The sequence below is a fragment of the Leifsonia sp. PARNA 1/14 genome (assembly GCF_055720965.1).
Window position 1 is genome coordinate 13471 of the sequence record NZ_JBVQSP010000002.1, and the last position, 55203, is coordinate 68673.

Here is a 55203-nt window from a genome sequence, read left to right on the forward strand (position 1 = left end):
TTGTCACCGGCGAGACCAACGGCGTCGTGCCCGCCGCCTACCTGTTCGCGCTCGTCGCGATGGTGTTCACGGCGGTCAGCTACGGGCGGATGACCCGGGTGTTCCCGTCGGCGGGCTCGGCGTACACCTACGCATCGGAGACCATCCACCCGAACGTCGGGTTCCTCGTCGGCTGGTCGTCGCTGCTCGACTACCTGCTGCTGCCGCTGGTGAACGCGCTCATCGTGCGCCTCTACATGGAATCGTTCTTCCCCCAGGTGCCCGGCTGGATCTGGGTGGTCGGCTACGTCGCGCTGATCACGGCGATGAACCTGTTCAGCATGTCGTCGACCTCCCGGGTGAACGGCATCCTCGTGGTGTTCCAGATCGTTCTCATCGCGGTGTTCGTGGCGCTGACCTGGACGGCGCTCAACGCCGGCGCGGGCAACGGCACGGCGTTCAGCCTGGCGCCGCTCTTCCACTCGGGCGTTCACGTGCTCGCGGTGATCGGAGGCGCGACGGTCGTCTGCTTCTCGTTCATCGGGTTCGACGCGATCACGATGTACACCGAGGAGGCGAAGGACACCAAGACGGTGCCCAAGGCCATCGTGCTCGCGCTCATGATCGGCGGCGCGATCTTCTTCGTCGCGGCCTGGTTCGCGCAGTCGCGGTTCCCGACGCTCGCGGGCTTCAGCTTCACCGACGACACCCTGCCCGAGATCGCACTCAAGACCGGCGGGCTGCTCTTCCAGATCCTGTTCATCTCGGCGGCCGTCGCGGCTGCGGTGGCCTCCAGCCTCGCCTCGCACGCGAGCGTCTCGCGCATGATCTACGTGATGGCCAGGAACGGCAACGGCCGGATCTCGCGCAGCCTCTCGTACATCCACCCGAAGTTCCGCACCCCCGCGACGGCGGTGCTGCTCGTCGGCGCGGTCTCGCTGCTCGCGGCGGCGTTCACGCTCGAGTTCGTATCGTCGATGATCAACTTCGGCGCCCTCATCGCATTCACCGTGGTCAACGCGACGGTGATCATCCACTTCGCGATCCGCCGCAAGCAGTACCGCGGTGTCAAGCAGGTCGTGCGCAACATCGTCCTGCCGGCGATCGGGATGGTGCTGACCGGTGTGCTGTGGGCCAACCTCCACTTCGACGCGCTGACCTACGGGCTCATCTGGCTGACGATCGGCATCATCACGCTGGTCGTGCTGACGCGCGCCTTCCGCCGCCGGCTCGGGGTCAAGCTCGACGACGACGGCGAGGGCGACCCCGCCGTCATCACGCGCGAGGGCGCACCGGTCGACTCGGCACGCTAGGCGCACCCTCGAGGGGTTCCGCGGAGGGTCAGAAGCCCCAGGCGGAGGCGGGGGCCTGGACGATCTGCACCGGCGCGGTACTCCAGTGGGCGCCGTTGGCGTAGTGGCTGGTCGCCCACGGGGACGCCCAGATCGCCTCGGCCGTCGCATCCGCGGAGGTACCGGAGGTCAGGCCGGCGACGATGCCCGGATACCCCCGCTGCAGGTTCTCGGCGCAGTACTTGGCTGCGGTGACGAGATCGGGGTAGCTGCCGAGACCGGCGCCTCCACCCGAGCCGTAGCCGTTGTTGAGAGGATTGTTGCGGTTCCACCAATCCGGCGGCCCGTTCTCCTGCCGCATCCACCGCAGCATCACGTTCACATTGGCGTCGGTCGTCTGCCAGCCGCCGAACATGAGCACGAGCTTGGCCCACGACTCGTTGGTGCCGATGCGCGCGAGCCCTTGGATGCTGTCCGTCGCTCCCAGGGTGTCCCGGTCGACCACAGGTGCGCCGATCGTCGCGTCCACGAGGATGCGCTGGCCGGGTGGCGCCCCGGGCGCGAGCTCGGCCTCCGGAAGGCTGAACACCGTGGCCGCGAGCGCGGCGTCCGTCGGCACGATCGAGAAGCCGCACACGAGCGCGATCACCGCGAGGGAGACGCCCATCCGGTGATGCAGCGGCAGCCGCAGCACCGGCTTCGGCCGCGACGGCACGGCGACGCGGCGGCCCGCCGAGCGGCGGCCGCGAGTGCGAGAGGGGACGGATGCGGACGGCATACCCGACCGAGAGTACCAGCGCCCCGCCCGAAGGGAACCGCGAGAAACCCGCACGAGAGGCAGCACACACAGGGCGCCCCGCCCGAAGGGAACCGGGAGAAACCCGTGCGAGGCACTCCGCGACACACCCTCGAAGGGCACGTTGTTGTCGCTTTTCGGGTGCAGAAGTGACAACGACGTGCCCTTCGGCAACCGTGCGGGCCGCGTGCTACGCCGCCGGCGACGCTTCGGGGGCGGAGGCCGCAGCGGGGTCTGCGGGGCGACGGGTCGTCATCACGATGACGCAGACGACGATCGCCGCGAACAGCACCAGGCTGACCGGGCCGGCGCCGAGATCCAGCCCGCCGCGCGCGTGCGAGACCGCCAGCCAGTCCGAGAGAGAGGCTCCGAACGGGCGGGTCAGAACATATGAGGTCCAGAAGGCGGCCGTCGCGCCCATGCCCCACCACCGGTACGCGACGCCGGGGATCGCGAACAGCACGCCGAACAGGATGCCGGAGGCCAGGTAGCCCAGCCCGAACGTCGTGGCCGTGAGGTCGCCGACCGCGGTGCCGAGCGCGAAGGTGGCGAGCACCGCGCACCAGTAGAACAACTCGCGGCCGCGGGTGTCGATGTGGTGCACCGACAGCGTGCGCTGCGAGCGGTACCAGACCACGAACACCGCGGCGAGGACGAGAGCGAAGAACACCGTCGAGACGAGGTACGGCACACCGAGCACGATGTGCAGGACGTCCGCGACCATCGTGCCGAACACCGCGACCATCAGCACTGTCAGCCAGTAGACCCACGGGATGTATCTGCGCACGGCGAACTGCAGGGCGAGGGCGCCGGCGAACACGACGAACGCCGCGATGACGGCGATCACCGGGTCATAGTTCTTGACCAGGTAATCGGACGTCGTCTCACCCATGGCCGTGGTGAGGAGTTTCGTGACCCAGAACAGCGCGGTGACCGCCGGAACCTTGTTGCGGAGCATCCCGCCAGCATCGCGCGGCGCCTCTCAGAATCTTCTGAGAGGTCGCGGGCGCACATCCTTAGCGGCATCTGGGGAACCGCGGCGCAGTGTGGGAGGTCGAGGAGAGGACAGCCATGACCGCCACCCTGAACCGCCGGTCCGCCGCGCACCGCCCGCCGGACGCCCCGGGCGCGACCGTGCGCGCGATCGTCCTCCCGCTGTGCGTCATCCTCCTGCTCGTGCTGGCCGGGCTGGCGATCACGGCTTCGCCGGCCGTCACCGCCGGCGACCTCGCCGTCATCCGGGCGATCGAAGCGGCCCGCACCCCGTTCGTCGATGCGATCGCGCTCGCCGACTCCGTCGTCTTCTCACCCGTCGCGGCCCTCGTGACCGTCGCGCTCGTCTCGGCTGTCGCCTGGTTCGGCTCGAGGAGGCCGGGTGCGGCCGTCGCGTTCGCCGCTCTCGTGCTGATCCCGTGGTTCGGCAGCACGCTCGTCAAGGACATCGTCCGGCGTCCACGACCGCTGTCGGCCGGCCTCCCGCATCATGTGCTCGCCGACACCGGCTACAGCTTCCCGAGCGGGCACACCAGCCTCGCCGTCGCGCTCGGGCTCGCGCTGCTGATCGTGTTCGGCCGGCGACGGCTGCGGCAGCCGCTGCTGGCGTTCGCGATCGTCGCGCCGCTGCTGACCGCGTTCTCGCGGGTGTACCTCGGCGTGCACAATCCGAGCGACGTCCTCGCCTCCCTCGTCTACGCCACAGCGGCCGTGCTGCTGGTGCTCGCGCTGCTGCGGAGGTTCGCCCCCGCGCCGATCGCCTCCGCGGTGGCTGTTCGGGCGTCGCGAACGGGCGGGAGCTAGGGTGAGCGATATGGAGGCCACCCGACTGCGCGTGCTACTGGTCGAGGACGACCCGCGCCTCGGCCCGCTCGTCGAGCAGGTGCTCTCGGAGACGTACGACGTGACACTCGTGGCCGACGGCGAGGCCGGACTCCGGGAGGGTCTCGACGGCCGTTACGACGCGCTGGTCGTCGACCGCCGCCTCCCCGGCATCGACGGCGCCACCCTCGTCGGCAAGCTGCGCGACGGCCGGGTCGTCGCGCCCATCATCATGCTGACGGCGCTCGGCGCCCTGCGCGACCGCGTGGAGGGACTCGACGCCGGGGCCGACGACTACCTCGTCAAGCCGTTCGAATTCGACGAACTGCTGGCGCGACTGCGGGCACTGACCCGCACCTTTACCGGGGAGGGCAGGGAACTGCCGGTCGGCGAGTGGCGGTTCTACCCCGAGAGCCGCAGCATCTACTCGCCCTACGAGGGCCGCATCCAGCTGACGGCGCGCGAATCCGACCTGCTGCGGCTGCTCGCCGAGAGCCCGCTGCGCACGTTCTCGCGCGCGCACATCCTGGAGGCCGTATTCGAGGCGGACGAACAGCCGGGCACCGTCGACACCTACGTGCACTACCTGCGCCGCAAGACCGACCCCGACCTCATCGCGACGGTCCGCGGCGAAGGCTACCGGCTGGGGCGGCTGTGAGCAGGGAGCACGACGTCGACTCCCGGGAGGTGCGCCGCGCCTCCCGCACCGTCGGCCTCCAACTGACGATCGCCTCCGGAGCCCTCGTCGTGGCGGCGATCGGCGTGGCCTTCTTCTTCGTGCTGGACCAGCTGCAGCCCTCCGAGCTGGCGGAAGCCCCCCGGCCCGGCGAGCACAAGATCTACATCGACACGGTGGACGCGATGCTGGCGTTCATCATCGTCGGAGTGCTGGCCGTCGTCGTCGCCGGCGCGCTGTCCATGATCGCGACGCGCCGTGCCGTGCGGCCGCTCGGCGAGGCGCTGCGACGCCAGCGGGACTTCGTCGCCGACGCCAGCCACGAGCTCCGCACCCCGCTCGCCGTGCTCGACGCCCGGCTCCAGGTGCTGCAGCGCGGCCTCCCGCCCGGCGACCCCTCCGCCGGCGCCGTCGCCGAGCTGCGGCAGGACACCCGCACGCTCATCGACGTCGTGAACGACCTGCTGCTCGCCGCCGATCCTGAGCGCGAACGTGCGGCGGCCTCCGAGGGACCCGTCGCCCTGTCCGGGCCTGTGCGGCGCGCAGTCGAGTCGCTGCAGGTGCTGGCGCAGGAGGCCGGAGTGGAGGTGCGGCTCGTGGAGCGCGACGACGTCGCGAGCGACGTGCCGGCGATGACGCTGCAGCGGTGCGCGACGGCGCTGCTCGACAACGCGGTGGCGCACTCACCCTCGGGCGGGATCGTGACCGCGGCGATCCGGCGCGACGGCCGCACGGCCTCCCTGACCGTCGCCGATCAGGGGCCCGGCATCCAGGGCATCGATCCCGCGCGGATCTTCGACCGTTTCGCCCGCGCGGAGCCCGCCACCGCCGGTCGCTCGCGCTCGGGCTTCGGCATCGGCCTGGCGCTCGTGCGCGAGGTCGCCGTGCGCCACGGCGGCGAGGTCACCGTCGCCTCCACCGGCCCGACCGGAACCGCCCTCGAGTTGCGCCTCCCGGCCCGCTGACCCGACCCCGCACGCACGCACGAACCGCCGAGGCGGCAGACTATCTGCCGTCTCGGCGGTGCGAGGGCGGTTGTGCGCCGTCTCGTGGGCTCAGCGGACGGCGGTGGTCTCGTTGAGGCGGGCCAGGAGGTCGGCGAGGCGGCCGACGTCGTCGGCGCCCCACTGCCGGAGGCTGCGGTAGAGCTGTGCCTGGTCGGCAGCCCTCGCCTCGTTCACGCGCTCGATCGCGGCCGGCGTCGCGACCAGGAAGCTCGCGCGGCGGTCGGCCGGGTCGGTGCGGCGCTCGACGAATCCCAGCTCTTCGAGGATGCGCACCTGCCGGCTGACGACGCTCTTGTCCGTCGCCAGCTCGCCGGCGAGGGCGCCGGCGTGCACCGGGCCGGTGCGCACCAGCGTGTTGAGCAGCTTGAATCCGACCGGCTGGAGGTCGGGATGCACGCGCGCAGACCGCTCGCGCATCCCGGCGCTCACCCGGTTGAAGAGGATCGTGAACTGCTCCTCCACGGCGGCGATGGCCAGGTCGGTCCGGTCGAGCTCGGTCCGGTCGAGGTCCGCCCGGTCCGTGTTGTCCATGGCCGCGATCATAACGTGTCCCCTCAGCGCCGATCCTGAGTGTCGACCGGTCGCGCGGACTGCGCCGCGATCGACCCGGTCGGCGCGCCGATCAGCGCTTCCGCGACCTCCACGACGGTCTCCTCGGCCTGCTCGGCCGGAGTCTCGGTCGCGGTCGCGCCGGAGGCGTTCTCCTCGAGCTGCTGGATCGCCGTCTTCGTGCCGAGCTTCTTGTTCGGCAGGAAGAGGATCGCGATGATCGTCACGATCGCCAGCGGCACGGCCACGAGGAAGATGTCGGCGACCGCCTGGCCGTAGACCGCCTCGATGATGGTCCGGATGCCGACCGGGAGCTTGCCGACCTCGGGCAGGGTGCCGCTCTGCAGCGACTGGGCGACCTCCATGCCCTTCTGACCGAGCTTGGCGATGGCGACCTGGAGGTCGTGCTGGCGGTCGCCCATCAGGTCGGTGACCTTCGAGCCGAGGATGCTGCCCATCACCGAGACGCCGATGGTGCCGCCGAGGCTCCGGAAGAACGCGACGTTGGAGCTGGCCGCGCCGAGCTGCTCGGGGCGGACCGTGTTCTGCACGATCAGCACCAGGTTCTGCATGACCATGCCGACACCGGCGCCGAGAACCAGCATGTAGAGCGACACGAGCACGTAGTTGGTGTCGTACTCGATGGTGCTCATCAGGTAGAGGCCGACCGTCAGGAGGATCGCGCCGGTGACCATGAAGGCCTTCCACTTGCCCGTGCGACTGATGAGGTTTCCGACGATCATCGACGAGAGCAACAGACCCAGGATCATCGGCAGGGTGAGCAGACCCGACTCGGTCGGCGTGGCGCCGCGGGCGAGCTGCATGTACTGGCCGAGGAACACGGAGGTGCCGAACATCGCGACGCCCACCGAGATGGAGGCGACGACTGCGAGGGTGAACGTGCGGTTCTTGAACAGCGCGAGCGGGATGATCGGCTCCTTCACCACGAGTTCGGTGATGACCGTGGCGACGAGCAGGGCGGCCGCGCCGCCCACCATCCAGAAGCTCTCGGCGCTGGCCCAGTCGAAGTTCTTCCCGGCCAGCGAGACCCAGATGAGCAGCAGCGATACGCCGCCGGCGAGGAAGATCGCGCCGAGGTAGTCGATGCGGACCTTGCGGGCCGGGCGCTTCGGGAGCTTGAGCGTGAACTGCAGCAGGATGATCGCGAGGATGGCGACGGGCACGCCGACGAAGAAGTTCCAGCGCCAGCCGACCGAGTCGGTGAGGAGGCCTCCGATCAGCGGGCCGCCGACGGTGCCGACCGCCATGATGCCTCCGAAGAGGCCCATGTAGCGGCCGCGGTCGCGGGGGCTGATGATGTCGGCCATGATGATCTGGCTCAGCGCCGTCAGACCGCCGGCGCCGAGGCCCTGCACGACGCGGAAGCCGATGAGCATGTTGGTGTCCTGCGAGAACCCGGCGAGCGCCGACCCGAGAACGAACAGCACGAGCGCGAGCTGGATGAGGATCTTACGGTTGAGGAGGTCCGCCAGCTTGCCCCAGATCGGGGTGGAGACGGTGGTCGCGAGCAGGGTGCTCGTCACGACCCAGGTGAACGCCGTCTGATCGCCGCCGAGGTCGTGGATGATGCGCGGCAACGAGGTCGAGACGACGGTGCCGGCGAGGATCGAGACGAACATTCCGAGCAGGAGCCCGGACAGGGACTCGAGCACCTGCCGGTGGGACATCGCCGGCGCGGGAGCCGCCTCCCCCGTGGTGACTGTAGACATGTGATTCCTTCGCACTTGGTTGACAATGAGCAACCATATATAATTAGGTGACCAAAATCAACTAACAAAGTGCATTCACGCAAAATTTCCGACTATGCATAATTTTCCGATCCTCCCGGCTGCGGCGGTCGCCGAGCCCGGTCTGCGCGCCCGCAAGAAGGCCCAGACGCGCGCCGACCTCGAGCGCGCGGCCGTCGAGCTCGTGCTCGACCGCGACCTGGACGACGTCACCATCGACGACATCTGCGCGCGCGTGCCCGTCTCGCACCGCACCTTCTTCAACTACTTCGACAGCAAGGAGGATGCCCTCTTCGGGGTCCGCCGCGCCTGGGGAGACAGCGAGCTCGTCGCCGCCCGGCTACGGGAGGTCTACGACGACAGCGTCGTCGCCGCCATCATCGACACGCTCTTCCGGGCCCTGCCCGCCGAGACGGCCGACCCCTCCCTCCAGGAGGCGCGGATGCTGATCGCGGCGCGCAACCCCGGACTCATCCGCCGCCGCATGCGCCGGCTGGACGACCTGCGCGTGGGGCTGGTGGCGGCGGTGGCGGAGTTGATCGCGCTGGCGCTCCGGATGGACGAGACGTCACCGCCCGAGGCGGACGTCTCCCTGGAGGCGCAGGCCGAACTGCTGGTGACCGCCTGTATCGGCTCGGTGCGCATCGCCGTGCGCGAGTGGGCCGACGATGGTGCCGTCGGCAGCCCCGACGATGTGTCGGCGCGCGCTGTGGCGATCGTCCGCACGCTCGCACCGCTCGCGGTGCGCTGACCGCGCGCCCTCGGGGCGCGGCCGCAACGGAGGAGATTCGACGTCGTGGGAGGCCGGAAAGCAGGCAACGGAGGAGATACAGGTCGTGTGGAGGTGGATGTCCTCCGTTGGCTGTGGCGGCGGGCGGCGGCTGTGGCGGCGGGCGGGGAGCTAGCGGGTGGAGGCGCGGCGCAGTTCGGCGAGGAGGATGCGGTCGTCGCCGTGGGTCCACCAGGCGTGGCGGGCGACCTCCAGGCCGGCCGGGGCCACGGCGTCGGCGAGCAGCTCGGGAGTGCGGAAGAGTTCGTGGTGCGTGGGATAGGGCGAACCGCCGGCGCCGTGGTGGCCGGTCGGCGCCACGGCCGCGCCCGGACGGCCTCCGTGCTGGGAGAGGTCGATGTCGCCGAACGTCGCGGTGGCCGCCCGGCCTCCCTGGCGCAGCACGCGCGCCCACTCCGCGATCGCTGCGCGCGCGTCCGGGAACAGGTGGAGGCTCGTCGCGCAGGTGACCAAGTCGAACGTCGCGTCACCGAAGGGCAGGACGGTCGCGTCACCCTCCACTAACACGGCCTCGGACAGCGCTTCGCGCGCGACGCCCAGCATCCCGGCCGACAGGTCGATGCCCGTCAGCCGCAGCGCCGGGTCGGTGTCGTGCAGCGCCCGGAGGACGAGTCCGGTTCCCGTTCCGACGTCGAGCACATCGGTGACGCCCTCCGTGCCGTCGAGCGCGAACGCGGCGACCGCCGCGGCCAGCCCGCGATGCATGGCACTGTCGTCGTACTCGCCCGCGCGGCCGTCGAAGCGGGCGCGGACGGCGGCCAGGAGGTCGTCGGTCATGGCGGGAGTGTACGCCGAATAGAATCCCTCCATGACCGCGCCCGCTCTCCTCGCCTTCGCGGGACTGTGCGTGCTCCTGGCGGTGACGCCCGGGCCCGACACCTTCCTCGTGCTGCGCTACAGTCTGTCCCGACAGGGCGCCGGGCTCACGGCCTCCGTCGGCTCCGCCGTCGGGTCGATCCTGTGGGCGGTCGCCGTCGCATTCGGCCTCGCGGCCCTGCTGGAGCAGTCCGCGGAGATCTACCGCGTCGTCAAGATCGCCGGCGGCCTCTACCTGATCTATCTCGGGATCACCGCGTTCATCGCAAGCCGTCGCGCGGCCGCGCACGGCCCCGAGCTGCAGGTGCGCACGACCTCCCTGCGCTCTGGCTTCATCGCCGGGATGCTGTCCACCGTGATGAACCCCAAGGTCGGCCTGTTCTTCCTCGCGATCGCACCCCAGTTCGTGCCGCGCGACGGCAACGCGATCGGCAACACGCTGATCCTCGGCGCGATCGACGCGGTCGTCGCCGCCGGCTATCTCGCCGTCGTGGCGATACTCGCGTCGCGCGCGGTCGCCTGGCTCAAGAGGCCCGCTGTGACGAAGGTGCTGGAGCGGGTGTCGGCGGCGATCCTGGCCGTGCTGGGCATCGGGACCATCGCGCTGAGCGTCGAGGAATAGCGTCTGGAGCAGCCCGACCGGACATATTCCACCTGGTGTACGGTTGTGCTGACATTCACACCAAGCTGGGAGGACGCGGATGGAAGCCGAGTACCCGCTTCCCGTGGACCTGTTCGACGACCTGGACAAGTCGAGCCCCGTCCCGCTCTATTACCAGCTCGCGACAGCGCTGGAGCAGGCGATCCGCGACGACCGCGTGCCTCCCGGATCTCGGCTCGAGAACGAGATCTCACTCGGCAACCGGCTCGGACTCTCGCGCCCGACCGTCCGGCGCGCACTGCAGGAGCTCGTCGACAAGGGCCTCCTGGTGCGCCGGCGCGGCATCGGCACCCAGGTCGTCCACGGCCGGGTGACCCGCAACGTGGAGCTGACCAGCCTGTACGAAGACCTCGGCCAGTCCGGCCAGACGCCCTCCACCCGGGTGATCGCGTACGAAGTCGGCACCGCCGACGAGACGGCCGCCGGCGAACTCGGCGTGGAGGTGGGCGCTCCGGTGCTGCACCTGACGCGCCTGCGGTCGGCCGACGGCGTCCCCCTCGCGGTGCTCGAGAACACCCTCCCCGAGGACTTCACCGACATCACGCGCGAGGAGCTCGAGGTGCGCGGCCTCTACCAGCTGATGAAGGCGCGCGGCGTCTCGATAAGGGTCGCCAACCAGCGCATCGGCGCCCGGGCCGCGAGTGCCGCCGAAGGCCTGCTGCTCGAGATCCGCAAGGGCAGCCCGCTGCTCACGATGTCGCGCACGGCGTTCGACAACTCCGGGCGTGCGGTGGAGTACGGGCAGCACGTCTACCGCCCCGACCTCTACTCGTTCGAGCTCACACTCGTCGACCGCTGAATCCGGTCGCCGACCGCTGAATCCGGTCGCCGAAGGGCACGTTGTTGTCGCTTTCGAGCGTCGAAAGCGACAACTACGTGCCCTTCGGCGGAGGGCGGCCTCCTCAGGCGTAGAAGTCGGGGCGCACGGCCGACTGGACCGGGACGGGGCCGGCCGTCTCGAGCGCCCGCACTCCGGCCTCGCAGGCGAGGGCGACCACGTAGCCGTCCCAGGCGCTCGGCCCGGCGACGAGCGAGCCGTCGCGCACCGCGTCCACCCACGCCTGCACCTGCGCGTCGTAGGCGCGGGCGAACCGGGTCGTGAACGTCGTGTGCTCGGCGATCGAGAAGGCGGCGCCCGACCAGCGCTGCATCCCGGACGGCTGGCCGATGCGGGCGACGCCGGACTGGAGGACGGCCTCGGTGCCGACCTGGTAGCCGAACTGCGCGTTGACGTTCATCTCGACGTCGACGAGCACGCCGTTCTCGAGCTCGATGAGCACCAGGATGGGCTCGCGGAGGCGCTCCGGCGCCCTGTCGTTGCGACGCGGGTACTTGACCTCGACGCTGCGGACGGGCGAGCCGGCGAGCCAGGGCATGACGTCGAACTCGTGCACCACCGAGTCGGTGATGAGCATCGACTGGGTGTAGCTGTCGGGCACCGACGGGTTGCGGTGCACGCCGCGCAGCATCAGCAGCTCACCGGCGTCGCCGCCCGCGATCAGCTCGCGCAGCGCGCGGTACTCGTCGTCGAAACGACGCATGAACCCGAGCTGGATGTGCGGGCGGTCGAGCTTCTGCTCGAGCTCGACGATGCGCAACGACGACGCGCTGTCAGGTGTCAACGGCTTCTCGCACAGGATCGGCAGGCCGGCCTCCAGGGCGGGCACCAGGACCGGCTCGTGGAACTGCCCGGGCGTCGCGATGATGACCGCCTCGAGCGCGTCGGCGGAGAGGGCGTCCTCGACGCTCACGAAGGCCCGGGCTCCGGGGGCCGCTGCCGCGGCGGCGTCCGCGCGGCCGGCGTCCGGCTCGACGATGGCGGAGACGACCGCCCCGCTGATCGTCCGCGCGATGCGCCGGATGTGGTCGGCGCCCATCTGACCGGCGCCGACGACGCCGACCCGGAGGTCGTTGGCGGGGGCGCTTCTCATGGGGTGCTGCGTGCTGCTCATGCGGTGTGGCTCGTTTCTGTACGGAGGGGCGAGTCGGTGTCGGTCGGTCAGCGCGACCGGGTCAGCGGAGTGCAGCCGAAGATGTGCCGGCGGGTGCGGGTGGCGATGCCGAGCGGCACGTCGATGTCGATGCCGGGCATGTCCTGCTCGACGATCGCGAAGATCTGGGGGTCGATCGCGGCGACGGCCTCGATGATCGGGGCGAAGTCGGGGATGCCGGCCGGCGGCTCGACCATCACGTCGATGGCGGCGTCGGCGAACGCGATGTCGTTCTTGAGCACCTCGAAACGGAACTCGGGGTCGATCTGCTTGAGGTGCAGGTAGCCGATCCGCTCCGGGTGGTCGTGGATGAGCGTGACGCTGTCGCCGCCGTAGTAGGCGAGGTGGCCGGTGTCGAGGCACAGATTCACGAAGCTCGGGTCGGTCTCGGCGAGCAGGCGCTCGACCTCCCGCTGGGTGCCGACGTGAGAGTCGGCGTGCGAGTGGAACTGCTGACGCAGCCCATATTCCTCGAGCAGCATACGACCGAGGCGGTCATGACCGGCGGCCAGTGACGCCCATTGGTCGTCGGTCAGCGTGCGGGGCTCGAGCGTCTCGCCGGTCGCGTCCGACCGCCAGAGATCCGGGATGACGACGATGTGCTCGCCGCCGACCGCACGGGTCAGCGCCGCGACCTTCTCGACCTGCTCGACCGCGCGATCCCACTGCTCCGCTCCCTTGTGGAAGCCCGTGAACACCGTCCCGCCGCTGATCTGCAGGTCGCGCGCGGCCAGCTCGTCGAGCAGCTGCGCCGGATCCGTCGGCAGGTAGCCGTAGGGGCCGAGCTCGATCCAGTGGTAGCCGGCGGCCTGCACCTCGTCGAGGAAGCGACTCCACGGCGTCTGCCGCGGGTCGTCGGGGAACCAGACTCCCCAGGAGTCGGGGGCCGTGCCGATGCGGAGGCCGACGGTGTGCGCGGCGCGGTCGACGTCGGTGGAGGGTGCGGTGTCGGTCATCGTCGTCCTTTGCGGTGGTTCGGCTTCGGTCAATCGGCTTCGGTCAATCGGCTTCGGTGGTTCGGTGCGGCTCGGCGGCCGCGCTCAGCCCAGGAGCGGCCGCTGCTTCTTCTGCTGCTCGACGTACTCGACGCGGGCGGTCTGCGTGCTCTCCAACTCGGAGACCTGAGCGACCGGCACATCCCACCAGCCTTCGCCGTCCGGCGCGTAGACGAACGGGTCGGAGTCGATGTGGATGAGCGTGGAGGCACTGCCCGCCTTGGCTGCTTTCACGGCCTCCTCGAGCCGCGAGGCCGCATCCGCACCCGGCGCCAGCTCGATCACGTCGATGCCGAAGCTGCGGGCGTTCGCGGCCAGGTCGACCGGGAGGAAGTCGCCGCGCTCGAAGCCCCGCTCGGCGTCGTCGCGGTAGCGGTAGCGGGTGCCGTAGCGCTGCGAACCGACTGTCTCGGAGAGGTGCCCGATGGAGGCGAACCCGTGGTTCTGGATGAGCACGACGACGATCTTGATGCCCTCCGCGACCGCGGTGGCGAGCTCGGTGTGCAGCATCAGGTAGGAGCCGTCGCCGACCAGGACGATCACGTCGCGGTCGTCGCCGAGCGCCTCCAGCCCGCGCTTGACGCCCAGGCCTCCGGCGATCTCGTAGCCCATCGTCGAGAAGGCGTACTCGACGTGGTAGCCGAGCGGGTCGCGCACGCGCCAGAGCTTGTGGAGGTCGCCCGGGAGGGAACCGGCGGCCTGCACGACGACGTCGCGCGGGTCGGACGCGCGCTGGACGGCGCCGATCAGCGCCGGCTGGCCGATGAGCGCCGGCTCGCCGGGCCGCTCGAGGACGGTCGGCGCGAGCGCTTCGTCGGCCACCGCGTCCCAACTCGCCTTCTCGTCGGCGATGCGCGTCGCGTACGCCGGATCGACCCGGTGTCCGGCGAGGGCGGCGGCCAGCGCCGTGAGGGTCTCGCGCGCGTCTGCGATCACCGCAAGCTGCGAGCCGTGCTTGTAGGCGTCGAACGATGCCACGTTCATGTTCAGGAACCGGACCTCCGGGTTCTGGAACACCGTGCGGCTGGCGGTCGTGAAGTCGCTGTAGCGGGTGCCGACGCCGATCACGAGGTCGGCCTCGCCGGTGATGCGGTTGGCGGCGGTGGTGCCGGTCGCTCCGACGCCGCCGAGGTACTGCGGCTGGTCCCAGTTCAGGGAACCGCCGCCGGCCTGCGTGGTGCCGGCGGGGATGCCGGTGGCCTCCACGAACGCCCGGAGCACGTCCTCCGCTCCCGAGTAGAGCACGCCGCCGCCGGCGACGATCACCGGACGCTCCGCCGCGCGGATCGCATCGACGGCCGCGGCGAGCGCCCAGCTCTCGGGCGCAGGCCGCCGGAGGCGCCACTCGCGCGGCGCGAGGAACTCCTGCGGGACGTCGAGCGCTTCGGCCTGCACGTCCTCCGGGAGCGCGATGGTCACGGCGCCGGTCTCGGCCGGGTCGGTGAGCACGCGCATCGCCGCGAGCGCGATCGAGAACAGCTGCTCGGGTCGCTGTACGCGGTCGAAGAACCGCGAGACCGGGCGGAAGGCGTCGGTGACCTGGATGCCGAGGTCGTGCGGGTGCTCCAGCTGCTGCAGCACCGGGTCGGCGACGCGAGTCGCGAACGTGTCCGAGGGCAGCAGCAGGGCCGGGAGGCGGTTGGCCGTGGCCAGCGCGGCTCCCGTGATCAGGTTGGCCGCGCCCGGGCCGACGGAGGCGGTGGATGCGAAGGTGGCCCGGCGGCGGTGGATGCGCGCGAAGCCGACCGCCTGGTGCACCATGGCCTGCTCGTTGCGGGCCTGGTAGTACGGCATCAGAGCGGGGTCCTGCACGTTGGCCTGCTTGAGCGCCTGGCCGAGACCGGCCACGTTGCCGTGACCGAAGATGCCGAACATGCCCGGGACGGTGCGCTCGCGCACGTCGCCGTCGACCGTCCACTGGTTGGCGAGGAACTCGACGAGCGCCTGGGCCACCGTCATCCTGCGGGTCGTCGCCGTGTTGGTGGTCATCGCGCGGCTCCTTGCGTGGTCGAAGCAGTGGTGGACGGGACGTAGGGAAGGCGGGGGTCGGTCTCCTGGGCGGCCCAGGTGTCGCGGAGCCAGGCCTGACGCGGGTCGTCGCTGATCAGCCAGGCGCGCTCCTCCCCCGGCCCGGCCATGACGTTGAGGTAATAGAGGTCGTACTCGGGGGCCGCGACCGCAGGCCCGTGGTAGCCGAACGGCACCAGGGCGATGTCGCCGGTGCGCACCATCGCGTTGGTCTCGATGTCGCCGGCCGCCGAGCGGTAGGTGGCGAAGCTCCCGAAGGCGTCGGCCGTCTGCGGGGCGTCCACGCCGCGAGCGGGAGCCGACTCGAAGTAGTAGATCTCCTCCAGCTGCGACTCGTGACCCGGTACGTCTTCGTCGTGCTTGTGCGCGGGGTGCGACGACCAGTTGCCCGCGGGTGTGATGACCTCGCAGACGATCAGGCGGGCTGACTCCAAAGCCCCAGGCGTGCCGAAGTTGTGGACTTGCCGGCTGTCACGCCCTGCACCGCGCAGCTCGACCGGCACCTGATCTCGTGGGATGTACACCGACGGCTTGCGGACGCGTGTCGGCGCCTCCGCCACGGCGACCCGGCCGGACCCGCTGATCGTCAGCGCGTTGCCGGCGCCGACGTAGACGACGTCGGTCGGCCCGTCGAAGACGCTGGCCCGGCCGGCCAGGTGGGTCGTGGCCCCTTCGTGCTCTACCGCGAACGACCCCGCCAGCGGCACGACGATCCGCTCGACGTCACCGGCGGGCAGCTCTACCGTGTTGCCGGCGAGCTCCGCCACCCGCAATCCGGTGTGCTGCCAGCCGTCGATCCCATGATCGACGACCGACTCCCACCCGCGGTCGGTGAGTGCGCCGCGCGGGAAGAACCATTCGTTGTGCTCTGCCATGTGCGGTCCTCAGGTGTTCTGGGGGAAGCCGAGGTTGATGCCGCTGTTGTCGGAATGATGCCGTGTCGCCGGGTCGAGCCAGCGGCTGGTGATCGCCTTCTCGCGCGTGAAGAAGTCGAAGCCGTGCACACCGTAGGCCTTGGCGTCGCCGAACAGGGAGGCCTTCCAGCCGCCGAAGGAGTGATAAGCCACCGGCACCGGGATGGGGACGTTGATACCGATCATCCCGACCTGCACCTCGCTCTGGAACCGTCGCGCCGCCCCGCCGTCGTTGGTGAAGATCGCCGTGCCGTTGCCGAACCGACCGGAATTGATCAGGTCGAGCCCCTCCTGGAAGGTGTCCACGCGGACGACCTCCAGAACCGGGCCGAAGATCTCCTCGGTATAGGCGCGGGAGGTCGTGGGGACCTTGTCGATCAGCGTCGGGCCGAAGAAGAACCCGTCTTCATGGCCCTCGACTGTGAAGCCGCGACCGTCGACGACGATGTCGGCGCCGTCGGCCTCCGCGATGTCGACGTAGCCGGAGACCTTGTCGCGGTGCGCGCCCGTGATCAGCGGACCCATGTCGGGCTCGCCCTGACCGTCGCCGGCGCCGTTGCCGATCCGGAGCGTGCCGATGCGTTCCTTCACCTTGGCGATCAGCTCATCGGCGACGGGCTCGACGGCGAGCACGACCGAGACGGCCATGCACCGCTCGCCCGCGGCGCCGTACCCGGCGTTGACCGCCTGGTCGGCGACCAGGTCGAGGTCGGCGTCGGGCAGCACCAGCATGTGGTTCTTCGCGCCGCCGAGCGCCTGCACGCGCTTGCCGGTCTTCGACGCCGTCTCGTAGATGTATTGCGCGATCGGGGTCGAGCCCACGAACGAGATCGACTGCACGACGGGGCTGTGCAGCAGCCCGTCCACGGCGAGCTTGTCACCCTGCAGCACGGTGAAGACACCGTCCGGGAGGCCGGCCTCCTTCCACAGCCGCGCCAACCACAGCGACGCCGACGGGTCCTTCTCGCTGGGCTTGAGCACCACGGCGTTGCCCGCGGCGATCGCGACAGGGAAGAACCACATCGGCACCATCGCCGGGAAGTTGAACGGCGAGATGATGCCCACCACGCCGAGCGGCTGCTTGAGCGAGTAGACGTCGACACCGGTCGACGCGTTCTCCGAATACGCGCCCGTGATGAGGTGCGGGAACCCGGTCGCCAGCTCCACGACCTCCTGGCCGCGCAGGATCTCGCCCATCGCATCGGAGAGCACCTTTCCGTGCTCGGCCGTGATGATCGCGGCGAGCTCGCCTTTGCGGGCGTTCAGCAGCTCGCGGAAGGCGAACAACACCGACTGCCGCTTCGCGATCGAGTACTGGCTCCACACGTCGTAGCCGCGCTGCGCCGACGCGATCGCCTCGTCGACCTCGGCCTGGTCGGCCAGTGCGACGTTCGATGTCGCGACGCCGAGTGCCGGGTTGTAGACCGGTGCGGTGCGACCACTGGTCGATGGACGCTCGGCGCCGTCGATCCAGTGCGGGATGGTGGGGAGGTCACGCGCTTCGGCCCCGGCGGAGGCGGTGGTGGTCTCGGTGCTGGTCATGATGTTCCTTCGCGATGCGGGGCCGGATCAGCGGCCGTGGACGAGAGCGGCGGCGATGTCGACGGCCCGGCCGACATCGCCGTCCTGCGGATAGAGGAGGGTGCGGCCGACGACGAGACCGTGGACACCGGGCAGCGCGAGGGCGGACTCCCACGATGCGAACGTCTCCTCGGGCGCGGCCTCCGAGTCGCCCCCGAGCAGCAGCGTGGGCAGGGTGGTCGCCGCCATCACGCGCTCCATCTCGGGGACGACCGGCAGCTTGAGCCAGGTGTAGGCCGACGACGCTCCCAGCCCGGAAGCGATCGCGACCGACCGGATGACGGCGTCGGGCGTCAGATCGTTGACGATCCGTTCGTCCTTCCACCGGCTGAGGAAGGGCTCCAGCAGGATCGGGAGGCGCGCCTGCGCGGCGGCCGTGACGGCGTTGGCCGTCGCCTCCAGCGTGCGGGCGGTTCCGGCGTCTTCATAGTTGATCCGCACCAGGAGTTTGGCGGCGTCGAGGCTGCCGCGCACCATGGCGTCGACGTCGTAGCCGGTGTAGCGGTCGTCCATCTCGAAGACGGCGCCGCGGAGGCCTCCGCGGTTCATCGAGCCGACGGCGATCTTGTCGTCGAGCACGCCTAGCAGGGCCAGATCGTCGATGATGTCGGGCGTGCCCAGCACGCCGTCCACGCCGGGTCGCGAGAGTGCGAGCGCGAGGCGCCGCAGCAGCTCGTAGCGGTCGGCCATGGCGATCGGGTCGCCGCCGACACCGAGCGCGCCGCGAGCCGGATGATCGGCGGCCACGATGAACAGCCGGCCGTCGTCGCGCACGAGCGGACGGCGGACGCGCGAGGCCAGCGCCGTCTCGACGTCGCCCGGGCTCGAATGCCGACGGGCGCGGAGGCGCGCGAAGGCGTCCGCGTCGATGAGCGGTGCCGAGCCCGCGATGAGGTCAGCTGCGGACATTCTGGAGCTCCTTCAGCACGGATTCGACCTCGTCGGTGGTCGGCATGGCGGTGGAGCATTCGCGGCGCGTGGCCACGATCGCCCCAGCGATGTTGGCGAAGCGGATGACCCGCTCCAGCGACCAGCCCTGCAGCAGGCCGTAGCAGAGCGCGCCGCCGAAACCGTCGCCGGCGCCGAGGCCGTTGACGACCTCCACGAAGTACGGCGGCACCTCCACGGTCTCGTCGCGGGTCTTCGCGAGCACGCCGCGCGGCCCCTGTTTGACGATCGCGAGCTCGACCCCGCGCTCGAGCAGGGCGTCGGCCGCGCGCAGCGGCTCGGTCTCGCCGACTGCGATCTCGCACTCCTCGCGGTTGCCGACCGCCACGCTGACCCGACCGAGCGCCTTCTCGACCTCGGCGGCGGCGGCGGCGCCGCTCGACCAGAACATCGCCCGGTAGTCGAGGTCGAGAACGGTCAGAGGCTGACGGCCCCTGGCCTCCCACGCCACGTGGTGAGCCGTTCTACTCGGGTCGCGGGAGAGCCCCGTGACCGTCGACCAGTAGATGCGTGCGCGGCTGATCGCGTCGAGGTCGAGGTCATCGGACGTGATCGCGAGATCGGGCGCGAGCGGGTCGCGGTAGAAGTACAGCGGGAAGTCGTCCGGCGGGAAGATCTCGCAGAACGTCACCGGCGTCTTGAGCGTGCCGACGGTGCCGACGAAACGGTCGTCGACGCCGAGCCGGCGCAGCTCGCGCCGCGCGTAGCGGCCGAAGGGGTCGTCTCCGGTCGCCGTGACCACCGCCGAACGGAGGCCGTGCCGGGCGGCAGCGATCGACACGTTCGTCGCGCTGCCGCCGAGGAACTTGCCGAACGTCTCGACGTCCTCCAGGCCCACACCGTCTTGCAACGGATAGAGGTCGACCCCGATGCGCCCGATGGTGATCAGGTCGAACGGCGACCCGTGCTCGGATGCCGGAGCCGCGGTCTCGCTGGTCATGGCGTCGAGCTCCTTCGTCGCGGTCGTCGTCGTGCTGGTCAAGCCTACACCGTATGTTCTATCAAACTGACAACTTGATTCACGCGACCGCGGCGATCACGCCCGATTCGGAGTCTCGGGGTCAGCGTCGGGCGACCAGCCACTCGGCGAAGCTGAGCACCCGCGGATCGAGCGCCCGGGTCGCCGCGAAGTCGGCCTGATAGGCGGGCAGGGTGGAGAACCAGCGGAACATCGACCCGCGGTCGTCGTCCATCCCGTCGAGCGGCAGCTGCTCGAATCGGGTGGGCACGCCGGTCGCGGCACTGATCTGGGCCGCGATCTGCTCCAGTGTCAGCTCGTCGCCCGCGATCTCGACGGAGGTGCCGGCCGAGCCGTGCGGGTCGGTTGCGAGCGCGGCGACGACGCGGCCGACGTCGGTGACGGCGATCATCTGCAGGGGCACGTCACCCGGCATCGGCATGCGCACGACCGCGTCCGCCAGGTCGGCTTCGGCCACGGGAAGCTGGTACGCGAGGTTCTCCATGAAGAAGACCGGCCGCACGAACGCGTGCGACACGCCGCTCGCCTCCAGAGCCTCCTCGACCCGGCGCTTGCTCTCGAAGTGCGGGATGCCGGTCTCGCGCTCCGCTCCTCCCACCGACGACTGCACGACGAACGGGACACCGGCGTCGCGGGCAGCCTCCACGAGGGTGACACCGCGGCGGGTCTCGCCGCGCGGGCCGTCCTCACCCGAGAAGGTGGTCATGAGCGACAGCGCCGAGACGCCGTCGAGAACCGCGCGGACGGCGGCGGGATCCTCGGCGTCGGCGACCACGACCTCCACCCCGCGAGCGGCGAGCGCGCGAGCCCGGTCCGAGCCCGCGTCCCGTGTGAGCGCGCGCACGGACGCACCTCGCTCGAGCAGCGCGTCGACGACCGCGCCGCCCTGTTTGCCGGTCGCGCCCACCACGGCGATCAGGTCTGACATCGTGGAGGACTCTGGAAATCGAACCAGACAGGTCGCCCCGATAGGCGAGTCCCCCTCGGACGCCCTCAGCATACGCCGGCCTTCGTCGCGAGGCGGCGGCCACGGCCCTCCTGTCAAGCCCTCCCGCGGCCGCGTGCCGGGTGGTTCGATCGTTGGTGGATGCGTGCGAAGAGGCACGACGAGTACGAGGAGGCACCATGCTCAGAGTCGACGAGGCGGGACCGTTCGACACGGACCTCGCGCTGGAAGTCGTTCCACTCTGCGCCGGGTCGTGGCGCATCACCGACACGCGCGTCCCGCTCAGCTCAGCGGAGTGCCTGCTCGCGTACGTCGAACAGGAGGGCTCCGGGTACACGGTGATGTTGTTGCGACCGGGCCGGCCGCGGACGATCGCCGTCGAGAGCCTGGAGGCCGCGGTCGCGCTCGTCGAGGCATCCCGAACCGCCGTTCCTGCCGAGCTGCCCGCGGTCGCGTAGCCTCCGAGCGTGTTCGAGGGGTTCATCGACGAGGAGGTCGGCGTCGGGGAGGTGCGCCTCCGCGTGCGCCACGGAGGCAGCGGCCCAGCGGTCGTGCTGCTGCACGGCCACCCGCGCACCGGGTCGACGTGGCACCGCGTCGCGCCGCTGCTGGTCGAGCGCGGCTATCGCGTGATCGTGCCCGATCTGCGGGGATACGGCAGGTCGACGGCTCCCGCGCCCCGGGCCGACCATACCCAGGCGTCGAAGCGGGCGATGGCCGCCGACATCCGTGAGCTCGCCCGGCGGCTGGGCCACGACCGGTTCCTCCTGGTCGGTCACGACCGCGGCAGCTATGTCGCGTTCCGGCTCGCGATGGACCACCCCGAGGCGGTGGCGGCGGTCGCGCTGATCGACAGCATCCCGATCGTCGAGCACCTCGACCGGATCACACCCGAGTTCGCGACGGCGTGGTACCACTGGTTCTTCTTCGCGCAGCCGGACGTCCCGGAGCGTGTCATCGGCGCCGACCCGGAGGCCTGGTACGGCGGCGACCCGGAGGCGATGGGCGCCGAGAACTTCGCAGAGCGGCAGACCGCGATCCACGATGCGGACGTGGTGCGGGCGATGCTGGAGGACTACCGTGCGGGACTCAGTGTGGACCGGGCCGACGAAGAGCGCGACCGTGCGCAGGGTCGACGGCTGCGCGCGCCGCTGCTCGCGCTCTGGTCGGCCCGCGACGACCTCGAGAGTCTGTTCGGCGACCCGCTGACCATCTGGAGGGGCTGGGCGGACGACGTCCGCGGCGGGCCGATCGATTCGGGGCATCACGTCGCGGAGGAGCGTCCGGCCGAATTGGCCGCCGCGCTGGACGCGTTCTTCGCCGGGCGCGTCAGCTCCACATCCCGTCCGGGAGATCGAACGAACGGTTGAGCTCGTCGATCCGTCCGTGCAGATATTCGAGGGCGAGGGCGTTGTCGGGTTCCGTCGCACGTGTGGAGGCCGTCTCCACCATCAGGAGGGTCGAGGCGTTGAGCAGGAAGCTCGCGTCCACCTCGTTGCCGTCAGAGCCGATGGCGCGGAGCGTCACGACATCGGCGCCGGCGCGACGGCAGAGCAGGGCGGCGTACTGGATCAGGAGGTCGGCGGCGAGGTCGCCCACGAGGAGCGACTTCTCCGAGTACGTCACGTGTCTCATATCGCGGAAGATAGGCCTCCCCCGGTATTGCGCACCCCATTGACTTCGGGGCCGGGGGTGCATGTGGACGCCCTCCGCCTTCGGCGGCGTCAGCGGCCGTCTCTGCGGATCCAGCGGAAGGTGAGGCGACACGCGACAAGGCCCACGACGAGCCAGATCAGCAGCACGACGGCGATCCAGCCGAGCTGCCAGCTGCCGCTCGGCTCGGCCGATTCGAAGCTCGCCGGAAGGAACACGCTGCGCATGCCCTGCGCGATCCACTTGAGCGGGAACAGGCTCGCGATGTTCTGCAGCCAGGTTGGCAGCAGATTGAACGCCAGGTAGACGCCCGAGATGAACTGCAGCACGAGCACGATCGGGATGATGACCGCCGTGGCGCTCTTGCCCGTGCGTGGAACCGCCGAGAGCGCGATGCCGAGCACGGCCGAGGTGACGATCCCGAGCGCGTAGATCCAGGCGAACCGCATCCACAGTGAGGGGTCGGTCGGCAGCGCGACCCCGAATGCGACGCGGGCCACGAGCAGCAGCAGCCCGATCTGGAGGATGCTCGTCGCGATGACCTGGCCCATCTTGCCGAAGAAGTACGACACGACCGGCAGCGGCGTCCCGCCGAGCCGCTTGAGCGTCCCGTCGCTCTTCTCCACAGCGATGTCGACGGCGAGGTTCTGCACACCGCTGAGGAGGATGCCGGCGGCGATCATGCCCGGGAGGTAGTACGCGGCCTGGGTGATCCCGCCGCTGCCGTCGGGCGCAGCGCCCACCTTGCCGAGCCCCTGGAAAGCGACGGAGAAGATGCCGAGCATGACGACCGGGAAGAGGAAAGTGAAGAAGATCGTGTCCGACTGCCGGAAGTAGACGAGCACTTCGTAGCGGATGCGGGACCAGCCCAGCGCCACGACGGTCATGCCGCGACCTCCTCGGCGCCGGTGCCCGCACCTGCTGCGGCGGCGGACTGCGCGCGCTCGTCAGCCTCCCGCACCAGCCCGAGGTAGATGTCCTCCAGACTCGGCCGGATCACTTCCAGGTCGCGCGGCTCTCCGCCGAACTCGGTCGTCAGCCGGGCGACCAGCGCGCCCGGCGCTTCGGTGCGCTCCTCGTGCGGTGCGCCCGTCGCGTCGCGCCAGCGGACGATCGGGACGCGGGCCGCCGATCCACCGATCTCGTCGACGGCGCCGATGTCGAGCAGCGCGCCATGGGCGATGACGGCGGCGCGGTCGCTCAGCTGCGCCGCCTCGTCGAGGTAGTGCGTGGTGAGCAGGATGGTCGTCCCCTCCCGCTTGAGCGAGCGCACCAGCTCCCAGAACTGGCGGCGCGCCTCGGGGTCGAAGCCCGTGGTCGGTTCGTCGAGGAACAGCAGCTCGGGATGCCCGATCACGCCGAGCGCGACATCCAGCCGGCGGCGCTGGCCGCCGGACAGGTTGCGGATGCGCGTCTTCGCCTTCTCCTCCAGCCCGACCGAGTGGATGACCTCCTCGACGTCGCGGCTCTTCGGGTAGTAGCGGGCGAATTGGGTGAGCTGTTCGCGTACCGTCACGTTCGCGGCCTCCGAGCCGGACTGCAGCACGATCCCGAGCCGGGCCTTCCACGCGGTGCCCGCCTTGCCGGGATCCTCGCCGAGCACGGTCACGTGGCCGCCGTCGCGATCGCGGTACCCCTCGAGGATCTCGATGGTCGTGCTCTTCCCGGCGCCGTTCGGCCCGAGCAGTGCGAACGTCTCACCATCGGCGATCTCGAAGTCGACACCGCGCACGGCCTCGAACGAGCCGTACGACTTGCGGAGCCCGCGGACGACCACGGCGGGAGGGCGAACAGTCATGCGCTCATCATGCTGCGCGCGACCGCCGCGCGCAGCAACTCGCAGAACGGGACGGGCGGGGTCAGCGATCGAGGGGCACGTAAGCGCCCCTAAACGGGCCGGGAAAGGGCGTTTGCGTGCCCTTCGGCGCCCAGGAGGAACGCGTGGGTGGAGGCGCCGGGCGCGAGCGGGACGCGCCGGCCCGCGACGGCGAGCTCGGCGGTGATGCCGTGCGGCACCTCGACGTCGACCTCCACGGCGTCGTCGGTGCGCGTCCAGTGCACGCCGAGGCGACCGTACGGCGTGGTGACATGCGCTGACACCTCGACGACGCCGGCCTCGATGTCCGGCTCGATCAGCGCGCTGCGATAGCCCGGCGCGGTGGCGCACAGGCCGGCGACGCACCGGTACAGCCAGTCGTCGACGCAGCCGAACGCGTAGTGGTTGAGGGAGGTCGGGCGCGTCGTGCCGTCCGGCGCGACCGCGTCCCAGTTCTCCCAGATCGTGGTCGCGCCGTGGTCGACCTCGTACAGCCAGGAGGGCTGCTCACGCTGCCACAGCACGCGGCGGGCGAGCTCGGGGTAGCCGTGGTCCCACAGCACGTCGAGCAGGTACGGCACCGACAGGAACCCCGTGTCGAGGCGGTCGCCGCGGTCCTCCACCAGGCGTGCGAGGTGCGCCGCGGCAGCCGGCCTCCTGTCCGGCGGCACCATCCCGAACGCGAGTGCGAGCGTGTACACGCCCTGCAGCTCGACGGGGAGGCTGCCGTCCGCAGCGATATGCGCCGTTGCGAATGCGGCCCGCACGGAGGCGGCGCGCGACGCGAGGTCAGCGGCCTCCCGGAGCCGTCCGAGCACCTCGGCGATGCCGGCCGCGATGGTCAGGGTCTGCGCCTGGAACATCGGCGCGATCAGGCCGCTGGTGAGCGCGGGCGCGATCCCGATGGCCTCGTGGAACGGCTTGCCCTCCAGAGTGCTCGGCGCGAGCCAGTCGCCGAAGTGGTCGCCTTCGGCATAGGCGGAGGTCTCCTGATAGTCGATCCAGCGCAGGATCGCCGGGTAGGCCTCCTCGAGAACGCGCACGTCCCCGTAGCGCTGATGGAGCGCCCACGGCACGAAGGCGATCGCGTCGCCCCAGCCGGCCGCGGCCACGATCGCGTCGATGCCCTGTGCTGCGGCCGCCGCCTCGTCGTCGAACGGCGAGCGCGGCGACACGATCGGTACCCGGCCATCGTGCAGCTGGTCGGCGCGCAGGTTCTGCAGCCAACGGCTGAGGAATGGCGCGACCATCGCGTTGTTCGTCGCCGCCGGCGCGAACACCTGGATGTCGCCCGTCCAGCCGGCGCGCTCCCGCTGCGGACAATCCGTCGGAATGGAGACGAAATTGCCGCGCTGGCTCCACACCACGTTCTGGTGCAGCCGGTTCAGGCGCGCGTCGGAGGTCGTGAACGAGCCGGTCTGCTCGAGGTCGCTGGCGAGTACGACAGCGGTCAGATCGTCGAGGGTCGGGGCTTCGCGGAGGCCGCGCAGGCGCGCGTACCGGAAGCCGTGGAACGTGAATGACGGCTCCCAGGTGTCTTCCTCCGGCCCGGCCGCGATGTAGACATCGGTCTGCTCGGTGTTGATGCCGAGGATGTTGACGAACCAGGAGCCGTCGGCGGCGAGCGCCTCGGTGTGCTCGATCATGACCTCGTCACCGGCCTCCAGCCCGCGTATGGCGAGCCGCACGCGGCCGGCGATCACCTGGCCGAAGTCGACGATCCAGCCGTCGCCGCCGCGATCCGTCACGACGGAGGTCGCCGCCAGCTCGGCGACGCGACGCACGGGCTCGCCCGCGAACGGCACCAGCAACGCCGGATCCGCGGGAGCGGCTTTGACCGGCCGCCAGTCGCCGTCCTCGAAGTCGATCCCCGTCCAGCCGTACCTGAGCAGCCGACGGTCGTAGCGCTCCCCGACGAACAGGTCGGCGTACACCCACGGCCCGGTCGCGCTCACGACGCCGGCGTCGGAGGCGACGACCGTGCGGCTGCCGTCCGCGTGGTCGAGGTGCAGCTGCCAGAGTGCGGAGGTCGTGTCGCCGTACTGGGCGCTCGAGCCGGTGATCCCGATCCGGCCCGCCCACCAGCCGTCGGCGAGGGCGACAGCGAGCACGTTCTCGCCGGCCCGCACGAAGTCGGTCACGGCGTAGGTCTGCACCGAGATGCGGTGCCGATAAGAGTCGGAACCGGGCGCGAGCACCTCGTCACCGACGACCGAGCCGTTGAGGTGCGGCAGATAGATCCCGCGAGCGGTGGCGTGGAGGCGCGCCCGCACGACCCCATCCGGGGCGGTGAACCGCTGACGCAGCAGCTGCACGGGCCGCAGCCGTTCGGCCGGCCCTCCCTCGGGCTGCGCGCCGCGGATCCAGTCGAGGAGGGTCCATCGCTCGATCGCGGTCGGCTGCTGCTCCGGCGTGACCCAGGAGGCCTCCCAGGTGGAGGCGTCGAGCAGGGCGGTCTCGAAGCGCGATCCGGCGGTGAGCGGGTCTTCGTCGGCGCCCCAGCTCCGCACCGTCCAGCGGTAGACAGCATCGGAGGCGAGAGGCTCGCCGGCGTACTCGACCAGAGTCGTCTGCGAGTCGTCGATGCGGCCGGTGTCCCACACGACGTGGCCGTCGCTTGTCGCGACCTCGAGTCGGTAGCCGGTCTGGGAGTGCTCGGCGATCCAGGAGAACCGGGGGCGCGGCGTGGCGACTCCGGTGGGTTCGTGGAGGTACTCCACCCGGAGGTCTCGGCATCGTCGCTCGTCCACAACGGCTCCTTCGCAGATCTGCGCCCCGCCGGATGCCGGGGCTCTGCGAGTCTAGGTTCTGAAAACCTTATTCACAAGGTTTTCAGATTCGACCGTCGTCGGCTACCGTGAACGCATGGCGACCGAAGCACCCGCGACGCCCACGACCCACGACGAAGGGGCACCGTCGAAGGCGACCCGACGCGGCAGCTACGCCGTCGGCCGCGCCCGGCGCGAGCAGATCCTCGACATCGCCACCGAACGCTTCGCGCAGTCGGGCTACTCGGCGACCTCTCTGGCGGTCATCGCCCAGGACGTCGGCCTCACGACGCCCGGCCTGATGCACCACTTCCCGTCGAAGCAGCACCTCCTGCTCGCGGTCGCGGAGCGCCGGTTCGACCTGGCCGCCCAGCTCGCGGAGACGGCACCGGCCGACACCGACGGCCTCGGCCCGTTGCGGCTGATGCTGCGCATGTCGGCGATGTTCGCCTCCCAGCCGGGCCTGATGGAGCTGTTCGTGCTGGTGTCGTCGGAGGCCGCCGATCCGACGAGCCCGGCCCACGACCTCTACGCAGCCCGCTACGAACGCGTCATCGGCGAGCTCGAGACGCTCTTCCACGCGTCGGTGGAGGCGGGCCACCTGCGAGCCGACGTGGACTACCGCGCGGTCGCCCGCGAGTGCATCGCCCTCGCCGACGGACTCCAGCTGCAGTGGGTGCTGTCGCGCGGCGGCATCGACCTGGTCGCGCTCACCCGGAGCAGCCTCGAACGCCTCGCCCCGACCATCCTGGTCTCCGGCGAGCGCGTCGCCCTGTCGGCGCCGCCGACCCCGCGGGCAGCCGAATAGTCCGAACTAGAGCAGAAGCGCAGAAGTGTCCGATAGCGGGCAACGGGCGATCAACGCCGCCACCCGGCTGTGCTCAGTCAGCCATCCCCGTAGACCTGTGTCGACGAACCCGCCGAGTTCGAGAAGAGTCTCGTGCGCGCCCGTGACCGAGATTCGAAGGACACCGCCGTCCTGACGGCGTCCACCCGCGAGCGGGACTCCCCAGATGATGTGCTCGTGGTGAGCGATCCGGTTGCGAAGGGCTTGAACGCGTCGCGCCGCGGCCTCGACGCGCGCACGCTCGAGGTCCTGCACGTTCGGAAAGGCCGCGCGAAGAGCCGGCTTCCACAGCACGGTGTCATAGATCCGCCGCTCCCGCGCCGGCTCGAGCCCTTGGTACCCTCCGCGCCCGAGGATCTTGACCCAGAATCCGAACATCAGCGTGGCGACGAGCTTGCCGTGAACGACGTCCGGTTTCGCCGCGAGTTCACGAAGTCGGCCGATCCGCCACGCATCGTCGATCAGCCGAAGCGCATCATCATCCAGAAGGTCTGTACGGCGGAACCACTGCAGGCCGTGCGCAGCCGAGAGCTCGCGCGCCATGGCGGACCGCATTGCCACTTCGACGACCGCGAGATCGTCGAAGACGGCCAACGCGATCGCGCTGGCCCAGCGATAGAGGGTGATTCCGTCCACATCCGTGCCGGCGCATGCGATGTCGTATCGCTCGATCCGCGCCGAGGGAATCGTCGCTCGAAGCCTGTCCATGACGCCCTTCTTGCGTCGCGGAATCGCTTTCCCTAGGCTTGAGGCCATAGCCCCCGACGCAGCGCACGAGAGTGTGACGGTCGGGGTTCCTTTTTGTTCGCAGGCCCGTTCTCGTTCGCCGTGGTTCGACGCATGTCGATAACAAATATTTCACGACTGATGCGTTCTCACCGGTTCACAGAGATGCGTGTTGCAGAGGAACCAGACGATTCAGTGCCGCCCCTGCGTGCGCGCCACCTCCCCGAGCCAGTGGGCACTCTGCTTCGGGGTGCGCTCCTGGGTGGTGCGGTCGACGGCGATCAGGCCGAACTTCGGCCGGTAGCCGAAGATCCACTCGAAGTTGTCGAAGGCCGTCCACGCGATGAAGCCGCGCACGTCGATGCCGTCGGCGAGACAGGCCTGCACGCCCGCGAGCGCCACGCGGAAGTACTCGACGCGCTGGGTGTCGTCCTCCGTGGCGAGACCGTTCTCGGTGACGATCACGGGCACGCCGGCGATCGCCGCCGCCTCCCGGATGGTGGCCTCCAGCGCCTGCGGGTAGATCTCCTCGCCCATCTGGTTCGTGGCGACGCCCTCGGGCGCAGGGGCCAGGCCGTCGGCGTCGTAGACCGTCCGTCCGTAGGTCTGGATGCCGACGAAGTCGTCGTCCCGGGAGGCCTCCAGGAACCGCTCGTTGACCTCCCGACGCACGCGGTCCGCGCGCTCCTCTCCGCCGGGAGCAGCCTGGATGTCGGAGTTGGCGAGCGTCCAGCCCACCGGGATGCCGGGCTTGGCCGCCCGGATGACGTCGCGGGCGGCACGGTGGGCGGCGAGCTTCACGTCGAACCCGGCCTCGGAGACCGTGAACTGGAAGGGCGCCACCCGTGCCGCGTCGATGCCGAGGCGTTCGGCGGCCGCCGCCCAGAGCGGCACGGCCGCGCGGTGCTCAGGAGGCTCCCCTCCGATGCCGAACGACCGCAGCAGCCAGGCCAGGTTCGGCTCGTTGAGCGTGCACGCGACGTCGATGAGATCTCCGAGGTGATCCATGACGCGCTCGCAGTAGCGGGCGAAGAGGGCGGCCGTCCGCTCGTCCTCCCAGCCGCCGGCGGCGAGCAGCCAGCGCGGGCTGACGAAGTGGTGGAACGTCACGACCGTGGTGAGACCGTGGTCGCGGCAGGCCTCCAGCATGCGGCGGTAGTGGTCGAGCTCCGCGTTGGAGAACTCCCCCTCCTCCGGCTCGATACGCGCCCACTCCAGCGAGAACCGGTAGCTGCCGAACCCGAGCTCCGCGATCAGCCGGATGTCGTCGCGGTAGCGGTGGTAGTGATCGATCGCGTCGCCCGACGGCTCGGCGAAGATCGTGCCGGGCAGGTGCTCGAGGAACCAGACGTCGCTGTTGACGTTGTTCCCCTCCACCTGGTGGCCGGCGGTGGCGACTCCCCACAGGAAGCCGTCGGGGAATGCGCTCTCGGTCATGCGTCGCTCCGTTTCGTGAATCGTGTCGTGATGGCGCCGATGCCCTCGATCGCGCTGATGAGGGTCTCTCCCGGCTGCAGGAAGCGCTTCGGGGTCCGGGCGTTGCCGATTCCCGACGGAGTGCCCGTGAAGACCAGGTCGCCCGGCAGCAGTGTCACGACCTCCGACAGCCGGGCGATCAGCTCCGGGATGTCGTAGATCATGCGCGAGGTGCGCGACTGCTGCATCGGCTCGCCGTCGAGTTCGCACGAGATCGCGAGGTCGGCGGGCTCGGAGAGCTCATCGGGCGTGACCAGCCACGGCCCCGTCGGCGAGAAGCCCGGATGCGACTTCGCGAGCCCGAACTGGGGGCGCACGCCCTCCAGCTGGGCCACCCGCTCCGAGAGGTCCTGGCCCACGGTCAGGCCGGCGACGTGCGACCACGCGTCGTCGCGGGCGATGCGGTGGCCGCCGACGCCGATCGCCACGACCAGCTCGACCTCCCAGTCCACATTCCCGTCCGGAAGCTCCACGGTCGCGTCGGCGCCGGTGAGGCTCGACGGGAACTTCGTGAACGTCACCGGGAGGCTGTCCGGCGGGTAGCCGGCCTCGTCGGCATGCTCGCGGTAGTTGACGCCGATCGCGAAGACCTGGGGAGGTCGCGGCACGGGCGGCCCGAGCAGGGCCCTGTCGACGACCGCGGTGCCGGCGGCGTCGAGCGTCGACGCCCACGACCGGAAGGCCTCCCAGTCCGCGAACGCCGTCATCGGGTCCGGCCCGAACCGCCCCTGCGACGCGGTCGCGACATCCGTCGCCCTCCCGTCGGGGTGGACGACCGATGCCCGTCCGTCGAGGTTGGCCAGCCTCACCAGTCGACCTTGGCCGGCGCCGGGACGCCGTGGGCGTCCTGCCAGCTGACCACCGGGTTGCGCAGCGTGCCGACGCCCTCGATCTCGGCCTCCACGACATCGCCGGGCCGCAGGTAGAAGTCGAACGGGTTCTCCTGGATGGCCGCGACACCCGAGATGGTGCCGGTGGTGATGATGTCGCCCGCGCTGTAGATCTGCGGCGAGTGGTACGCGACCAGGTGAGGCAGCGTGACCAGCATGTTGTCGGTGTTGCCGCGCTGGCGGACCTCTCCGTTGACGCGCAGCTCCATGGCGAGCTTCTGCGGGTCGTCGATCTCGTCTTTGGTGACGATCCAGGGGCCGATCGGGCAGAACGTGTCGATGCCCTTGCTGAACGAGAAGACGCCCGACTTCATCTCACGGCGCTGGATGTCGCGCGCCGTGATGTCGTTGAACACGGTGAACCCGGCGATGTGGTCCCAGGCCTCGTCTGGGCTGAAGAACTTGCCCGGCTTGCCGAGGATGACCGCGAGCTCCAGCTCGTAGTCGAGCTCCGAGGTGAGGTGCTCCGGATAGACGATCGGGTCGTCCGGGCCGATGATCGCGTCGACGTTCTGGAAGAAGACGATGCCCTTGTGCACCGGGTGCGACCAGTTGACCTTCTGCAGCTCCTCGTGGTGAGCGGCGAAGTTGCCCGCGGTGTGGAAGAACTTCTTCGGGACGATCGGCGCGCGCAGCCGCACGTCGGCGAACGGCACGACCTCCCCGGTCTCGCCGACCCGTCCCTCCGCCTCGAAGAACGCCTTGGTGGAGGGGATGTCGAGCTCGACGACGTCGTCGCCGTCGATGCGGCCGACCCGGCCCTCGTCGAAAGTGATGAGCTTCATGTGTCGTGTTCCTTATCTCTGGAGGAGGGCCGGCGGATCAGGCGCCGACCATGTTGAAGCCGCCGTCGGCGAGCATGTAGGCGCCGGTGATGTGGGAGGCGTCATCGCTGGCGAGGAAGAGCGCGGTGCCGGCCACGACCTCGGGGGCCGGGATCGTGCCGAGCGGCGTCTGCGAGATGAGCTTCTCGCGGCGGCCGCCCTGCCAGTCGGGGCGCGCGAGGGTCGCCTCGGTCTCCATGAACCCGGGCGCGAAGATGTTCACCCGCACGGCCGGCGCGAGCGCGGCCGCGTACGACTTGGTGATACCGAGGAGGGCGTACTTGCCCGCGGCGTAGACGGGGGCTCGGGCGCTGCCGCGAACGATCACGGTCGAGCCGATATTGACGATCGCGCCGTGGCCCTGCTCGACCATCCGGCCGCCGAACTCGTGCACCATCGTCAGCGTGCCCTTGACGTCGACGTCGACCACCCGGTCGAGCGTCTCGGGGGTGAGGTCGCGCCACGACATCAGGTCGGTGGCCACGTCGCCGACGTTGTTGACGAGCACGTCGAGAGTGCCGACCGTCTCGAACACCTCGTCGCGCAGCCGCTTGACCTCCTCCCAGTCGGAGATGTCGGCCTGCACGACGAACGCTTCGCCGCCGAGCGCCTCGATGCGCTCGGCCGTGCGGCGGGCCCCGGCCTCCGACCGGTTGTAGTGCACGCCGACGCGCGCGCCCTCCTGGGCGGCGCGCACGGCGATCTCGGCGCCGAAGCCGGTGCCGGCCCCGGTGACGAGCACGGTCTGCCCGGCGAAGCGGGGGAAGATCTGTGCGTTCATTCGATGTCCTTTCCGTGGGCTACCGCTCAGACGAGCGTGCGGCCGCCGTCGATGTAGAGCACGTGGCCGGTGATGAAGCCGGCCTGTCGGGAGGCGAGGAAGAGCACGGGGCCGGCGATCTCGTCGGGCGTGCCGAGGCGTCCGGCCGGCACCTGGCGCTCGAGCTTCTCGCGGTTGCCGTGCTCGGAGAGGTGACCGCTGGTCAGCGGCGTCTCGACGTATCCCGGTGCCACGGCGTTGACGGTCACGCCGTCCTTCGCCCACTCGCGCGCCATCACGCGGATGAGTTGGTTGATGCCTCCCTTGGAGGCGGCGTACGGCCCGTGGTTCTCGTGCGCGAGCAGGCCGGAGACGCTCGACAGCGCGACGATGCGCCCGTGGCCCTGCTCCGTCATCCGGCGGCCTGCGGCCTGGCCGAGCGCGAAGAGGGTGGTCAGGTTGACGTCGATGATGCGTTGCCACTCGTCCGCGCTGAACTCGAGCAGCGGGCGGCGGTCGTTGATGCCGACGCTGTGGAGGACGACGTCGAGACCGCCGAGGGTCTCGATCGCGTGCTCGACGACCGCCGCCGCAGCGCCGTGCGCGGTGAGGTCGGTGGCGAGCGTGCGTCCGCCCCGGCCTCCGAAGGCCGGGTCGGAGTCGAGCTCGCGGAGGCGGCGCTCGTCACGGTCGACGATGAGCACGTTCGCGCCGGCGTCGAGGAACCGCACCGCGCAGGTGGTGCCGATGCCGCCGGCGCCGGCGATGACGACGCGCGCGCCGTCGAGGCCGAGCCAATCGGCGCGCGCCGGGATCTCGCCCGTGATGGTCTGGATCGTCATCGCGACCTCCTCACTTCTTCGTGTGTCTCGTAGCGCACTTCATTTGATGAAAGTGGCTTTCGTGAGATGAATTTACGCCGGTCGATCGGCGCTGTCAAACACGGCGCGCCTCACCCGAGCTGTCGGAGCATCGCGGCCAGAGCGGCGACGGCAGCCGGGTGGCCCGGCTCGTTGAGGAAGCCGTGCAGCGCGCCAGGCGCGCGGATGACCGTGGTGTCGACACCGGCGGCGATCAACTCGCCCGCGAAGACCTCCGCCGAACTCCGCAGCCGATCCCGCTCGGCCGTCAACAGCAGCGTCGGCGGGAGGCCTGCCAGTCCGCCGCCCGCCGGGAACGCGTACGGGTCGGTCGGGTCGGCGCCGCCGAGATAGTTGGCGGCGATGGCCGCCGTGGCCTCGGGCGGGAACGTCAGCGCCGCCGGCACGCCGACCAGCGCCGCCAGCAGCGAGGCATCCGGTGTCGGGAGGTCGGCGTGGAGCACGGGGTACGCCAGCAGCAGTGCGCAGGGTGCCGCCTCCCCTCGGTCGCGGAGCCGCAGTGCCGCGCCGGCGGCGAGGTTGCCGCCCGCGCTCGCCCCGCCGAGCGCGATGCGGGCCGGGTCGACGCCGAGTTCGCCGGCCTGCGCCACCACCCGGTCGAAGGCGGCGACCGTCTGCAGCGAGGCGACGGGGAAGGGTGCGCGCGGGTCGTCTCTCGCCCGGAAGACCTCGGCCGGATCAGGCAGGCCCGCGACCTCGTCCAGCCCGTCGAACTCCTCCGGCCCAGGGAGTCCCGCCGCGCCCTCCAGGGACGCGAGCGTGTAGTCGACGGAGGCGACGGTGACGCCGTTCGCGGCGAGCTCGGTCGCCACCCCGTGCGCCTCCGGCATGTCCAGATCGCCGAACATGAACGCACCGCCGTGCAACCAGACGACGGCAGCGCCCGACGGTTCCTGCGGGCGGTAGAAGCGCAGCCCGAAGTCGAAACCGGCCTCACGGAGTACAATGACATCATTCATTCTTCAAAACTCACTTTCGTTGATCGGAAAACTGTGATGGCTCGCATTCCCGCCCTCGTGCCGGCGCAGCTCGATGGCGACCAGACGGCGCTCTACGCGCGCATCGCCGGAGGACAGCGCGCGCAGGGTCCGCAGCACTTCGCACTCACGACGGCCGAGGGCGCGCTGCGCGGGCCGTTCAACGCGTTCCTGCTCGCGCCCGCCCTCGGCGACGCCGTGCAGAACCTCGGGTCGGCCCTCCGATATCGGGGCGCACTGCCCGACCGTGCCCGCGAGATCGCGATCCTCCTGGTCGCAGCCCACTGGCGCAGCGCCTTCGAGCGGGAGGCGCACGAGGGCGTGGCCCGGGCCTCCGGCCTCGCCGACGGCGAGCTGGAGGCGCTGCGTTCGGGCCGCATCGAGGGGTTCGCCGGGGCGGAAGGCCTGGTCGCGCGCACGACCGTCGCGCTGCTCGCCGGCGACCTCGACGACGGAGGCTGGCGGGAGGCCGAAGCGGCGATCGGCGGCGCCGGCGTCTTCGAACTCAGCACGCTCGTCGGCTATTACGGAATGCTCGCCCTGCAACTGCGGATCTTCCGTGCCGACTGACGAGGCCCGGTTTGCATCGCCCGATCCCCTGAGATACGGTTTCACTCCATGAAAGCCCCCGCCGGCAACCGCTATCGCATCGAGGCCCTCGCCAAGGGGCTGGATGTGCTGAGCCTGTTCGACGAGACGACCACCTCGCTGAAGCTCCGCGACATCAGCGATCGCACCGGCATCCCGATGCCGACCGCGTTCCGCGTCGTGGCGACCCTCGAGGAGGGCGGCTACCTCGAGCGGTCCGCCGACGGCGCCATCCAGCCCGGGGTCGCGGTGCTCACCCTCGGCTCGGCCGCGCTCCGCGGCTCCAGCCTCGTGCAGCTGAGCGAGCAGCCGCTGCGGCAGCTCGCCGAGACGACCGGCGAGACCGTCAACCTGGGAGTGCTGCTGCGCGACCAGGTGCTGTACCTGGCGCGCATCCGCAACACCGACCTCGTGACAGCGAACATCCAGGTGGGCTCGACGCTGCCCGCCGCCTTCACGTCGATGGGCAAGCTGCTGCTCTCGTACCTCGACACAGCGGAGCTGCGCGAGCTGTACGCAGACGCCGACTTCGCGGGCGGCGGGCCCAACGCCGCGCACTCGGTGAGCGAGTTGGAGGCACGGCTCGCGACCATCCGCCAGCAGGGCTACGCCCTGCAGGACGAGGAGGTCGCCCCCGGCCTGCGCTCGGTCTCGGTGCCCGTGTTCGGGCGCGACGCCCGGCCGGCGGCGGCGATCAACATCGCGGTCAACACCACCCGGCACGACCTGGCCTCCCTGCGCGGTCCCCTGCTGGAGCAGGCGCGGGCGACCGCCGGCGACATCTCCCTGCGGCTGCGCTCGGCCTGACAGCGATCGAGGCGCGGGCGGTCATCGGAGCACGCGCGCGCAGAAGGCGATCGCCGCCTCCAGAAGTGCGTCGCGGTCCACGTCGCCCTGCCAGAGGTGCCCCGCGCCGGGCACGAGCGTGAGCTCGACCGACGCGCCGACCCCGGTGAGCGTCGCCGCGAACAGCTCGCTCTGCGAGTGCGGCACCGCCTCGTCGGCGAGCCCGTGGGCGATCAGCGTCGGGGGCGCGCCCGGCCGCACCTGGTGCCGGGGACTCGCGGCGCGCACTCGGGCGGGGTCGGCAGCGACCGTGTGCCCGAGCCAGCCGGCCTCCCGGGACGTCGGGTCGTCGGACTGCCCGAGCGCCGAGGCGAGTGCCTCCAGGTCGGACGGCCCGTACCAGTCGACCAGCCCGCTCACGCCGGAGCCCGGCTCGAGCGCGACGAGAGCGGCGAGCGTCGCTCCCGCGGACTCGCCCCAGAGCGCGACCCGGGAGGCGTCGACGCCGAGCTCGTCGGCGTGCGCCCGCAACCATCCCAGCGCAGTGCGCACGTCCTCCACCTGCGCGGGGAAGACCGCCTCTCCGCTCAGCCGGTAGTCGACCGAGGCGACGGCCAGGCCGGCCGACGCTATGCGCTCGAACGGAGTCGGGGCGTCGCGCATCGTGGGAACGAACGTCTCGCGATCCCCCGCCCGCCAGCCGCCGCCGTGCACGAAGACCACCAACGGAGGCGGCGAGCCGAGCGGGCCCGCCGTCGGGGGGAGGTGCAGGTCGAGCTCTGACCCTCCGTCGGAGAACACGTGCCGGGCGACCACGGTCGGCGGTTCGGGATTCATGGTGTGGTCCAGCGGCATCGGGGCGCTCTCCTCGTCGAGTCGGGTCCTCAGCAGCCTGAGCGCTCGCAGGCCGGAAAGCCAGTACGTCTTCCCTACTCACCGATAGGCGCGTCCTCATATCCGGGATTAGTGTGTGCCTAACGATCAGTGCCGATCCCGTCGACAGGACTCCCCATGGACGTGCCCATCCACACCCTGCGCTACTTCTGCGTCCTCGCGGAGGAGCTCCACTTCACCGCGGCCGCTACCCGGCTCAACATCGCCCCGCCGTCGCTCAGCCAGCAGATCTCCCGGCTGGAGTCGACCGTGGGGGAACCGCTGTTCGATCGCGCCCACCGAGCGGTGCGGCTCACCGAGGCGGGCGAGCAGCTGCTGCCCCACGCACGCCGCGCCGTCGATGCGCACCGCGACGTCATCGACTGGATCGACGAACGGCACAGCACGCCTGCACCCGTGCTGCGAATCGGTGTGGTCGCCGCCGGCGCCGGACCGCTCACGTCTCGCGCCATCGCCAGCGCCGTGCAACGCATCCCCGGCGTCCGGCTCGAGATGCGCAAGGTCGGCTTCTTCGACCCGCAGGCCGAGCTCGTCGCAGGCCGGGTGGACGCGGTGTTCGCTCCCGCGCCGCTCACGATCGACGAGGAGGCGATCACCGCCACGCCGCTGTGGACCGAGCCGCGGGTGCTGGTGACACCGGCCGACCATCCCCTCGCGGAGCGGGAGAGCATCGGCATCGACGAGACCAGGGACGAGACGTTCATCGCCGTGTCCGGAGGGGACCCGCGGGCGGTCGCGTGGTGGCTCGTGGACCCGCGGCCCGACGGGAGCCACCCGCGCGTCGGCCCCGTCGCGCAGGACATCGACGGCATCCTGGCGCTGGTCGGAGCCGGCATGGGCGTGAACATCGCCGCGGCGTCGGCGGCCACCCATTACCGCCGGGCCGAACTCGCGTTCGTACCGATCAGCGACATCGAGCCGGCGACGATCCTGCTGTGCACACGCCGGCGCCGCGAACCCGTCGTCGCCGCCTTCGTGGAGGTCGTCGAGACCGAGGCACGCGCTGTCGGATGACCTCCTAGAAGAACATCCCTCCTCCCGTCGCGAACGCGTTCATGAGGCCGCGCCTATCGCTGGGTAGGGAAGACGTACTGGCTTTTCCCCTCTGCGAGCGCTCATTCTGCTGAGAACGCAACTCGATGAGGAGATTGACCTGATGTCACTGGACGAGACCACCAAGCCCGGTCGCCACCCGCACGCCGGCATCCTGCCCGGCACCCCCGAACCGTTCTTCCTCGACAACGGGGAGGGCGAGAAGAGCGTGGTGTTCGACACGCTCTTCACCGTGCTGCTGACCGGCGACGAGACCGAAGGCCAGTACGACGTCTTCACCACGGAGGGGAACGCCGGCGACATCATCCCGGCGCACATCCACCCCTACACGCACGAGATCTTCTTCATCATCGACGGAGCCGTGCACCTGTGGATGGATGACGAGAAGGGCTTCAAGGAGGACCGCGTCCTGCAGACCGGCGCCTTCGGCTACGTGCCGAAGGGCACCATTCACGCCTTCCGCATCGAGTCGACGGCGCGCGTGCTCGGTGTGAGCACGGGAGGCTTCGCCCGCTTCTTCCACGCGATGGGCACCCCGACCACCAAGCCGGGCATCCCGCAGCCGTCGGAGTTCTATGCGCCATCGTTCGACCAGATGCGCGCGGCCGGCGAGCTGTACGGCACGGTGTTCCGGCCGGACTACAACTTCCTCGACGACTGACCCGCGCCATAACCCCCGCACCACGGTTCGCCAGCAAGCCCCCACCTAGCAGCACCGATCATTGGAGATCACCTTGTCCCGAATCACCTCCCGCGTCCTCGCGGTCACAGCGGCTGTGACCGTCGCCGCACTGACACTCACCGCCTGCTCCGGCTCGTCTTCCGCCGGAGGTCACGTCGACACCTCGAAGCTCGTGATCGGGCTCGACTCCGACCAGTCGCCTCTGGGCTACGACCCGCTGCGGTACGGCGCCGGCCAGCGCATGTTCTTCGAGGGCATGTACGACTCGCTCTTCAAGCTCGACCAGTCGGGCAAAGTCGTTCCCGACCTCGCGACGAAGGAGTCGTACAACGCCGACAACACGAAGCTGACGCTCACGCTGGACACGAACGCGACGTTCAGCGATGGCAGCAAGGTGTCCGCCGAGCTCGTCAAGCAGAACCTGGACGCGCGCGACAACCCGAACCTCTCCGCCTACAGCGGCTTCGCCAAGGGAGGGTCGACGGAGATCACGGATGTGGCCGTCGTCGACGACCACACCGTCACGATCAGCTTCGCCGCCCCGCAGCCCGGTTTCGACGCCAACCTGGTGTTCCCTGCCGGCGTCATCGTCGGCGCAAAGGCTGCCGCCGACCGGAGCAGCCTGGACAAGGCCCCCGATGGCTCCGGCCCTCTCGAGCTCAACGCGAGCAAGTCCGTGAAGGGCAACACCTACGTCCTGGTGAAGAAGAAGGGCGCCGCGGCCGCCAAGTCGTACCCGTTCGACTCCTACGAGTTCAAGATCATCCTGGACCCGCAGGCGCGTGTGAACGCCGCCATCTCCGGTGAGGTCGACACCGCCTTCATCACCGCGGACACCCAGGACCAGGTCAAGTCCGCCGGCGTCGGGCTCGTCGCCAATGGCGGCACCATCATGAACCTCCTGCCGTTCGACAAGAACGGCACGCTGGCGCCGCAGTGGGGCGACCCCCGGGTATGGAAGGCCCTTTCGATCGCCATCGACCGCAACGCCTACGTGAAGGCTGTGCACAAGGGCGACGTCCCGACGGCGAACGCGCTCCCCAAGGACAGCGCCGGCTACATCCCCTCGCTCGAGAAGGACTACGCATACGACCCGAAGGAGGCCAAGAAGCTCCTGGCCGAAGCGGGATATCCGAACGGCTTCTCGTTCGACTTCGTGATCGGCGCGGGCAGCCAGCGCGATCTGGAGGCCATCCAGCCGTACTGGAAGGCGATCGGCGTGACGGTCAACCTGAAGAACTCGGCTTCGACCGAGGAGACCTTCGCGGCGGTCAAGAACACGCCCATCGGCGGCCCGATCGCGATGACGTGGACGAACCCCGCTGGGAATGTCTTCGGTGCCCTCTTCGGCTTCGCGAACGCGCACAACGCGAAGAACGATCAGATCCAGGCGGCGATGGGCGCCTTGGGTTCTGCGGGCACCGACCAGAAGAAGCAGGCGGCCGCTCTGCAGGAGCTGAACAAGTCGATCGTCGAGTCGGGCTGGCTGATCCCGCTGTTCGAACAGCTCGCGCCGTGGGCCTACGACAAGAACAAGCTGAAGACGCCCACCTTCCCGGGCGCCGACACCTTCCCCCTCCTGGCGTCGCTGACGCCCGCATCCTGATCGCGGCCCTGGTGCCGTCCGCCTCGGACGGCACCAGGGCTCCGAGGAGCCAACGATGATCCTCTTCGTACTCAAGCGCATCGCCTTCGCGATCCTCACCCTGCTGGTGGCGACCGCCATCGCGTTCGTGCTCGTCCACCTCTCCGGTTCCACTCCCGGCGGCGTCGCCCTCGGGAACACCGGCACGAACGCCCAGATCCATGCGTACAACGTCAAGGCCGGCTGGTACGACCCGTGGCCCGTGCAGTACGTCACGTGGCTCGGCCAGGTCCTCCACGGCAACCTGGGCACTTCGCTCATCGACGGTCGTGACATCGGCGACGACATCGCCAAGCGGCTGCCGGTCACAGCTGCCCTGGCGGTGTTCGGCACGCTCCTCGCCTGCACCGCGGGCATCGTCCTCGGCGTGCTGGCGGCAGTCCGTCGCGGATCCGTGGACCGCGGCATCACGACCGTCTCCGGTGTGCTGCTCTCGGTTCCGCCCTTCTGGGTGGGAGTGCTCCTGGTCTTCGTCTTCGCCGTGCAGCTCCGGATCCTCCCCGCCACCGGGTTCGTCCCCTTCTCGGTGAATCCGAGCGCCTGGGCGCGGTCTCTCGTGCTCCCGGTGCTCACCATCGCGATCACCTCGCTCGCCGGCATCGCCCGGCAGACGCGCGCGTCGATGTCCGACGTGCTGACGCAGGAGCACATGCGCAGCCTCCGGGCGCTCGGCACCCCCACCAACCGGATCATCTACGTGCACGCGCTGCGCGGTGCGAGCCTGCCGATCCTCGCCAACATCGGGATCATGTTCATCGTGCTCTTCGGCGGGTCGGCCGTGATCGAAGTCCTCTTCGCCCTGCCCGGTATGGGCCAGGCCATGCAGTCGGCTGTCGGATCCGCCGACCTCCCGTTCGTCCAGGCTCTGGTCCTCGTCGCGACGCTCGTCGTGGTCGTCGTGAACCTCGTCCTCGAACTCCTCACCCGCGCCCTCGACCCGAAGCTGCGTGCATCATGACACCCTCCACCACGGCCATCGCCCTCCCCCGTCGTACGGAGCGCCGACTCGGGCGCCGCATCCTCCGCTCGCCGTGGGCGGTCGTCGCGAGCCTCTGGCTGATCGTCCTCGTCCTCGCTTCGCTGACCTCACCGCTCTGGCTGCGTTACGGCCCCCTCCAGCAGGACCTGAGCGCCGTCCTCCAGGGCCCGTCGTTCGCCCACCTCCTCGGGACGGACGAACTCGGCCGCGACATCCTCTCCCGCCTCGTGACCGCCACTGCACCGACGCTGCTCGTCGCGCTGATCACGCCGATCGTCGCCATCGCGATCTCCATTCCGATCACGCTGTGGGCGTCGCGGCGCGTGCGCGTCGAAGGCGTGACCAACCGGGTCGCCGAGATCGTCCTGTCGCTGCCGGGAACGGTGATCATCCTCGCGGTCATCGCCGCAGTCGGCACCAACATGCCCGTAGTTATGGGCATCTTCGGCGTCATCCTCTTCGGCGCTCTCTACAAGGTCTTCTTCGGCCAGTCCAAGTCCCTGCACCAGCAGCTCTACGTGGAGGCCGCGGCGATCGACGGCGTCAAGCCGATGAGCGCCAGCATCCGCCACGTCCTGCCCAACATGTCGTCGACGATCATCGTGCAGTTCGTGCTCCTCTTCGGCGTCGCGATCGGCCTCCAGGCCGGACTCGCATTCATCGGGCTCGGACCGCAGCCCCCTGCGCCGACCTGGGGCGGGATGATCCAGACAGCGTCGAAATACCTCTTCCAAGACCCGTGGATGATGATTCCCACGGGTGGCATCCTCGCCCTCACACTCATCGCAGCGAACACTCTCGCGGACACGCTCGGCGGCGGCGCATCGACTCCGCCCTCCCTCATCTCCCTGCGGCGCAGGAGGAGCCTCGCGCCCAGTGCGCCGTCCTCCCAGGACCTGGAGGAAGCCTCGGCACTCGCGCCGTCGGAGGCGATCATCGCCACCGCGCCGGTCGCCCCCATCATCGACCTCGGCCACGGCTCGGGTGCGGCCGATACGCCCGAGCGCGGCCCGGCCTCGCCGCCCGCGGCCGATGGTGAGCTCATCGTCACCGACCTCGTGATCGGTGTGGACGACGGCGCGGCGCTCGTGACCGGAGTCTCGCTGCACGTCCGGCCCGGCACCGTCGTCGGGCTCGTGGGCGAGTCGGGATGCGGTAAGAGCGTGACCTCCTACTCCATCCTCGGCCTCCTGGCACCGGGGCTGTCCGTCCGATCCGGCTCCATCCGCTGGGGCGGCCTCGATCTCGCCCGCGCGGACGAGAAGGTGCTCCAGCGGGTGCGCGGTCATGAGATCGCGTTCATCTCGCAGGAGCCCACCCGGGCGCTCGACCCGATGTTCACGGTGGGCTGGCAGCTGACGGTCGCCATCAAGCGTCTGCGTGGCGTGGGCAAGGCGGAGGCCAAGCGGATCGCGGCCCAGCTGCTGACCGACGTCGGCATCCTCGACGTGCCCCGGGTGCTGAAGAGCTACCCGCATCAGATCTCCGGCGGGATGGCGCAGCGGGTGGCGATCTCGCTCGCGCTGGCCGGCCGCCCCAAGCTGCTGATCGCGGACGAGCCAACCACCGCCCTCGACGTCACCGTCCAGGCAGAGATCCTCGCGCTCCTCCGCGGACTCGTGGCCGAGCGCGACATGTCCGTCATCCTGGTCACACACGACCTCGGGGTCGTCGCCGATCTCTGCGACGAGGTCTCGGTCATGTACGCGGGCCAGATCGTGGAGTCGGGATCTGTCCGGGAAGTGCTCCTCGAACCAGAACACCCGTACACCATGGCTCTGCTGGCCGCCGACCCGCACGCAGCGGTGACACGTGAGGACACGACCCGGCTGGCGTCGATCCCGGGCCAGGTCCCCGCTCCCGCCCAGTGGCCGACCGGGTGCCGGTTCGCCGATAGATGCCGATTCGCCAGGGCCGAGTGCAGAACCGCCATCCCGCTGGAGCCCCGGGCCGAGGGCGGTGGGGCGGTCCGCTGCATCCGGCGGGACGAGGTCCGCGGCCGGCAGGACGTCTGGCTCGCGCCGACACGAACGGAGGGCGCAGCATGAGCATCCAGGCGGAGCCGCTCGTCGCAACGACGACCGCGCATGACCACCCCCTGCTGGAGGTCAGGAACCTCGTCGTCCGCTATGGCAGGAACAGCACGCCGGCGGTCGACGATGTCTCCTTCACGATCGCCCAGGGCGAGACGCTCGGACTGATCGGCGAGTCGGGGTCGGGTAAGACCACGATCGGCCGAGCGATCCTCGGCCTGATCCCTGTCACCAGCGGGCAGATCCTGTTCGACGGGCATGACGTCACGCGCGCCACGGCAGCTCAGCGCCGCGCGTTGCGCGGCGACCTGCGAGCGGTCTTCCAGGATCCCTATTCCTCTCTCGATCCACGGCAGACCATCGGGCAGGCGATCGTCGAGCCCTTGCGCGTGGCCGGCACACCGAAAGCGGACAGGTCCGCGCGAGTCGCGGCCGTGCTGGACGCGGTCGGCCTCCCGGCCGCCTCACACGCCCGCTACCCGCGCGAGTTCTCGGGAGGGCAGCGGCAGCGCATCGCGATCGCCCGCGCCCTCATCACCGATCCACGACTCGTCGTCTGCGACGAGGCGGTCAGCGCCCTCGACCTGTCGACGCAGGCGCAAGTCCTCAACCTCCTCGCTTCCCTGCGCGAGCGAGCGGACCTGGGCTACTTGTTCATCGCCCACGACATGGCCGTCGTCGAATTCCTGGCGCAGCGTGTGGTCGTCCTGTACCGGGGAAAGGTCGTCGAGGAGGGCGTCACGGCTGACGTCATCCGCAACCCGCGGGAGCAGTACACCCGCGTGCTCATGGCCGCGTCGCCGGTGCCCGACCCGGACGAGCAGGCCCGACGACGAGAGACCTGGCGGGAGCTCCGCTCCCTCAGCCTCCGCGATCGACCGGCGTGACCGACGTAAGGGAGAACAGAGATGACCTGGCAGCTCAGACGGCGACATGACCTGCTGATCGACAACGACTGGGCGGGCGACCCCGACGGGCTCGCCGCCCTGGCGCACCACCTCCTCTCGCCGAGCGACGAGGTCGTGGCCGTGACGAGTTCGGCGCTCAACGCCTTCTTCGAAGACCCCACAGGGACGGCGGCGAAGGGCGCTCTGCTCGCACGCGAGCTGGCGACGCTCGTCTCGCCGGCGACGGCTCCTCGCTTCGCCGCCGGGCGCGATGCGGGGTTCGCTCCGGGCGCGGACCTGACCGCGGCCGAAGAGCTCATCATCGAGACCGCCACCCAGCCGCGCGATGAGAAGCTGCTCCTGATCTCTGGGGGGCCTCTGACGAACATCGCGGGCGCGCTGAGCGCTGCCCCCGAGATCATCGATCGCGTCGCCCTCCTCTGGGTCGGCGGAGCGCTCGAAGCCGGTGCCTTCGAGTACAACCGCGACACCGACCCGGAGGCGCACCGGTTCGTGTTCTCCCTGGCCGAGCTCGAGATCGTGCAGTTCCCACTGGAGGTGTACCGGTCGATCGCGCTCTCCGTGGCGGAGCTCGAGTACCGCCTGACCGGGTCGGGTCCGGTGGGCCAGTGGCTCTGGGAGCGTTACCGCGACCTCGACATCCCCGAGGGCGTGGACCTCCTGCCGACGTGGCCGCTCGGCGATTCCTGTCCCCTGATCCTGAGCGCGTTGGGCGACGCGACGACGACCTACGCACGACTTCCGTCGAGCGAACGGCACCGCACCTGCACCGCGCTGGACGGACGGCTGGTCATCGAGGACATGTTCGCGCGGCTGATGCTGCACAGCCGGCCATGATCGGGATGTTGACAGTTTGAACTCTAACTATTAGAGTTCTAACTATGACATCGAGGATCGACCGGTTGACCGAGCTCGTCCGCAGCGTCGCCTTCGCGGGGCGCGCGGCGGCCGAGGAGTGGGTGCGCGACAGCGGGCTCACCCGTCAGCAGGCGTTCACGCTCGGCTACCTCGAGCAGAACCAGCATCGCGACGTGATCGCCCGCGAGCTGGCCGAGATGTCCGGCACCACCGCCGCCAGCGTCACCAGCCTCCTGCAGGGGCTGGAGGAGCGCGGCTACGTCACCCGCACGTCGTCGCCGAACGACGCCCGGATCAAGATCGTCCGCGTCACCGCGGACGGCGCGCGGGTCGTCGCCGGGTTCGACGAGTCGATGGCCACCGAGCAGCGCAAGCTGTTCGACGCCCTCGACGCCGACGAGCAGGATCAGCTGATCGCGCTGCTCGAGCGGGTGGTGGAGGCCGATCCTTCGATCGCAGATCCGTCCGGTCCGGCCCCATCCCGCACGGGCCCGTCCCGCACAGCGCCCCCGTCCGGTCGCCGCCGCTGACGCGGCCGACCCACCGCCGCACTCCGCACACTTCACCTCTTTCTCAGAACCGTTCACGGAACGGAGGCCCCGTCATGTCCTCGAACCGCCACTATCTCTCGTCCGCGCCGATCTGGCGCTCGCTGGTGCACCTGGGCGTGCCCATGATCGCCGGCTTCTCAGTCGGCAGCGTCTACAACATCATCAACGCCGGCTTCGTCGGCTCGCTGCACTCCACTCCCCTGCTCGCAGCGCTCACCTTCTCGCTGCCGGTGTTCGCGCTCCTCATGGCGATCGGCGGCGTCTTCGGCGTGGGCGGTGGCACCTACGTGTCCCGCCTGCTCGGATCGCAGGAGCAGGAGGGCACCGACACCGCAGCCGCGGCCGATCGGATCAAGCAGGTGTCGTCGTTCACCCTGTGGGGCGCGCTCATCGCCGGTGCGGTGATCGGCGTGGTCGGGCTGGTCTTCGCCACTCCGCTGGCCATCGCGGTCGGCGCGACCGGAGCCTCCGTCGCGCCGACCGCCCTCTACATCGGCGCGATGTGCGCCTTCACCCCGGTCTACGTCGCCGCCTTCGCCCTCGAGCAGCTGGTGCGCTCGGAGGGCGCCGCCGTGGCCTCCATGACCGGGCTGATCGCCTCCACCATCGCCAACCTGCTGTTCGACGTGCTCTTCATCCTGCTGCTCGGCTGGGGCGTCCTCGGCGCGGGCATCGCGCTCGGGCTCTCCAACCTGGTCACCGTCGGCTACTACGTCTGGTGGCTGACCAAGCGCAGCGAGACGATCTCGCTCGCACCACGCCGCTTCCGCGCCGACCGCGAGATGCTCACGACCGTGTTCGGCGTAGGCGCCTCGGAGCTGCTGATGTCGTCGTTCCTCATCGTCACGACACTCGTCATGAACTGGATCGCGATCGGCTACGGCGCCTCCCTGCTGGCCGCGATGGGCGTGGCCCTGCGGATCTCGCAGCTGCCCGAGATGATCTGCATGGGGGTCTTCATGGGTGCGATCCCGCTGTTCGCCTACGCCTTCGGCGCACGCGACCACGGCCGGCTGAAGAAGGCGATCACCGGCAGCGCGATCGCCATCGCGGGGATCACCGCGGTCTTCTCGACCATCGTGTTCCTGTTCCGGGACCAGGTCTTCGCCCTGTTCAGCGCCGACCCGTCGGTCATCGCCGACGGCACGCTGATCCTCACCGCCATGCTCGTCTCGACCCTGTTCAACGGGTTCACCGGCTTGATCATCGCGGTCTTCCAGGCGACGGAGCAGATGCGCAACGCGACCATCATGTCGGTGGCGCAGGGTGTGCTGTTCATTCCGATCGTGCTGCTGGCCGACACGCTGTTCGGGATGGGCGGAGTGATCTGGTCGATGACCGTCACCGAGGCGATCTGCTTCGCCGTCGGCGCCGCGCTGTTCGCCCGCTCCCGCCGAGCGCTCGCCGCGCCCTCCCCGGAGGCCAGTGCCCAGGCCGAGGAAGCCCTCACCGCCGCGTGACCACCCAGACGTGAGTAATCGCGGGAATCCGAGCTCGGATTCCCGCGATTACTCACGTCTCGGCGCTCGAATGCGACCCAGGAGGCGTGGCTCAGCGGTCGGGGTCGACGACCAGCTCGACCTCGATCTCGTCGCCGGCGCCGCGACCGGTGTTCTTGCGGGTCTCGGCGTTGAACGAGACCAGGTAGCGGCCTCCCATCACGCCGATCGTCGTCTTGTACGTGTAACCGCCGTCGATGGTCACCACGACGGGGACGCGCTTGCCGCGATCGAAGCCGAGCACGACCTCCTCGGGGACGACGATGCCGACGTTGTTGCCGCCGGTGGACTCGAGAACGGTACGGAAGACGGTCATCGGACCTCCAGCGTCAGGGTGAAGCGTCGGGATGAGGACGCAGCGAGCCTACCCCCGCGCCCGCCTGAGAGTCCGTACAGACCGGCCGAGGCCCCTCGTCCGGAGTTCACCTTGGCTTCCCGCCTCCCACCAGGGATGCGGGCCGTCGGCACGCCGTCCGCGCGCGGCGGCCGTAACCCGTGATTCATGAACCGTTTGGTTGACCCCCTCCCGGGGGTCACACCAGTGTCGTGGCTGTGGCCTCCCTATGAGGTCGCTCAACCGGTCGGGACGCCCTCGCAACGTGCCACCGGTCTGCCTTCTCACCACATCATCTCGGGAAAGGTCTCGGCAGATGCACGGCAACACCCCCCGACCCCAGAAGCCAGGACGCACGACGTCCGGCCGGCGTCGCCTCTTCACACTCTCCACACGGCAGCGCGTCATCGCGGTGACCGCGACCACCTGCGCGCTCGCCCTCCTCGGCGGCGGGATCGCCACCGCCTCGACCATCGCGTTCGGCAATCATCAGGTCGGCCAGGACTACCCGAACGGCGAGCAGGTCTCCGACAACCAGCTCATTCAGCCCGTCGGCACCCGCTTGATGACGCCCTTCGGAAAGCTGATGGGGTCCACCGTGAGCCCCGACGGCCGTTATCTCGTCGGCACGAGCACCGACCGCTCGGTCGACCTGCAGGTCTTCGACCTCGACTCGTACAAGCCGGTCGCCGCGGCCGGCACGCTCGCGGCGACGTCGTTCGCGACTGCAGCGTCCAACGCCGGCTACGGCGCCATGAAGTACCTCAAGATCACCGACGGCACCGTCGGTCAGGAGGGCCCCGTCTTCTCCCCCGATGGCAAATTCCTGTTCGAACCGGTCGCGACCGGGATCGTCCGCTACCCGTTCAACCCGGACGGGTCGCTCGGCGCCGGCACCCCGATCACCATCCCGAATTCTGCGGGCGGGCAGGAGGCACTGACCGCCGGGATGACGTTCTCGCCCGACGGATCCACCCTCTACGCCGCGGTGAACGGCCAGAACACGGTCGTCGCCATCGACCCGATCGCCGGCACGATCACGCGCACATTCGCCGTCGGCATCGCGCCGCGTCAGCTGACGTTCGTCGGCTCGCACCTCTACGTGTCGAACGAGGGAGGCCGCGAGGCCGTCGCCGGCGACACCACGATGGGCTCATACGGCACAGCCGTGCCGGCCGACACGAACCTGGGCACCACCACCTCCGGCACGCTCAGCGTCATCGACACCGCGAACCCGGCGACCGCCGTCTCGACGATCCCCGTGCAGTTGCACCCCACCGCCATGCATCTGGACGGCACGACGCTGTACGTGGCCAACACGAACAGCGACACGGTCTCGGTCGTCGAGACCCGCACCGGCACCGTCGTCCAGACCTTCGCGACCCAACCGTGGGCCTCCTCGAAGACCGGCTACGAGCCGACAGCGATCACTCAGCAGGGCGACCACCTGCTCGTGTCGCTCGGCCGCGCCAACGCCATCGCGGTCTACCGGATCGACCGTAAAGACCCCCGCGACCCGGCGAGCTTCATCGGCCTCCTTCCGACGGACTACTTCCCGGAGAACGTCACCGCGGTGAAGGGCAGCATCGTCGTCACGAACACCCGCGGCATCGACGCCCGCGGCCCCCTGCTGACGTTCAACAAGGGCCAGGGCACCACCCCGGCGACGGGTCACGGCACGCACGCGACCACGGCCTCCCTCACCAAGTTCGCGCTGCCGAGCGACAAGCAGATCCAGAAGTACACACCGACCGTGTTCACCCAGAACGGCTGGACCGGAAGCCCGCTTCAGCAGAGCCAGGGCGACCAGGGCGAGAACCAGGACAGCCAGGGTCAGGATCAGCCCGTCACCGCCATCCCGAAGCGGATCGGCGACCCGTCCCCGATCAAACACGTCTTCCTGCTGGTCAAGGAGAACCGCAGCTACGACCAGCTCTATGGCGACATGAAGCAGGGCAACGGCGACCCGACGCTGACGCAGTTCGGCGCGAAGGTCACGCCGAACCAGCACGCGCTCGCCAGCCAGTTCGGCCTGTACGACAACACGTACGACATCGGGACGAACTCCGCCGAGGGCCACAACTGGCTGATGCAGGGCGACAACCCGGCGTACACGGAGACCAGCGCTGGCGAGTACACCCGCTCGTACGACACGGAGGAGGACGTGCTGGGCCACCAGCGCTCGGGCTTCCTGTGGACCTCCGCGCAGTCCGCGGGCAAGACCGCGAAGAACTTCGGTGAGTTCGAGTACGGCGAGGGCAAGCCGGCCGGGGCGAGCTGGCAGCAGTACTACTGCACGGCGAAGGGCGTGATGGCGGGAGGCGATCCGTCGACCCTGTTCGACCCGTCGATCCAGCTGCACGCGAGTTCGGCCATCCCGTCGCTGAACGCGATCACCGACCCGAACGCCGCGCCGTTCGACCTCGCCGTCCCGGACATCTACCGGTACGAGACCTGGAAGCAGGACTTCGAGAAGAACGGTCCGTCGAACCTCAACATGGTCTGGCTCTCGAGCGACCACACGGGAGGCACAGCCGATCCGGAGGCGCAGGTCGCCGACAACGACCTCGCCGTCGGCAAGATCGTGGACGAGATCTCGCACTCGCGGTACTGGAAGGATTCGGCCATGTTCGTGGCGGAGGACGACACCCAGGACGGCGCGGATCACGTCGACGGCCACCGCGCCCCGATCCAGGTGATCAGCCCGTACGCGGCCCACGGCAAGACGGTGAGCACGTTCTACTCGCAGATCAACCTGGTGCGCACGATCGAGCAGATCCTCGGCGCGCAGCCGATGAATCAGAAGCTCGCCGCGGCCACGCCGATGACCGACGCGTTCACGAACAAGCCCGATCTGACCCCGTACAACGCGGTGACCAACCAGGTGCCGCTGACCGAAGGCGTCGTCACCGCGCCCGCGTGCGGGTACGACACCATGGGCGCGACGGGCGACGCTGCCAAGGCGATCGACGCCGCAGCTGCGAAGGCCGCGGAGGTTCCGCCGGCCGAGCAGGGCACGGCCGCCCAGTGGCAGAAGTGGGCGGGCAAGCAGCACTTCACCGGCACGGCCGGCCACCCGGCCATCCCGGACTACGACAACCCCCAGCTCATGAACCGCTGGACCTGGTACCAGACGCACCACTGGACGTCGCCGTACCCGGGGGACGCGAAGATCTACGGACCGGACGACGTTCCGGGGATCGCCGCCGGGTCGACGGATCACGACGATCAGTGAGCGTCAGCTGCTGAGCTCCTGACTCCGGGAGGCTCGTGGACGCCCTCATCCGTTGCGGATGAGGGCGTTCGCGTGTCGCGGACGCGGCCTACGGGTTCTCGTAGGTGCCGTCGAGTCGCGCACGGCCGAGTCGCGCAGTGCATGTCCGATGGGGTTCGGCATGGTGGTGCGGCCTCTCGGTCGGGAGCGGCGGGAACGGACCCACCGAACATACGACGCGCTACCTGATGTAAGACGCGTCAGGCCCGGTCTCCCCCGTGTTCTCGCGCGGCTGGTCGCGCAGCTCGCTGAGCTCGGCGACGGCACTCTCGATGGCGTCGAGCGCGAGCCGAACCGGCTCGATCCACGCGTCGGGCGACGCAGCGGTCGCTCCGGCCGCGGCGGCCAGTTTCGCGCGCGCGTCGCGGATGGCCTCTTCAGCCGTCTCCAGATTGTCCATGTCCGTATTCTCGCCCTGCCGTCGGCCACCGTCGAGGGGCACGTAAACGCCCTTATTCGCGCGTTTTGAGGGCGCTTACGTGCCCCGCGGCGGGCGCGGCGGGCGCAGCCGGCGCAGCGGGTGCGGCCGGCGCGCGACGCCGGTGCCGCACGAGCCAGACGGTGTCGCGCGTGAACGACTCCAGCAGCAGGGCGAGCGCCACCCCGACGAGCAGGCTGTCGGCACCGGGCAGGAGGCCGCTCGCCGCGACCGCCAGCGCGATGCCCGCGTACGCGGTCACGACCTTGCGCCAGTACCGGAACGGGAGCGTCGCCCTCATCCACGGCAGCGCCCAGCCGGCCACGACGAACGCGTAGCGCAGCCCCCCGATCGCGAGCACCCAGACCCCGAGCGACGGCGCGACGTACACGCTCAGCACCAGCAGGAGGAACGCATCCACCTCCATGTCGAACCGCGCGCCCAGCTCGCTCGTCGACCCGGTGCGCCGGGCGACCCAGCCGTCCACCGCGTCGAGGGCGAGCGCCGGCACCACGAGACCGACCAGCAACGCGACCGGGATCGGGTCGGTGAACGACGCGACGACGAGCCCGGTGATCACCCCCACCAGCGCCGAGCGCATCGACGTCACCATGTTCGCCGGCCCGAACCGCTCCGATCGGCGGCGCTGGAGGCCGCGGACGACGAGCGCGTTCGACACCGCTAGATAGGCCACGACGGCGAACCACCCGGAGGGCGGTAGGGGCGTCATCCACCACACCAGCTCGAGCCCTCCGGCGAGCAGCACCACCATCGCGCCCGCCCCGGCCCAGCCGATCGCCGCGAGTTGAACCCTTTTCACGTGCGCCTCGTGTCTCGTCTATGAACGCCGCCGCACTGTCAACCCTTGTGCCGGACGGCCTTGTCTTAACACGCTGCACGTGGACGGATGGTTCAGAGAGGGGTGATGACGTGCTCGAAGCCACCGCATTCTGGGTCGAGGAACCGGGGGTCGGCGCCCTGCGACGCCAGCCGCTCCGCGACCCGGGCGCCGACGAGGTTCTCGTCCGCACCCTGTTCACCGGCGTGAGCCGGGGCACCGAGTCGACCGTGTTCTCCGGCCGCGTGCCCGAGAGCCAGAGCGAGCGGATGCGTGCGCCGTTCCAGGAGGGCGACTTTCCCGGCCCGGTCGAGTACGGGTATCTGAACGTCGGAGTCGTCGAGCAGGGCCCCGCCGAGCTCACCGGCCGAACGGTGTTCACGCTGTTCCCGCACCAGTCGGCGTTCGTCGTCCCGGCCTCCGCGGTCGTGCCGGTGCCGGAGGGGGTGCCTGCGCGCCGCGCGGTGCTCGCGGGTGCGGTCGAGACCGCGGTGAACATCCTGTGGGATGCGGCTCCGCTCGTCGGCGACCGCATCACCATCGTCGGCGCCGGCATGATCGGCTGCTGCGTCGCCCGGCTGGCGCGCGGCATCCCCGGCGCCGATGTGACGCTGGTCGACATCGACCCGTCACGACAGCGCTTCGCCGACGACCTCGGCGTGCGCTTCAGCGAGCCGGAGCGCGCACCCCGCGACCGCGACCTCGTCGTCGACACGAGCGGGTCGGAGGCCGGGCTGCGGCTCGCGCTCGAGACGGTCGTGACCGAGGGCGAAGTCATCGAGGCGAGCTGGTTCGGCGACCGCGTGGTGAGCCTGCCGCTGGGCGAGGACTTCCACTCGCGTCGGCTGACCATCCGCTCCAGCCAAGTCGGGGCGGTGCCGCCCGCGCGTCGCGACCGCCGCAGCACGACCGACCGGCTCGCGCTGGCTCTCGGCCTGCTGCACGACGACGCGTTCGACGCCCTGCTGACCGGGGAGTCCGCCTGGCGTGACCTGCCCGCCGTGCTCGCGCGGCTCGCTGCGGGCCCCGGCGACGAGCTCTGCCACACGATCGACTGGAGGAACGCCTGATGCCGTACACCGTCACCGTGCGCGATCACCTGATGGTGGCGCACAGCTTCACCGGGGAGGTCTTCGGACCGGCCCAGCGCCTCCACGGAGCGACGTTCGTCGTCGACGCCAGCTTCGGCGCCGACGAGCTCGACGCCGACGGGGTCGTCGTCGACATCGGCCGGGCGACGGCAGCACTCGCCGAGATCACCGGCGCGCTGACCTACCGCAACCTCGACGACGAACCGGAGTTCGCGGGGACGAACACGACGACCGAAGTGCTCTGCCGGGTGATCGCCGACCGGCTGGCGGAGCGTGCGGCGGACGGTGAGCTCGGGCGCGCCACCGGGCTGACCTCCATCGCGGTCACGCTGCACGAATCGCACATCGCCTGGGCCAGCTACTCGAGGTCGTTGTGAACGGCGACCGGCGGGTCTTCTTCGTCGTTCCCGACGCGATCGACGACCCCGAACGCGTCAGCGGCGGCAACCTCTACGACCAGCGCGTACGCGACGGCCTCCGCGCCGACGGCTGGGAGGTGCGGATGGTGCTCGTCACCGGCCGCGGCGCCGGCTGGACCGGGCGCGCGCTGGCGCAGCTGCCCGAGGGCGCGCTCGCGCTCGTCGACGGACTGCTCGCGGCGCACGAGCCGCAGGCTCTGATCGCGCACGCGCTGCGTCTGCGCCTCGTCGTGCTCGTGCACATGGTCGACGGTCAGCTGACCGACGATCAGATCGCGGCCCTCCGAGCCGCGCACCGCATCATCGCGACCAGCGCCTGGACCCGCTCGGAACTGCTGGAGCAGGACTCCGCCGACGCTCACCGCATCGTCGTCGCGCACCCCGGAACCGACGCGGGTCCCGCGACGGACGCTTCCGCTTCGGGAGGCCGGCTGCTCTGCGTCGCGGCGGTCGCGCCGCACAAGGGGCACGACCTGCTCGTCCGCGCGCTGATCGGGTTCGCCGATCGCGACGACTGGACGTGCACCATCGTCGGCTCACTGAGCGTCGACCCGGACTTCGTCGATGCACTGCGGACACAGCTCGACGCCGTCGGGCTGACCGACCGGGTCCGGTTCGCGGGCGTGCTCAACGGGCACCCACTGGAGGCTGCTTACGCGGCCGCGGACCTCATGGTGCTGCCCTCCCGCACCGAGAGCTACGGCATGGCGGTCGCGGACGCTCTCGCGCACGGAATCCCCGTGCTCGCGACCGCGGTCGGCGGCCTCCCCGAGGCGATCGCCGTGCCGCAGGCCGCGGTGCTCGTGCCGCCCGACGACGTGTGGGCGCTGCACGTCGTGCTGCAGCAGTGGTGGGCGGACCCCGAGCGGCGGCGGGCGCTCAAGGCCGCCGCGCTCGCGGCACGCGGCGCCGGCCGGTCGTGGGGGACGACGACGTCGATCGTGGCCGCGGCCCTCGACGCAGCACTCGCGGACGAGGGACCCACGGAGACCGCGCGCGCGGATGCCGCACGAACAGACGGCGGCCGAGCGAGCACCGGCCGCACGGAGGCCGTGCCGTCATGAGCGAGCTGCTCGAGGTCAGCGTCGACTGGCTCGCGCTGCGCGAGGCGCAGGACGCCCGCGCCCGGTCGTCGACGCTGGCGTCTGCGCTGCCCGGGCTGCTGGGCGCCGGCCCGCTCATCGTGCACGACCTCGGCAGCGGCACGGGCTCGATGATGCGCTGGCTCGCTCCGCGCCTCCCGGGGCCCCAGACCTGGGTGCTGCACGACTGGAACGCGAGCCTCACGGCGCGCGCGTCGGAGGGGCGACCTCCGCGCGACCGTGCGGGGCGGCCGGTCGGGATCCGCTCGCGCATCGGCGAACTCGACCGGCTCGACGCCTCCGCGCTGCGCGGGACTTCGTTGGTGACGGCCTCCGCGCTGCTCGACGTGCTGACGGCTGCCGAAGCCCACGCGATCGTCGACGCGTGCGTGGCGGCGGCCGCGCCCGTCTTCCTGTCCCTCAGCGTCACCGGCGACGTCGCACTGACGCCGTGGGACCCGCGCGACATCCGGTTCGCCCGGGCGTTCAACGCGCATCAACGACGGGAGGTCGCCGGGCGCCGCCTTCTGGGCCGCTTCGGGCCCACGCTGGTCGGCGGGCTGTTCCGCGTGGCCGGCTGGAACGTCCGCAAGGCGCTCACGACGTGGCAGCTGGACGCGGGCGACCGCCTGCTGCTCGGCGAGTGGTTCGACGGATGGACCGACGCCGCCGTCGAACACGACCCGGGTCTGCTCCGCGAGAGCCGCGGCTATCGCGAGCTCCGGTGGGCGCAGCAGGCCCGCGGCGAGCTCGCCGCGACGGTCTACCACCTCGATCTGCTGGCATGGCCGCGATGAGCCTCCGGGTGGCGGCGCCGCCGCAGGCACTCCACGCGCCGGAGGGGCCCGGTGCTCGGAGGACGACACGGGTTCGTCGGCTGGTTTCGTCGAGCGGGTTCCGCCTCTTTGTTCGGACGATCCTGGGCGCCGCGGTGCTCGTGGCGATCGTCGTGCGCGTCGGGGGCGAGCCCTTCGTGCACGGCCTCGCGAGCGTGAACGCACCGGCGGTCGCAGCCTCCCTCGCCCTGTTCGCGGCGGCGACCGCGGCGGCCGCGTGGCGCTGGACGATCATCGCCCGTCGGCTCGGCGCATCCCTGCGCTGGTGGACGGCCGTCGGCATGTACTACCGGTCGCAGTTCGTCA

Annotated in this window: 55 protein-coding genes (1 of these 55 only partly in view); 27 read left to right on the plus strand and 28 right to left on the minus strand. The window is 70.2% G+C overall.

Annotation, left to right across the window (positions count from 1 at the left end; genetic code table 11):
* The coding region (locus AC0HS0_RS05070) for an APC family permease (protein ID WP_472962167.1) at positions 1-1292 on the plus strand (1292 nt) is incomplete at its 5' end.
* A gap of 28 nt (positions 1293-1320) precedes the next feature.
* Here AC0HS0_RS05070 and AC0HS0_RS05075 read toward each other — a convergent pair.
* Both AC0HS0_RS05075 and AC0HS0_RS05080 read right to left on the minus strand, forming a co-directional pair.
* Complete coding sequence (locus AC0HS0_RS05075; protein WP_472962169.1) at positions 1321-2049, minus strand: hypothetical protein; 729 nt, start codon at positions 2047-2049, stop codon at positions 1321-1323.
* Positions 2050-2257: 208 nt separating this feature from the next.
* Positions 2258-3025 carry a COG4705 family protein gene (locus AC0HS0_RS05080; RefSeq protein ID WP_472962170.1) on the minus strand — a complete coding sequence of 256 codons (768 nt, stop codon included), beginning with the start codon at positions 3023-3025 and terminating at the stop codon, positions 2258-2260.
* Between the two features lie 113 nt (positions 3026-3138).
* Between AC0HS0_RS05080 and AC0HS0_RS05085 the strand changes: the two genes are divergently transcribed.
* Genes AC0HS0_RS05085 through AC0HS0_RS05095 form a run of 3 tightly spaced genes read left to right on the plus strand, consistent with a single transcriptional unit; the run spans position 3139 to position 5523 of the window.
* The gene (locus tag AC0HS0_RS05085) at positions 3139-3864 is read left to right on the plus strand and encodes a phosphatase PAP2 family protein (protein WP_472962171.1); all 726 of its coding nucleotides are present in this window, start codon (positions 3139-3141) and stop codon (positions 3862-3864) included.
* Positions 3865-3874: 10 nt separating this feature from the next.
* Positions 3875-4540, plus strand: coding sequence for a response regulator transcription factor (locus AC0HS0_RS05090; protein ID WP_472962173.1), 666 nt, complete (start codon positions 3875-3877; stop codon positions 4538-4540).
* Positions 4537-5523: a sensor histidine kinase gene (locus AC0HS0_RS05095; RefSeq protein ID WP_472962174.1), complete on the plus strand. Its 987-nt coding sequence runs from the start codon at positions 4537-4539 to the stop codon at positions 5521-5523. Before AC0HS0_RS05090 ends, AC0HS0_RS05095 begins: the two co-directional genes overlap by 4 nt.
* Positions 5524-5613: 90 nt before the next feature.
* Here AC0HS0_RS05095 and AC0HS0_RS05100 read toward each other — a convergent pair whose 3' ends face one another.
* Both AC0HS0_RS05100 and AC0HS0_RS05105 read right to left on the minus strand, forming a co-directional pair.
* Entirely contained in the window at positions 5614-6096 is a 483-nt protein-coding gene (locus AC0HS0_RS05100) for a MarR family winged helix-turn-helix transcriptional regulator (protein ID WP_472962175.1), read from the minus strand.
* Between the two features lie 23 nt (positions 6097-6119).
* Complete coding sequence (locus AC0HS0_RS05105; RefSeq protein ID WP_472963518.1) at positions 6120-7802, minus strand: MDR family MFS transporter; 1683 nt, start codon at positions 7800-7802, stop codon at positions 6120-6122.
* 136 nt (positions 7803-7938) lie between these two features.
* On the opposite strand from AC0HS0_RS05105, the gene AC0HS0_RS05110 reads away from it, so the two are divergent.
* Positions 7939-8613, plus strand: coding sequence for a TetR/AcrR family transcriptional regulator (locus AC0HS0_RS05110; RefSeq protein WP_472962177.1), 675 nt, complete (start codon positions 7939-7941; stop codon positions 8611-8613).
* Positions 8614-8763: 150 nt separating this feature from the next.
* Here the strand turns inward: AC0HS0_RS05110 and AC0HS0_RS05115 are convergent, their stop codons facing one another.
* On the minus strand, positions 8764-9429 hold the full coding sequence (locus AC0HS0_RS05115; protein WP_472962180.1) for a class I SAM-dependent methyltransferase: 666 nt from the start codon (positions 9427-9429) through the stop codon (positions 8764-8766).
* A 31-nt stretch (positions 9430-9460) separates the two neighbouring features.
* On the opposite strand from AC0HS0_RS05115, the gene AC0HS0_RS05120 reads away from it, so the two are divergent.
* Complete coding sequence (locus tag AC0HS0_RS05120; RefSeq protein ID WP_472962182.1) at positions 9461-10090, plus strand: LysE family translocator; 630 nt, start codon at positions 9461-9463, stop codon at positions 10088-10090.
* A 79-nt stretch (positions 10091-10169) separates the two neighbouring features.
* Positions 10170-10928 (plus strand): GntR family transcriptional regulator, encoded by a 759-nt coding sequence (locus AC0HS0_RS05125; protein WP_472962183.1) that lies wholly within the window; start codon positions 10170-10172, stop codon positions 10926-10928.
* A 103-nt stretch (positions 10929-11031) separates the two neighbouring features.
* Here AC0HS0_RS05125 and AC0HS0_RS05130 read toward each other — a convergent pair whose 3' ends face one another.
* The 8 genes from AC0HS0_RS05130 to AC0HS0_RS05165 form a co-directional block, all read right to left on the minus strand.
* Positions 11032-12081, minus strand: a complete 1050-nt coding sequence (locus AC0HS0_RS05130) for a Gfo/Idh/MocA family protein (RefSeq protein ID WP_472962184.1) — start codon at positions 12079-12081, stop codon at positions 11032-11034.
* Positions 12082-12128: 47 nt separating this feature from the next.
* A complete protein-coding gene (locus AC0HS0_RS05135; protein ID WP_472962186.1) occupies positions 12129-13076 on the minus strand; it encodes a sugar phosphate isomerase/epimerase family protein in 948 nt (315 codons plus the stop codon).
* A gap of 84 nt (positions 13077-13160) precedes the next feature.
* Positions 13161-15104 carry a 3D-(3,5/4)-trihydroxycyclohexane-1,2-dione acylhydrolase (decyclizing) gene (gene iolD, locus AC0HS0_RS05140; protein WP_472962187.1) on the minus strand — a complete coding sequence of 648 codons (1944 nt, stop codon included), beginning with the start codon at positions 15102-15104 and terminating at the stop codon, positions 13161-13163.
* The gene (iolB, locus tag AC0HS0_RS05145) at positions 15101-16018 is read right to left on the minus strand and encodes a 5-deoxy-glucuronate isomerase (RefSeq protein WP_472962188.1); all 918 of its coding nucleotides are present in this window, start codon (positions 16016-16018) and stop codon (positions 15101-15103) included. Before iolB ends, iolD begins: the two co-directional genes overlap by 4 nt.
* A gap of 9 nt (positions 16019-16027) precedes the next feature.
* On the minus strand, positions 16028-17599 hold the full coding sequence (locus AC0HS0_RS05150) for a CoA-acylating methylmalonate-semialdehyde dehydrogenase (protein WP_472962189.1): 1572 nt from the start codon (positions 17597-17599) through the stop codon (positions 16028-16030).
* A gap of 27 nt (positions 17600-17626) precedes the next feature.
* On the minus strand, positions 17627-18547 hold the full coding sequence (locus tag AC0HS0_RS05155) for a Cgl0159 family (beta/alpha)8-fold protein (RefSeq protein ID WP_472962192.1): 921 nt from the start codon (positions 18545-18547) through the stop codon (positions 17627-17629).
* Positions 18534-19526 (minus strand): 5-dehydro-2-deoxygluconokinase, encoded by a 993-nt coding sequence (gene iolC, locus AC0HS0_RS05160; RefSeq protein WP_472963519.1) that lies wholly within the window; start codon positions 19524-19526, stop codon positions 18534-18536. The genes AC0HS0_RS05155 and iolC overlap by 14 nt, the downstream gene beginning before the upstream one ends.
* 121 nt (positions 19527-19647) lie before the next feature.
* Positions 19648-20493 carry an NmrA/HSCARG family protein gene (locus tag AC0HS0_RS05165; protein ID WP_472962194.1) on the minus strand — a complete coding sequence of 282 codons (846 nt, stop codon included), beginning with the start codon at positions 20491-20493 and terminating at the stop codon, positions 19648-19650.
* Between the two features lie 197 nt (positions 20494-20690).
* On the opposite strand from AC0HS0_RS05165, the gene AC0HS0_RS05170 reads away from it, so the two are divergent.
* Together AC0HS0_RS05170 and AC0HS0_RS05175 are read left to right on the plus strand one after the other, a co-directional pair.
* Positions 20691-20969: a hypothetical protein gene (locus AC0HS0_RS05170; RefSeq protein WP_472962195.1), complete on the plus strand. Its 279-nt coding sequence runs from the start codon at positions 20691-20693 to the stop codon at positions 20967-20969.
* 9 nt (positions 20970-20978) lie between these two features.
* Complete coding sequence (locus AC0HS0_RS05175; RefSeq protein WP_472962196.1) at positions 20979-21881, plus strand: alpha/beta fold hydrolase; 903 nt, start codon at positions 20979-20981, stop codon at positions 21879-21881.
* Here AC0HS0_RS05175 and AC0HS0_RS05180 read toward each other — a convergent pair.
* The 4 genes from AC0HS0_RS05180 to AC0HS0_RS05195 form a co-directional block, all read right to left on the minus strand.
* Positions 21841-22146, minus strand: coding sequence for a hypothetical protein (locus tag AC0HS0_RS05180; protein WP_472962197.1), 306 nt, complete (start codon positions 22144-22146; stop codon positions 21841-21843). The two genes, AC0HS0_RS05175 and AC0HS0_RS05180, sit on opposite strands and share 41 nt — an antisense overlap.
* Before the next feature lie 89 nt (positions 22147-22235).
* Entirely contained in the window at positions 22236-23051 is an 816-nt protein-coding gene (locus tag AC0HS0_RS05185) for an ABC transporter permease (protein WP_472962198.1), read from the minus strand.
* Positions 23048-23962: an ABC transporter ATP-binding protein gene (locus tag AC0HS0_RS05190; protein ID WP_472962199.1), complete on the minus strand. Its 915-nt coding sequence runs from the start codon at positions 23960-23962 to the stop codon at positions 23048-23050. Before AC0HS0_RS05190 ends, AC0HS0_RS05185 begins: the two co-directional genes overlap by 4 nt.
* Positions 23963-24051: 89 nt before the next feature.
* Complete coding sequence (locus AC0HS0_RS05195; RefSeq protein ID WP_472962201.1) at positions 24052-26730, minus strand: family 78 glycoside hydrolase catalytic domain; 2679 nt, start codon at positions 26728-26730, stop codon at positions 24052-24054.
* Positions 26731-26845: 115 nt separating this feature from the next.
* On the opposite strand from AC0HS0_RS05195, the gene AC0HS0_RS05200 reads away from it, so the two are divergent.
* The gene (locus AC0HS0_RS05200) at positions 26846-27556 is read left to right on the plus strand and encodes a TetR/AcrR family transcriptional regulator (protein ID WP_472962203.1); all 711 of its coding nucleotides are present in this window, start codon (positions 26846-26848) and stop codon (positions 27554-27556) included.
* A 6-nt stretch (positions 27557-27562) separates the two neighbouring features.
* On the opposite strand, the gene AC0HS0_RS05205 is transcribed toward AC0HS0_RS05200, so the two are convergent.
* The 7 genes from AC0HS0_RS05205 to AC0HS0_RS05235 all read right to left on the minus strand — a co-directional run bounded on the left by AC0HS0_RS05205 (position 27563) and on the right by AC0HS0_RS05235 (position 34111).
* A complete protein-coding gene (locus AC0HS0_RS05205) occupies positions 27563-28303 on the minus strand; it encodes a hypothetical protein (RefSeq protein WP_472962204.1) in 741 nt (246 codons plus the stop codon).
* Positions 28304-28513: 210 nt separating this feature from the next.
* Positions 28514-29758 carry a glycoside hydrolase family 1 protein gene (locus tag AC0HS0_RS05210; protein ID WP_472962206.1) on the minus strand — a complete coding sequence of 415 codons (1245 nt, stop codon included), beginning with the start codon at positions 29756-29758 and terminating at the stop codon, positions 28514-28516.
* Complete coding sequence (locus tag AC0HS0_RS05215) at positions 29755-30606, minus strand: fumarylacetoacetate hydrolase family protein (RefSeq protein WP_472962209.1); 852 nt, start codon at positions 30604-30606, stop codon at positions 29755-29757. Before AC0HS0_RS05215 ends, AC0HS0_RS05210 begins: the two co-directional genes overlap by 4 nt.
* Positions 30603-31472, minus strand: a complete 870-nt coding sequence (locus AC0HS0_RS05220; RefSeq protein WP_472962212.1) for a fumarylacetoacetate hydrolase family protein — start codon at positions 31470-31472, stop codon at positions 30603-30605. Before AC0HS0_RS05220 ends, AC0HS0_RS05215 begins: the two co-directional genes overlap by 4 nt.
* Before the next feature lie 37 nt (positions 31473-31509).
* Positions 31510-32292: an SDR family NAD(P)-dependent oxidoreductase gene (locus AC0HS0_RS05225; protein WP_472962213.1), complete on the minus strand. Its 783-nt coding sequence runs from the start codon at positions 32290-32292 to the stop codon at positions 31510-31512.
* Positions 32293-32318: 26 nt separating this feature from the next.
* Complete coding sequence (locus AC0HS0_RS05230) at positions 32319-33113, minus strand: SDR family NAD(P)-dependent oxidoreductase (RefSeq protein ID WP_472962215.1); 795 nt, start codon at positions 33111-33113, stop codon at positions 32319-32321.
* A 110-nt stretch (positions 33114-33223) separates the two neighbouring features.
* Positions 33224-34111, minus strand: coding sequence for an alpha/beta hydrolase fold domain-containing protein (locus AC0HS0_RS05235; RefSeq protein WP_472962217.1), 888 nt, complete (start codon positions 34109-34111; stop codon positions 33224-33226).
* Between the two features lie 36 nt (positions 34112-34147).
* Between AC0HS0_RS05235 and AC0HS0_RS05240 the strand changes: the two genes are divergently transcribed.
* Positions 34148-34699, plus strand: a complete 552-nt coding sequence (locus tag AC0HS0_RS05240; protein WP_472962219.1) for a carboxymuconolactone decarboxylase family protein — start codon at positions 34148-34150, stop codon at positions 34697-34699.
* Positions 34700-34747: 48 nt separating this feature from the next.
* Positions 34748-35524 (plus strand): IclR family transcriptional regulator, encoded by a 777-nt coding sequence (locus AC0HS0_RS05245; protein ID WP_472962221.1) that lies wholly within the window; start codon positions 34748-34750, stop codon positions 35522-35524.
* 21 nt (positions 35525-35545) lie between these two features.
* Here AC0HS0_RS05245 and AC0HS0_RS05250 read toward each other — a convergent pair whose 3' ends face one another.
* Positions 35546-36358 carry an alpha/beta hydrolase fold domain-containing protein gene (locus tag AC0HS0_RS05250; RefSeq protein WP_472962222.1) on the minus strand — a complete coding sequence of 271 codons (813 nt, stop codon included), beginning with the start codon at positions 36356-36358 and terminating at the stop codon, positions 35546-35548.
* Positions 36359-36514: 156 nt separating this feature from the next.
* On the opposite strand from AC0HS0_RS05250, the gene AC0HS0_RS05255 reads away from it, so the two are divergent.
* From AC0HS0_RS05255 to AC0HS0_RS05295, 9 genes are all read left to right on the plus strand, one after another.
* A complete protein-coding gene (locus AC0HS0_RS05255; protein ID WP_472962224.1) occupies positions 36515-37411 on the plus strand; it encodes a LysR family transcriptional regulator in 897 nt (298 codons plus the stop codon).
* A 142-nt stretch (positions 37412-37553) separates the two neighbouring features.
* Positions 37554-38111 carry a quercetin 2,3-dioxygenase gene (locus AC0HS0_RS05260; protein ID WP_472962226.1) on the plus strand — a complete coding sequence of 186 codons (558 nt, stop codon included), beginning with the start codon at positions 37554-37556 and terminating at the stop codon, positions 38109-38111.
* A gap of 73 nt (positions 38112-38184) precedes the next feature.
* A complete protein-coding gene (locus tag AC0HS0_RS05265; protein WP_472962229.1) occupies positions 38185-39738 on the plus strand; it encodes an ABC transporter substrate-binding protein in 1554 nt (517 codons plus the stop codon).
* Positions 39739-39793: 55 nt separating this feature from the next.
* Positions 39794-40735 (plus strand): ABC transporter permease, encoded by a 942-nt coding sequence (locus AC0HS0_RS05270; RefSeq protein WP_472962231.1) that lies wholly within the window; start codon positions 39794-39796, stop codon positions 40733-40735.
* Complete coding sequence (locus AC0HS0_RS05275) at positions 40732-42804, plus strand: dipeptide/oligopeptide/nickel ABC transporter permease/ATP-binding protein (protein WP_472962233.1); 2073 nt, start codon at positions 40732-40734, stop codon at positions 42802-42804. The genes AC0HS0_RS05270 and AC0HS0_RS05275 overlap by 4 nt, the downstream gene beginning before the upstream one ends.
* Complete coding sequence (locus tag AC0HS0_RS05280) at positions 42801-43676, plus strand: ATP-binding cassette domain-containing protein (protein ID WP_472962235.1); 876 nt, start codon at positions 42801-42803, stop codon at positions 43674-43676. Before AC0HS0_RS05275 ends, AC0HS0_RS05280 begins: the two co-directional genes overlap by 4 nt.
* A gap of 21 nt (positions 43677-43697) precedes the next feature.
* Positions 43698-44534: a nucleoside hydrolase gene (locus tag AC0HS0_RS05285; RefSeq protein ID WP_472962237.1), complete on the plus strand. Its 837-nt coding sequence runs from the start codon at positions 43698-43700 to the stop codon at positions 44532-44534.
* A 44-nt stretch (positions 44535-44578) separates the two neighbouring features.
* Positions 44579-45085 carry a MarR family winged helix-turn-helix transcriptional regulator gene (locus AC0HS0_RS05290; protein WP_472962238.1) on the plus strand — a complete coding sequence of 169 codons (507 nt, stop codon included), beginning with the start codon at positions 44579-44581 and terminating at the stop codon, positions 45083-45085.
* A gap of 74 nt (positions 45086-45159) precedes the next feature.
* Positions 45160-46566 carry an MATE family efflux transporter gene (locus AC0HS0_RS05295; protein WP_472962240.1) on the plus strand — a complete coding sequence of 469 codons (1407 nt, stop codon included), beginning with the start codon at positions 45160-45162 and terminating at the stop codon, positions 46564-46566.
* A gap of 91 nt (positions 46567-46657) precedes the next feature.
* Here AC0HS0_RS05295 and AC0HS0_RS05300 read toward each other — a convergent pair whose 3' ends face one another.
* Positions 46658-46921, minus strand: coding sequence for a DUF1905 domain-containing protein (locus AC0HS0_RS05300; protein WP_472962242.1), 264 nt, complete (start codon positions 46919-46921; stop codon positions 46658-46660).
* Between the two features lie 334 nt (positions 46922-47255).
* Between AC0HS0_RS05300 and AC0HS0_RS05305 the strand changes: the two genes are divergently transcribed.
* Positions 47256-50174: an alkaline phosphatase family protein gene (locus AC0HS0_RS05305; RefSeq protein WP_472962243.1), complete on the plus strand. Its 2919-nt coding sequence runs from the start codon at positions 47256-47258 to the stop codon at positions 50172-50174.
* Positions 50175-50394: 220 nt separating this feature from the next.
* On the opposite strand, the gene AC0HS0_RS05310 is transcribed toward AC0HS0_RS05305, so the two are convergent.
* Together AC0HS0_RS05310 and AC0HS0_RS05315 are read right to left on the minus strand one after the other, a co-directional pair.
* Positions 50395-50613 carry a hypothetical protein gene (locus AC0HS0_RS05310; RefSeq protein WP_472962244.1) on the minus strand — a complete coding sequence of 73 codons (219 nt, stop codon included), beginning with the start codon at positions 50611-50613 and terminating at the stop codon, positions 50395-50397.
* 52 nt (positions 50614-50665) lie between these two features.
* Positions 50666-51451 (minus strand): CDP-alcohol phosphatidyltransferase family protein, encoded by a 786-nt coding sequence (locus AC0HS0_RS05315; RefSeq protein ID WP_472962245.1) that lies wholly within the window; start codon positions 51449-51451, stop codon positions 50666-50668.
* 110 nt (positions 51452-51561) lie between these two features.
* Here AC0HS0_RS05315 and AC0HS0_RS05320 point away from each other — a divergent pair, with 110 nt between their 5' ends.
* The 5 genes in view from AC0HS0_RS05320 to AC0HS0_RS05340 are tightly spaced (each overlapping or abutting the next) and all read left to right on the plus strand, a layout consistent with a single transcriptional unit that may run on beyond the window.
* Positions 51562-52539: a zinc-dependent alcohol dehydrogenase gene (locus tag AC0HS0_RS05320; protein WP_472962246.1), complete on the plus strand. Its 978-nt coding sequence runs from the start codon at positions 51562-51564 to the stop codon at positions 52537-52539.
* Positions 52539-52937 (plus strand): 6-pyruvoyl trahydropterin synthase family protein, encoded by a 399-nt coding sequence (locus AC0HS0_RS05325; protein ID WP_472962247.1) that lies wholly within the window; start codon positions 52539-52541, stop codon positions 52935-52937. The genes AC0HS0_RS05320 and AC0HS0_RS05325 overlap by 1 nt, the downstream gene beginning before the upstream one ends.
* Positions 52934-54043, plus strand: a complete 1110-nt coding sequence (locus tag AC0HS0_RS05330) for a glycosyltransferase family 4 protein (RefSeq protein WP_472962248.1) — start codon at positions 52934-52936, stop codon at positions 54041-54043. The genes AC0HS0_RS05325 and AC0HS0_RS05330 overlap by 4 nt, the downstream gene beginning before the upstream one ends.
* Positions 54040-54858 carry an SAM-dependent methyltransferase gene (locus tag AC0HS0_RS05335; protein ID WP_472962250.1) on the plus strand — a complete coding sequence of 273 codons (819 nt, stop codon included), beginning with the start codon at positions 54040-54042 and terminating at the stop codon, positions 54856-54858. Before AC0HS0_RS05330 ends, AC0HS0_RS05335 begins: the two co-directional genes overlap by 4 nt.
* A protein-coding gene (locus AC0HS0_RS05340) for a lysylphosphatidylglycerol synthase domain-containing protein (protein WP_472962251.1) crosses the window boundary here: on the plus strand, positions 54855-55203 show its 5' end (the start). Its footprint extends 668 nt past the window's final position; the window shows 349 of its 1017 coding nt (coding positions 1-349); its start codon is at positions 54855-54857; its stop codon lies off the right edge, out of view. Before AC0HS0_RS05335 ends, AC0HS0_RS05340 begins: the two co-directional genes overlap by 4 nt.

What these genes read in the sequence shown, in the direction of transcription:
- AC0HS0_RS05075 (WP_472962169.1), bottom strand. Translation starts at nt 2,049, where the DNA reads ATGCCGTCCGCATCCGTCCCCTCTCGCACTCGCGGCCGCCGCTCGGCG.
- AC0HS0_RS05080 (WP_472962170.1), bottom strand. Translation starts at nt 3,025, where the DNA reads ATGCTCCGCAACAAGGTTCCGGCGGTCACCGCGCTGTTCTGGGTCACG.
- AC0HS0_RS05085 (WP_472962171.1), top strand. Translation starts at nt 3,139, where the DNA reads ATGACCGCCACCCTGAACCGCCGGTCCGCCGCGCACCGCCCGCCGGAC.
- AC0HS0_RS05090 (WP_472962173.1), top strand. Translation starts at nt 3,875, where the DNA reads ATGGAGGCCACCCGACTGCGCGTGCTACTGGTCGAGGACGACCCGCGC.
- AC0HS0_RS05100 (WP_472962175.1), bottom strand. Translation starts at nt 6,096, where the DNA reads ATGGACAACACGGACCGGGCGGACCTCGACCGGACCGAGCTCGACCGG.
- AC0HS0_RS05105 (WP_472963518.1), bottom strand. Translation starts at nt 7,802, where the DNA reads ATGTCCCACCGGCAGGTGCTCGAGTCCCTGTCCGGGCTCCTGCTCGGA.
- AC0HS0_RS05110 (WP_472962177.1), top strand. Translation starts at nt 7,939, where the DNA reads ATGCATAATTTTCCGATCCTCCCGGCTGCGGCGGTCGCCGAGCCCGGT.
- AC0HS0_RS05115 (WP_472962180.1), bottom strand. Translation starts at nt 9,429, where the DNA reads ATGACCGACGACCTCCTGGCCGCCGTCCGCGCCCGCTTCGACGGCCGC.
- AC0HS0_RS05120 (WP_472962182.1), top strand. Translation starts at nt 9,461, where the DNA reads ATGACCGCGCCCGCTCTCCTCGCCTTCGCGGGACTGTGCGTGCTCCTG.
- AC0HS0_RS05125 (WP_472962183.1), top strand. Translation starts at nt 10,170, where the DNA reads ATGGAAGCCGAGTACCCGCTTCCCGTGGACCTGTTCGACGACCTGGAC.
- AC0HS0_RS05130 (WP_472962184.1), bottom strand. Translation starts at nt 12,081, where the DNA reads ATGAGCAGCACGCAGCACCCCATGAGAAGCGCCCCCGCCAACGACCTC.
- AC0HS0_RS05135 (WP_472962186.1), bottom strand. Translation starts at nt 13,076, where the DNA reads ATGACCGACACCGCACCCTCCACCGACGTCGACCGCGCCGCGCACACC.
- iolD (WP_472962187.1), bottom strand. Translation starts at nt 15,104, where the DNA reads ATGACCACCAACACGGCGACGACCCGCAGGATGACGGTGGCCCAGGCG.
- iolB (WP_472962188.1), bottom strand. Translation starts at nt 16,018, where the DNA reads ATGGCAGAGCACAACGAATGGTTCTTCCCGCGCGGCGCACTCACCGAC.
- AC0HS0_RS05150 (WP_472962189.1), bottom strand. Translation starts at nt 17,599, where the DNA reads ATGACCAGCACCGAGACCACCACCGCCTCCGCCGGGGCCGAAGCGCGT.
- AC0HS0_RS05155 (WP_472962192.1), bottom strand. Translation starts at nt 18,547, where the DNA reads ATGTCCGCAGCTGACCTCATCGCGGGCTCGGCACCGCTCATCGACGCG.
- iolC (WP_472963519.1), bottom strand. Translation starts at nt 19,526, where the DNA reads ATGACCAGCGAGACCGCGGCTCCGGCATCCGAGCACGGGTCGCCGTTC.
- AC0HS0_RS05165 (WP_472962194.1), bottom strand. Translation starts at nt 20,493, where the DNA reads ATGTCAGACCTGATCGCCGTGGTGGGCGCGACCGGCAAACAGGGCGGC.
- AC0HS0_RS05170 (WP_472962195.1), top strand. Translation starts at nt 20,691, where the DNA reads ATGCTCAGAGTCGACGAGGCGGGACCGTTCGACACGGACCTCGCGCTG.
- AC0HS0_RS05180 (WP_472962197.1), bottom strand. Translation starts at nt 22,146, where the DNA reads ATGAGACACGTGACGTACTCGGAGAAGTCGCTCCTCGTGGGCGACCTC.
- AC0HS0_RS05185 (WP_472962198.1), bottom strand. Translation starts at nt 23,051, where the DNA reads ATGACCGTCGTGGCGCTGGGCTGGTCCCGCATCCGCTACGAAGTGCTC.
- AC0HS0_RS05190 (WP_472962199.1), bottom strand. Translation starts at nt 23,962, where the DNA reads ATGACTGTTCGCCCTCCCGCCGTGGTCGTCCGCGGGCTCCGCAAGTCG.
- AC0HS0_RS05200 (WP_472962203.1), top strand. Translation starts at nt 26,846, where the DNA reads ATGGCGACCGAAGCACCCGCGACGCCCACGACCCACGACGAAGGGGCA.
- AC0HS0_RS05205 (WP_472962204.1), bottom strand. Translation starts at nt 28,303, where the DNA reads ATGGACAGGCTTCGAGCGACGATTCCCTCGGCGCGGATCGAGCGATAC.
- AC0HS0_RS05210 (WP_472962206.1), bottom strand. Translation starts at nt 29,758, where the DNA reads ATGACCGAGAGCGCATTCCCCGACGGCTTCCTGTGGGGAGTCGCCACC.
- AC0HS0_RS05220 (WP_472962212.1), bottom strand. Translation starts at nt 31,472, where the DNA reads ATGAAGCTCATCACTTTCGACGAGGGCCGGGTCGGCCGCATCGACGGC.
- AC0HS0_RS05225 (WP_472962213.1), bottom strand. Translation starts at nt 32,292, where the DNA reads ATGAACGCACAGATCTTCCCCCGCTTCGCCGGGCAGACCGTGCTCGTC.
- AC0HS0_RS05230 (WP_472962215.1), bottom strand. Translation starts at nt 33,113, where the DNA reads ATGACGATCCAGACCATCACGGGCGAGATCCCGGCGCGCGCCGATTGG.
- AC0HS0_RS05235 (WP_472962217.1), bottom strand. Translation starts at nt 34,111, where the DNA reads ATGAATGATGTCATTGTACTCCGTGAGGCCGGTTTCGACTTCGGGCTG.
- AC0HS0_RS05240 (WP_472962219.1), top strand. Translation starts at nt 34,148, where the DNA reads ATGGCTCGCATTCCCGCCCTCGTGCCGGCGCAGCTCGATGGCGACCAG.
- AC0HS0_RS05245 (WP_472962221.1), top strand. Translation starts at nt 34,748, where the DNA reads ATGAAAGCCCCCGCCGGCAACCGCTATCGCATCGAGGCCCTCGCCAAG.
- AC0HS0_RS05250 (WP_472962222.1), bottom strand. Translation starts at nt 36,358, where the DNA reads ATGCCGCTGGACCACACCATGAATCCCGAACCGCCGACCGTGGTCGCC.
- AC0HS0_RS05255 (WP_472962224.1), top strand. Translation starts at nt 36,515, where the DNA reads ATGGACGTGCCCATCCACACCCTGCGCTACTTCTGCGTCCTCGCGGAG.
- AC0HS0_RS05260 (WP_472962226.1), top strand. Translation starts at nt 37,554, where the DNA reads ATGTCACTGGACGAGACCACCAAGCCCGGTCGCCACCCGCACGCCGGC.
- AC0HS0_RS05270 (WP_472962231.1), top strand. Translation starts at nt 39,794, where the DNA reads ATGATCCTCTTCGTACTCAAGCGCATCGCCTTCGCGATCCTCACCCTG.
- AC0HS0_RS05275 (WP_472962233.1), top strand. Translation starts at nt 40,732, where the DNA reads ATGACACCCTCCACCACGGCCATCGCCCTCCCCCGTCGTACGGAGCGC.
- AC0HS0_RS05280 (WP_472962235.1), top strand. Translation starts at nt 42,801, where the DNA reads ATGAGCATCCAGGCGGAGCCGCTCGTCGCAACGACGACCGCGCATGAC.
- AC0HS0_RS05285 (WP_472962237.1), top strand. Translation starts at nt 43,698, where the DNA reads ATGACCTGGCAGCTCAGACGGCGACATGACCTGCTGATCGACAACGAC.
- AC0HS0_RS05290 (WP_472962238.1), top strand. Translation starts at nt 44,579, where the DNA reads ATGACATCGAGGATCGACCGGTTGACCGAGCTCGTCCGCAGCGTCGCC.
- AC0HS0_RS05295 (WP_472962240.1), top strand. Translation starts at nt 45,160, where the DNA reads ATGTCCTCGAACCGCCACTATCTCTCGTCCGCGCCGATCTGGCGCTCG.
- AC0HS0_RS05300 (WP_472962242.1), bottom strand. Translation starts at nt 46,921, where the DNA reads ATGACCGTCTTCCGTACCGTTCTCGAGTCCACCGGCGGCAACAACGTC.
- AC0HS0_RS05305 (WP_472962243.1), top strand. Translation starts at nt 47,256, where the DNA reads ATGCACGGCAACACCCCCCGACCCCAGAAGCCAGGACGCACGACGTCC.
- AC0HS0_RS05310 (WP_472962244.1), bottom strand. Translation starts at nt 50,613, where the DNA reads ATGGACAATCTGGAGACGGCTGAAGAGGCCATCCGCGACGCGCGCGCG.
- AC0HS0_RS05325 (WP_472962247.1), top strand. Translation starts at nt 52,539, where the DNA reads ATGCCGTACACCGTCACCGTGCGCGATCACCTGATGGTGGCGCACAGC.
- AC0HS0_RS05335 (WP_472962250.1), top strand. Translation starts at nt 54,040, where the DNA reads ATGAGCGAGCTGCTCGAGGTCAGCGTCGACTGGCTCGCGCTGCGCGAG.